The organism is Herbiconiux sp., from assembly GCF_023264855.1.
In the GTDB taxonomy this organism is placed as follows: Bacteria; Actinomycetota; Actinomycetes; order Actinomycetales; family Microbacteriaceae; genus Herbiconiux.
This window is the reverse complement of the sequence record NZ_JAHFUW010000030.1, coordinates 1-52,863: the sequence shown is the minus strand read 5'-3', so window position 1 is coordinate 52,863 and position 52,863 is coordinate 1. Positions and strand designations below refer to the sequence as shown.

At 70.2% G+C, this 52,863-nt stretch carries 52 protein-coding genes and 3 pseudogenes; 34 read left to right on the top strand and 21 right to left on the bottom strand.

Annotation, left to right across the window (positions count from 1 at the left end):
- From Q0D75_RS13015 to Q0D75_RS13000, 4 genes and pseudogenes are all read left to right on the top strand, one after another.
- Positions 1-384: pseudogene (locus Q0D75_RS13015) on the top strand (phospholipase); the annotation flags it as partial.
- A gap of 65 nt (positions 385-449) precedes the next feature.
- Positions 450-1,136: a hypothetical protein gene (locus tag Q0D75_RS13010; protein WP_291054077.1), complete on the top strand. Its 687-nt coding sequence runs from the start codon at positions 450-452 to the stop codon at positions 1,134-1,136.
- Positions 1,133-1,747 carry a hypothetical protein gene (locus Q0D75_RS13005; RefSeq protein WP_291054075.1) on the top strand — a complete coding sequence of 205 codons (615 nt, stop codon included), beginning with the start codon at positions 1,133-1,135 and terminating at the stop codon, positions 1,745-1,747. The genes Q0D75_RS13010 and Q0D75_RS13005 overlap by 4 nt, the downstream gene beginning before the upstream one ends.
- Positions 1,744-2,358: a hypothetical protein gene (locus Q0D75_RS13000; protein ID WP_291054073.1), complete on the top strand. Its 615-nt coding sequence runs from the start codon at positions 1,744-1,746 to the stop codon at positions 2,356-2,358. Before Q0D75_RS13005 ends, Q0D75_RS13000 begins: the two co-directional genes overlap by 4 nt.
- Here the strand turns inward: Q0D75_RS13000 and Q0D75_RS12995 are convergent.
- Positions 2,323-3,597 (bottom strand): hypothetical protein, encoded by a 1,275-nt coding sequence (locus tag Q0D75_RS12995; RefSeq protein WP_291054071.1) that lies wholly within the window; start codon positions 3,595-3,597, stop codon positions 2,323-2,325. The two genes, Q0D75_RS13000 and Q0D75_RS12995, sit on opposite strands and share 36 nt — an antisense overlap.
- Positions 3,598-3,688: 91 nt before the next feature.
- Here Q0D75_RS12995 and Q0D75_RS12990 point away from each other — a divergent pair, with 91 nt between their 5' ends.
- Entirely contained in the window at positions 3,689-4,183 is a 495-nt protein-coding gene (locus tag Q0D75_RS12990; RefSeq protein WP_291054069.1) for a nitroreductase family deazaflavin-dependent oxidoreductase, read from the top strand.
- Between the two features lie 14 nt (positions 4,184-4,197).
- Positions 4,198-5,403, top strand: a complete 1,206-nt coding sequence (locus Q0D75_RS12985; RefSeq protein ID WP_291054067.1) for a SpoIIE family protein phosphatase — start codon at positions 4,198-4,200, stop codon at positions 5,401-5,403.
- Here Q0D75_RS12985 and Q0D75_RS12980 read toward each other — a convergent pair.
- Both Q0D75_RS12980 and Q0D75_RS12975 read right to left on the bottom strand, forming a co-directional pair.
- On the bottom strand, positions 5,375-5,791 hold the full coding sequence (locus Q0D75_RS12980) for an ATP-binding protein (RefSeq protein WP_291054065.1): 417 nt from the start codon (positions 5,789-5,791) through the stop codon (positions 5,375-5,377). The two genes, Q0D75_RS12985 and Q0D75_RS12980, sit on opposite strands and share 29 nt — an antisense overlap.
- Positions 5,784-6,116, bottom strand: coding sequence for an STAS domain-containing protein (locus tag Q0D75_RS12975; protein ID WP_291054063.1), 333 nt, complete (start codon positions 6,114-6,116; stop codon positions 5,784-5,786). Before Q0D75_RS12975 ends, Q0D75_RS12980 begins: the two co-directional genes overlap by 8 nt.
- A gap of 53 nt (positions 6,117-6,169) precedes the next feature.
- Between Q0D75_RS12975 and Q0D75_RS12970 the strand changes: the two genes are divergently transcribed.
- Together Q0D75_RS12970 and Q0D75_RS12965 are read left to right on the top strand one after the other, a co-directional pair.
- Entirely contained in the window at positions 6,170-6,385 is a 216-nt protein-coding gene (locus tag Q0D75_RS12970; protein WP_291054061.1) for a hypothetical protein, read from the top strand.
- Positions 6,386-6,409: 24 nt separating this feature from the next.
- A complete protein-coding gene (locus Q0D75_RS12965) occupies positions 6,410-6,961 on the top strand; it encodes a CDP-alcohol phosphatidyltransferase family protein (protein ID WP_291054059.1) in 552 nt (183 codons plus the stop codon).
- Between the two features lie 16 nt (positions 6,962-6,977).
- Here Q0D75_RS12965 and Q0D75_RS12960 read toward each other — a convergent pair whose 3' ends face one another.
- On the bottom strand, positions 6,978-7,886 hold the full coding sequence (locus Q0D75_RS12960; RefSeq protein WP_291054057.1) for an alpha/beta hydrolase: 909 nt from the start codon (positions 7,884-7,886) through the stop codon (positions 6,978-6,980).
- 547 nt (positions 7,887-8,433) lie between these two features.
- Here Q0D75_RS12960 and Q0D75_RS12955 point away from each other — a divergent pair.
- A complete protein-coding gene (locus tag Q0D75_RS12955) occupies positions 8,434-8,889 on the top strand; it encodes a hypothetical protein (RefSeq protein WP_291054055.1) in 456 nt (151 codons plus the stop codon).
- Between the two features lie 68 nt (positions 8,890-8,957).
- Here Q0D75_RS12955 and Q0D75_RS12950 read toward each other — a convergent pair whose 3' ends face one another.
- The 4 genes from Q0D75_RS12950 to Q0D75_RS12935 form a co-directional block, all read right to left on the bottom strand.
- Complete coding sequence (locus Q0D75_RS12950) at positions 8,958-9,851, bottom strand: hypothetical protein (RefSeq protein ID WP_291054053.1); 894 nt, start codon at positions 9,849-9,851, stop codon at positions 8,958-8,960.
- A gap of 99 nt (positions 9,852-9,950) precedes the next feature.
- On the bottom strand, positions 9,951-10,580 hold the full coding sequence (locus tag Q0D75_RS12945; RefSeq protein ID WP_291054051.1) for a response regulator transcription factor: 630 nt from the start codon (positions 10,578-10,580) through the stop codon (positions 9,951-9,953).
- Entirely contained in the window at positions 10,577-11,962 is a 1,386-nt protein-coding gene (locus tag Q0D75_RS12940) for an ATP-binding protein (RefSeq protein WP_291054049.1), read from the bottom strand. The genes Q0D75_RS12945 and Q0D75_RS12940 overlap by 4 nt, the downstream gene beginning before the upstream one ends.
- 55 nt (positions 11,963-12,017) lie before the next feature.
- Positions 12,018-12,659: a TMEM175 family protein gene (locus Q0D75_RS12935; RefSeq protein WP_291054047.1), complete on the bottom strand. Its 642-nt coding sequence runs from the start codon at positions 12,657-12,659 to the stop codon at positions 12,018-12,020.
- A gap of 72 nt (positions 12,660-12,731) precedes the next feature.
- On the opposite strand from Q0D75_RS12935, the gene Q0D75_RS12930 reads away from it, so the two are divergent.
- The gene (locus tag Q0D75_RS12930; RefSeq protein ID WP_291054045.1) at positions 12,732-13,124 is read left to right on the top strand and encodes a DUF805 domain-containing protein; all 393 of its coding nucleotides are present in this window, start codon (positions 12,732-12,734) and stop codon (positions 13,122-13,124) included.
- Between the two features lie 6 nt (positions 13,125-13,130).
- Here the strand turns inward: Q0D75_RS12930 and Q0D75_RS12925 are convergent, their stop codons facing one another.
- Positions 13,131-13,889 (bottom strand): IclR family transcriptional regulator C-terminal domain-containing protein, encoded by a 759-nt coding sequence (locus Q0D75_RS12925; protein ID WP_291054043.1) that lies wholly within the window; start codon positions 13,887-13,889, stop codon positions 13,131-13,133.
- A 79-nt stretch (positions 13,890-13,968) separates the two neighbouring features.
- Here Q0D75_RS12925 and Q0D75_RS12920 point away from each other — a divergent pair, with 79 nt between their 5' ends.
- Complete coding sequence (locus Q0D75_RS12920) at positions 13,969-14,490, top strand: 2,4'-dihydroxyacetophenone dioxygenase family protein (RefSeq protein ID WP_291054041.1); 522 nt, start codon at positions 13,969-13,971, stop codon at positions 14,488-14,490.
- A gap of 6 nt (positions 14,491-14,496) precedes the next feature.
- Here Q0D75_RS12920 and Q0D75_RS12915 read toward each other — a convergent pair whose 3' ends face one another.
- The gene (locus Q0D75_RS12915; protein ID WP_291054039.1) at positions 14,497-17,130 is read right to left on the bottom strand and encodes an ATP-dependent Clp protease ATP-binding subunit; all 2,634 of its coding nucleotides are present in this window, start codon (positions 17,128-17,130) and stop codon (positions 14,497-14,499) included.
- 163 nt (positions 17,131-17,293) lie between these two features.
- On the opposite strand from Q0D75_RS12915, the gene glgX reads away from it, so the two are divergent.
- From glgX to Q0D75_RS12900, 3 genes are read left to right on the top strand one after another with little or no spacing between them, the layout of a single operon-like run.
- A complete protein-coding gene (glgX, locus tag Q0D75_RS12910) occupies positions 17,294-19,393 on the top strand; it encodes a glycogen debranching protein GlgX (protein WP_291054037.1) in 2,100 nt (699 codons plus the stop codon).
- Positions 19,390-20,838, top strand: coding sequence for an NAD(P)/FAD-dependent oxidoreductase (locus tag Q0D75_RS12905; RefSeq protein WP_291054035.1), 1,449 nt, complete (start codon positions 19,390-19,392; stop codon positions 20,836-20,838). The genes glgX and Q0D75_RS12905 overlap by 4 nt, the downstream gene beginning before the upstream one ends.
- An 11-nt stretch (positions 20,839-20,849) precedes the next feature.
- Positions 20,850-21,284: an SRPBCC family protein gene (locus Q0D75_RS12900; protein WP_291054033.1), complete on the top strand. Its 435-nt coding sequence runs from the start codon at positions 20,850-20,852 to the stop codon at positions 21,282-21,284.
- Between the two features lie 60 nt (positions 21,285-21,344).
- Here the strand turns inward: Q0D75_RS12900 and Q0D75_RS12895 are convergent, their stop codons facing one another.
- Both Q0D75_RS12895 and Q0D75_RS12890 read right to left on the bottom strand, forming a co-directional pair.
- Positions 21,345-22,808 (bottom strand): glucose-6-phosphate dehydrogenase, encoded by a 1,464-nt coding sequence (locus tag Q0D75_RS12895; RefSeq protein ID WP_291054031.1) that lies wholly within the window; start codon positions 22,806-22,808, stop codon positions 21,345-21,347.
- Between the two features lie 98 nt (positions 22,809-22,906).
- Positions 22,907-24,916 carry a hypothetical protein gene (locus Q0D75_RS12890; protein WP_291054029.1) on the bottom strand — a complete coding sequence of 670 codons (2,010 nt, stop codon included), beginning with the start codon at positions 24,914-24,916 and terminating at the stop codon, positions 22,907-22,909.
- A 176-nt stretch (positions 24,917-25,092) separates the two neighbouring features.
- Here Q0D75_RS12890 and Q0D75_RS12885 point away from each other — a divergent pair, with 176 nt between their 5' ends.
- Entirely contained in the window at positions 25,093-25,509 is a 417-nt protein-coding gene (locus Q0D75_RS12885) for an META domain-containing protein (protein WP_291054027.1), read from the top strand.
- Between the two features lie 120 nt (positions 25,510-25,629).
- Here Q0D75_RS12885 and Q0D75_RS12880 read toward each other — a convergent pair whose 3' ends face one another.
- Positions 25,630-26,568 (bottom strand): NADP-dependent oxidoreductase, encoded by a 939-nt coding sequence (locus tag Q0D75_RS12880; RefSeq protein WP_291054025.1) that lies wholly within the window; start codon positions 26,566-26,568, stop codon positions 25,630-25,632.
- A 170-nt stretch (positions 26,569-26,738) separates the two neighbouring features.
- Between Q0D75_RS12880 and Q0D75_RS21040 the strand changes: the two are divergent.
- The 11 genes and pseudogenes from Q0D75_RS21040 to Q0D75_RS12825 form a co-directional block, all read left to right on the top strand.
- A pseudogene (locus tag Q0D75_RS21040) lies at positions 26,739-27,350 on the top strand (3,4-dioxygenase subunit beta); the annotation flags it as partial.
- A gap of 465 nt (positions 27,351-27,815) precedes the next feature.
- Positions 27,816-27,947: pseudogene (locus tag Q0D75_RS12870) on the top strand (twin-arginine translocase TatA/TatE family subunit); the annotation flags it as partial.
- Positions 27,948-28,071: 124 nt separating this feature from the next.
- Positions 28,072-28,491, top strand: coding sequence for a Sec-independent protein translocase TatB (locus Q0D75_RS12865; RefSeq protein ID WP_291054023.1), 420 nt, complete (start codon positions 28,072-28,074; stop codon positions 28,489-28,491).
- A gap of 52 nt (positions 28,492-28,543) precedes the next feature.
- Positions 28,544-30,835, top strand: a complete 2,292-nt coding sequence (locus Q0D75_RS12860; RefSeq protein WP_291054021.1) for a hypothetical protein — start codon at positions 28,544-28,546, stop codon at positions 30,833-30,835.
- Positions 30,836-31,033: 198 nt separating this feature from the next.
- Positions 31,034-32,170 carry a M20/M25/M40 family metallo-hydrolase gene (locus tag Q0D75_RS12855; RefSeq protein WP_291054019.1) on the top strand — a complete coding sequence of 379 codons (1,137 nt, stop codon included), beginning with the start codon at positions 31,034-31,036 and terminating at the stop codon, positions 32,168-32,170.
- Between the two features lie 87 nt (positions 32,171-32,257).
- Positions 32,258-33,442 carry an NAD(P)/FAD-dependent oxidoreductase gene (locus Q0D75_RS12850; protein ID WP_291054018.1) on the top strand — a complete coding sequence of 395 codons (1,185 nt, stop codon included), beginning with the start codon at positions 32,258-32,260 and terminating at the stop codon, positions 33,440-33,442.
- Positions 33,439-34,026, top strand: coding sequence for an amino acid synthesis family protein (locus Q0D75_RS12845; protein WP_291054016.1), 588 nt, complete (start codon positions 33,439-33,441; stop codon positions 34,024-34,026). The genes Q0D75_RS12850 and Q0D75_RS12845 overlap by 4 nt, the downstream gene beginning before the upstream one ends.
- Before the next feature lie 52 nt (positions 34,027-34,078).
- The gene (locus Q0D75_RS12840) at positions 34,079-34,858 is read left to right on the top strand and encodes a class II aldolase/adducin family protein (protein ID WP_291054014.1); all 780 of its coding nucleotides are present in this window, start codon (positions 34,079-34,081) and stop codon (positions 34,856-34,858) included.
- Positions 34,859-34,927: 69 nt separating this feature from the next.
- Positions 34,928-35,863: a 3-hydroxyacyl-CoA dehydrogenase NAD-binding domain-containing protein gene (locus tag Q0D75_RS12835; protein ID WP_291054012.1), complete on the top strand. Its 936-nt coding sequence runs from the start codon at positions 34,928-34,930 to the stop codon at positions 35,861-35,863.
- Between the two features lie 13 nt (positions 35,864-35,876).
- Positions 35,877-36,746, top strand: coding sequence for an alpha/beta hydrolase (locus Q0D75_RS12830; protein ID WP_291054010.1), 870 nt, complete (start codon positions 35,877-35,879; stop codon positions 36,744-36,746).
- A gap of 59 nt (positions 36,747-36,805) precedes the next feature.
- Positions 36,806-37,264 carry a YbhB/YbcL family Raf kinase inhibitor-like protein gene (locus Q0D75_RS12825; protein ID WP_291054009.1) on the top strand — a complete coding sequence of 153 codons (459 nt, stop codon included), beginning with the start codon at positions 36,806-36,808 and terminating at the stop codon, positions 37,262-37,264.
- Between the two features lie 165 nt (positions 37,265-37,429).
- On the opposite strand, the gene Q0D75_RS12820 is transcribed toward Q0D75_RS12825, so the two are convergent.
- The 4 genes from Q0D75_RS12820 to Q0D75_RS12805 all read right to left on the bottom strand — a co-directional run bounded on the left by Q0D75_RS12820 (position 37,430) and on the right by Q0D75_RS12805 (position 41,131).
- Positions 37,430-38,977: a GMC family oxidoreductase N-terminal domain-containing protein gene (locus tag Q0D75_RS12820; protein WP_291054007.1), complete on the bottom strand. Its 1,548-nt coding sequence runs from the start codon at positions 38,975-38,977 to the stop codon at positions 37,430-37,432.
- Positions 38,978-39,064: 87 nt separating this feature from the next.
- Positions 39,065-39,835: an SDR family NAD(P)-dependent oxidoreductase gene (locus Q0D75_RS12815; RefSeq protein ID WP_291054005.1), complete on the bottom strand. Its 771-nt coding sequence runs from the start codon at positions 39,833-39,835 to the stop codon at positions 39,065-39,067.
- 2 nt (positions 39,836-39,837) lie between these two features.
- Entirely contained in the window at positions 39,838-40,596 is a 759-nt protein-coding gene (locus Q0D75_RS12810; RefSeq protein ID WP_291054003.1) for an N-acyl homoserine lactonase family protein, read from the bottom strand.
- Positions 40,597-40,738: 142 nt separating this feature from the next.
- The gene (locus Q0D75_RS12805) at positions 40,739-41,131 is read right to left on the bottom strand and encodes a hypothetical protein (RefSeq protein WP_291054001.1); all 393 of its coding nucleotides are present in this window, start codon (positions 41,129-41,131) and stop codon (positions 40,739-40,741) included.
- A 183-nt stretch (positions 41,132-41,314) separates the two neighbouring features.
- On the opposite strand from Q0D75_RS12805, the gene Q0D75_RS12800 reads away from it, so the two are divergent.
- From Q0D75_RS12800 to Q0D75_RS12780, 5 genes are all read left to right on the top strand, one after another.
- A complete protein-coding gene (locus Q0D75_RS12800; RefSeq protein ID WP_291053999.1) occupies positions 41,315-42,418 on the top strand; it encodes a BMP family ABC transporter substrate-binding protein in 1,104 nt (367 codons plus the stop codon).
- Between the two features lie 126 nt (positions 42,419-42,544).
- Entirely contained in the window at positions 42,545-44,164 is a 1,620-nt protein-coding gene (locus Q0D75_RS12795) for an ABC transporter ATP-binding protein (protein WP_291053997.1), read from the top strand.
- The gene (locus tag Q0D75_RS12790) at positions 44,164-45,324 is read left to right on the top strand and encodes an ABC transporter permease (protein WP_291053995.1); all 1,161 of its coding nucleotides are present in this window, start codon (positions 44,164-44,166) and stop codon (positions 45,322-45,324) included. The genes Q0D75_RS12795 and Q0D75_RS12790 overlap by 1 nt, the downstream gene beginning before the upstream one ends.
- Positions 45,321-46,256: an ABC transporter permease gene (locus tag Q0D75_RS12785; protein WP_291053993.1), complete on the top strand. Its 936-nt coding sequence runs from the start codon at positions 45,321-45,323 to the stop codon at positions 46,254-46,256. Before Q0D75_RS12790 ends, Q0D75_RS12785 begins: the two co-directional genes overlap by 4 nt.
- A gap of 75 nt (positions 46,257-46,331) precedes the next feature.
- A complete protein-coding gene (locus tag Q0D75_RS12780) occupies positions 46,332-47,135 on the top strand; it encodes an IclR family transcriptional regulator C-terminal domain-containing protein (protein WP_291053991.1) in 804 nt (267 codons plus the stop codon).
- 37 nt (positions 47,136-47,172) lie between these two features.
- Here Q0D75_RS12780 and Q0D75_RS12775 read toward each other — a convergent pair whose 3' ends face one another.
- Complete coding sequence (locus Q0D75_RS12775; RefSeq protein WP_291053989.1) at positions 47,173-48,156, bottom strand: zinc-binding dehydrogenase; 984 nt, start codon at positions 48,154-48,156, stop codon at positions 47,173-47,175.
- Positions 48,157-48,278: 122 nt separating this feature from the next.
- On the opposite strand from Q0D75_RS12775, the gene Q0D75_RS12770 reads away from it, so the two are divergent.
- Positions 48,279-48,893, top strand: coding sequence for a helix-turn-helix domain-containing protein (locus Q0D75_RS12770; protein WP_291053987.1), 615 nt, complete (start codon positions 48,279-48,281; stop codon positions 48,891-48,893).
- Positions 48,894-48,971: 78 nt separating this feature from the next.
- On the opposite strand, the gene Q0D75_RS12765 is transcribed toward Q0D75_RS12770, so the two are convergent.
- A complete protein-coding gene (locus Q0D75_RS12765) occupies positions 48,972-49,388 on the bottom strand; it encodes a MerR family transcriptional regulator (protein ID WP_291054079.1) in 417 nt (138 codons plus the stop codon).
- 133 nt (positions 49,389-49,521) lie between these two features.
- Between Q0D75_RS12765 and Q0D75_RS12760 the strand changes: the two genes are divergently transcribed.
- Positions 49,522-50,253 (top strand): SDR family oxidoreductase, encoded by a 732-nt coding sequence (locus Q0D75_RS12760; RefSeq protein ID WP_291053985.1) that lies wholly within the window; start codon positions 49,522-49,524, stop codon positions 50,251-50,253.
- A gap of 22 nt (positions 50,254-50,275) precedes the next feature.
- Here the strand turns inward: Q0D75_RS12760 and Q0D75_RS12755 are convergent, their stop codons facing one another.
- Positions 50,276-50,617, bottom strand: coding sequence for a helix-turn-helix transcriptional regulator (locus tag Q0D75_RS12755; protein ID WP_291053983.1), 342 nt, complete (start codon positions 50,615-50,617; stop codon positions 50,276-50,278).
- A gap of 95 nt (positions 50,618-50,712) precedes the next feature.
- Positions 50,713-51,945: a hypothetical protein gene (locus Q0D75_RS12750; RefSeq protein WP_291053981.1), complete on the bottom strand. Its 1,233-nt coding sequence runs from the start codon at positions 51,943-51,945 to the stop codon at positions 50,713-50,715.
- Positions 51,946-52,251: 306 nt separating this feature from the next.
- Here Q0D75_RS12750 and Q0D75_RS12745 point away from each other — a divergent pair.
- The coding region (locus Q0D75_RS12745; RefSeq protein WP_291053978.1) for a ferritin-like domain-containing protein at positions 52,252-52,863 on the top strand (612 nt) is incomplete at its 3' end.

Sequence of the window (52,863 nt, the reverse complement as noted above, 5' to 3'; positions counted from 1 at the left end):
GATGCGGCGGCGCAGGCGGCCGCCGACGCCGCAGCGGCGGCGCAGGCCGCGGCCGAGGCGCTGGCCCTGGCCAACACTCCCGACGGCGCCCGCACGGTCGCCGCGCAGATGGCGTCCGACCAGTACGGCTGGGGGTCCGACCAGTTCCAGTGCCTGAATTCGCTCTGGAGCAAGGAGTCGGGCTGGAACTACCAGGCCGAGAACGCCTCGAGCGGCGCCTACGGCATCCCGCAGTCGCTGCCCGGCAGCAAGATGTCGAGCATCGCGGACGACTGGGCCACCAACGCCGTCACCCAGATCTCCTGGGGTCTGGACTACATCGCCCGCGGTTACGGCACGCCCTGCTCGGCCTGGTCGCACTCGCAGTCGGTCAACTGGTACTGATCCGGCTCCCTATTCGTCGTCACCGGATCCGTCGACACCTGACGATCCGCGGCTAGCATGTGGGAGTGACGACCACACCGCCGGCACCACCCGCCGCAGGCCTGCGCGCCCGGGCCGGATCCGCGGTGCAGAAGGTGCCCACGAAGTGGTTCGTGTCCGGCGGCCTCGTGGTCTTCCTGGCGGTCTCGGCCGCGTTCGGCGGCCTGAACGACGCGGTGGCCGCGCCGATCCCCGAGCTCGTCGCCGGAGACAGCTACACCGGTGCGCAGCTGAGCATCACGGTCGAGCGTGCCGTGCTGCTGGACGGCTTCCCCGAGCAGGGCATCCTGCCCGACGAGGGCGACCGCCTGCTCGTCGTGGTGGCGACGGTGGAGGACGTCTGGCGCGACCCCGCCTCGACCCGCAACACCATCGGCGCCGCCGACAACCTGCGTCCGATGGGCGTGCCAGGGCTGGATGCGGCCAGCATGCCGCTGAGCGTGGCCGTGATCAGCGACGGCACCGAGTTCCCCGACCTGCAGCCCGGGGTGCCGATCGAGCTCGCCTTCATCTGGTCGGTCGATCCAGCAGCCCTGGCCGAGGGCGACTCGATAGCGGTCAACCTCTACGACAAGACGTACAAGAGTGACGGCTTCATCACCTCCGGCGAACGGTGGGTGGATCCGGTCGTGGCGGCCACGGTCACGGTTCCGGTCACCGACTCCGGCGACGGCTCGGGCGCCGAGACCGGCGAGGGCGAGGGCGAAGGATGAGCGCGCTCCCGGATGCCCGCCCGGCGGCCAAGGGCTGGTGGCGGTACGCGCTGAACGGCCTCGTGCTCGTCGCGGTGCTCGTGGTGGCCGGGGTGGTGGCCCACACGGCACCCACCAAGGGGTTGTGGCAGGCGCCGATCCCGGTGGCCGGCGCGCTGGGCGAGGAGATCGCCGGCCGCAACCTCGTCGCGACGATCGACGGGGTGCGGGTGGCCGAGCAGGTCACGGCGGCCAACGGCTGGGCCGGCGAGACCACGGGCGTCTGGGTGGTGGTCGACGCGGGTGTGGCGAGCGTGGTTTCCGATTCCCCGGCGCGACTGGGTTCCGCCCGGTTGCAGATCGGCGAGACGTCCTACAGCGCCTCGACGAGGCCCGCGTTCGGCACGATCGCCGATCAGTCGCTGACCACCGGCATCGCCCTCACCGGCCCGTTGATGTTCGAGGTGCCGCGGGCGCTGCTCGGCAGCGAGGCCGCACACCGGGCGAGCATCCAGCTCGCGCTGGACGAAGACCGGCGGGTCGACTCGCAGATCGAGGTGCCCGTCGACCTCGGTGCCCTGCCCGTCGAGGCCTCCGTCGAGACATCCGACCCCGTCTGGGGCGTTCGATGAGCGAGACGGCACCGACGGTGCCCGCCGCGACACCCGCCGCCCCGGCGCCGAGCCGCACCGGCCGCCGGTGGTGGCGCCGCAACCGCTGGGGGCTGCTCGGCATCCTCGTGCTGGCGCCGGCCACGATCGCGCTGACGTTCTCGAACGAGTGGGGCGGCTACTACGCCGAGCGGCCGAGTGTTCCGGTCGGTGTCGCGGCGGGGGAGCGCGCCGAATTCGGCGGAACCGCCTGGCAGCTGATCGGGGCCGAGCGCATTCCGGGAGACGACCCCGCCGTGGCCGACGCCGGTCTGCCCGAGGGCGCCGACCTGATCGTGGTGTCGGTCGCCGTCGACCCGCAGCTCGCCGAGGGCGTCACGAGCTCGTCGATGTGCACCTTCGTGCTGAACGAGCTCGCCGACGGCTCGGTGCTGCGCAGTTGGCGCGACGCCCTCTCCTCCGGCGTGGAGTACGTGGCCGATCCGGATGCCGCCGTCGGCTGCGACTCCGAACGCACCTCGGCGTACACGGCCGAGTCGCACTTCGTGGTGCCCGAAGACGCCGGCGACGAGTTCGCCGTCGACGTGCAGCTGGGCTCAGAGTTCCCGCGTTTCCTCCGGTTGGGCACCTGAGACCGAGGCCGCGACATCCGCGGCCTCGCGGCGCTCTTCGAGCCGGCGCAGGCAGAAGTCGTATGCGGCCGCGATCAGGCACAGCCGCAGCGGTTCCAGCAGCACGCTCACCACGAACACCAGGATGTCGTCGAAGTTCATCCACCAGCCGTAGAGGTCGTGTGGGCCGATCAGCCGCACGCCCGCGAGCAGCAGCCAGGTGCCGGCGGCGTCCAGCACCGTGTAGGCCAGCACGAACAGCCCCATCGGCACCACGCCGGCCCGCCAGATCAGCAGCACGGCTCCGGCCAGCGGGCGCCAGCGGTCGGTGAGGTCGGCGCCGACGTCTTTCAGGCGGGTGCGCACCCCGTTCGGCAGAGCGACCACCCGGTCGCGCACGCCGGTGTAGTACCGGTGCGTGGGCCGATAGGCGATCTTCGGGGTCGTGAGCGCCCGCCCGTAGACGATTCCGGCGAGCGTGAGCCAGGCGAGGGGGAACAGCATCAGCGCTCCGGCCTCGTTGATCGCCCATTCGACCCCGTTCCAGAGCCAGCCGAACGGGGCGAACACCGCGAACGCCGCGGCCTTCAGCTGCTCGTACCACTGGATGGCCGCGCGGCTGGACACCCAGGCCTGGAACCCGGCCGTGTAGTTGCTGATCAGGAAGAGGGTCAGGAACACCCAGACCGCTTCGAGGTAGACGGCCACCAGGTTCGTCCACTTCGGCAACGACTTGGCGTAGCGCTTGATCAGGAACCGTCCGCTGAACGCGACGACGATCGTCGCGAGGGTGCCGGCATCCAGCTGCAGGTTCAGCACGGCCGCGGTGGGCGAGGGGCCGTCGGCGAAGGGGTTCATGTTCCCGAGCGCCGATTCGGCGTACGACTTCACGTCGGCGCCGAGCAGCTTCCACGCCGCGTAGAAGGCGAAGAACGGCAGGATGCTCACCAGGAAGATGTCGGAGACCCTCTGGCGCCCGCCGGCGGCCGGCTGCTCGAGCGTGCCCAGGCCGCTCGCGTCCACGCGCCGGAACGCGGGCATGTCGTCGCGCAGCGCCAGGAACATCGCGATGTAGCTGCCGAGCCGGGCCAGCACGGCCAGCGGCAGGATGAGCAGCCCGAGCAGGGCGCTCGAAGCGCCCGCGAAGGCCGCCACCTCGATCAGCGCGTAGCGCACCAGCCAGCCCGCCAGGAACCACGCCAGCAGCACCGGCCAGCGAGCGGCGACCAGGCGGAGCGTGCGGGTCAGAACGGAGAGCACGGCATCAGGCTACAGCTGTCGTTCCGCCGACGCGGGGCGATTGCGCGCGCGGCCCGGCGCGATGCGATGCCGGGCGGGGGAGGATGGGCGCATGGCATCCCTGAAACGCGGCCTCCGGATCGTGGTGGCGCGCTTCTCGCGCACCCGGTTCTTCCGCCGCGTCGGCCCCACGATCATGCCGCCGCTGGAACGTGCGATGACGCTGCTCACCCGCGGCCGCGTGCCGCTCAGCGGCCTGCTGGTGCCCTCCCTGGTGCTGCACACCACGGGGGCGAAGTCGGGTCTGCCGCGGGAATCCGCCCTGATGTACTGCCCGGAGCCCGGTGGCCGGACGCTGGTCACCGGCAGCAACTTCGCGGGCGAGAACCATCCCGCCTGGAGCGCCAACCTGCTCGCGCATCCGCAGGCCTGGGTGTCGGTGCGCGGGCGCCGGATCGAGGTGCGGGCGACCCTGGTGGGCGACGACGAGCGCGAGGCGGTCTGGGCCTTCATCGAGCAGCAGTGGCCGGGCTATCGCGGGTACGAGCGGGCATCCGGGCGCACCCTGCGCATCTTCCGGCTCGTCCCGTCCCCCATCGGGGGTTGACTACGCTAACTAGCATGGAGCCTGCCGAACCGACCGCCCCGTCCGATCGCGACCGCTTCGAGCGCCTCCGCCTCGACGCCGTCGAACGGCTGAACCTGCTCGACACCCCGGCCGAGGAGCGCTTCGACCGCATCACGCGCATCGCGCGCGAGCTGTTCGACGTGCCGATCGCCGAGATCAACATCATCGACGACCGGCGGCAGTACACCAAGTCGCCGCAGCCCGGCGGGGTGGCCGGCGACATCGCCCTCGACGACTCCTTCTGCGCCGTCACCGTGCAGCAGTCCGACATCATCGTGGTTCCGGATGCCACGCAGGACGACCGTTTCTCGTCGCGCTCCGCGGTGAGCGACGAACGGCACATCCGCTTCTACGCCGGCCGCCCGCTCAGCATCGACCAGCAGAACCAGGTGGGCACCCTGTGTCTGGTCGACACGACGCCCCGCGCGTTCTCCGACGAGCAGCGGCAGCTGCTGGACGAGCTCGGCGGCTGGGTCGAGCGCGAGCTGCAAGACACCGCCGACCTCGACCGCGCCACCGAGGTGCAGCAGAAGCTGCTGCCGCACCGGCAGCCGGCCCAGGCGGTGCCCGGCGGCTTCGACCTCGCGGGCGCCTGCGTGCCGGCGATGGCCGTGGCCGGCGACTTCTACGCCTGGCACGGCGAAGAGGGCGAGATCGAACTGACCCTCGCCGATGTGATGGGCAAGGGCACCGCCGGTGCCATCCTCGCCGCCACGGTGCGCTCGGCCTTCCAATCGCGCACCGGCATCGACGTCGTGACCGCGATCGAGCAGGTGAACGAGCAGCTGATCGACGACCTCGGCGCCACCGGCAGCTTCGCCACCCTCTTCCACGCCCGTATCGACACGTCGACGGGGGCGATCGTCTACGCCGACGGCGGCCACGGGCTGACGATCGTCGTGCACCCCGACGGCTCCTACGAGCGGCTCGAGGCCACGGGCCTTCCGATCGGCATCGTGAGCGACGGCCTGTGGACCCGCGGCGAGGCCGTCCTGGCCAGAGGCGACCGCCTGCTCACCTTCACCGACGGCCTGCTCGACCTGTTCGACGGCTCGCTCGAGTCGCTCGACCCGATCGCCGCCCTGGTGCGCGCGGCCGGCAGCGCCGGCGGCTCGCAGCGCGTGGTCGACACCTTCACCTCGCTGGTGCCGCCGCGCGCCGACGACGACGTCACTCTGGTGGTGGTGTCGCGCGGCTGATCGTCCAGACGTTCCGCTCGTCGAGCCGCTCGTAGCGCAGCTCGTCGACGAGGGCCTGGATGAGCGCGATCCCGCGCCCCGACTCGGCCAGCTCGTCGGGCATCTCGCGGTTCATCAGCACGATGCCGCCGGCATCCGCCGTGTCGGTGAGCGAGGCGCTGAGGCCGCTCTCGTCGGCCGAGACGGTGAGCACGCAGGTGACCCCGGTGTCGCCGGCGGCGTGCTGGATGACGTTGGAGGCGAGTTCGATCAGCGCCGTCTCGAAGGCCATCCGCTCGAACTCGGCGATGCCCGGGTTCGCGGCCCACACGGTCTCGAGGAAGGCGTGCACCGCATCCACGTCGTCGGGCGGGGAGCTGAAGACGAGATCTCGGCGCTCCTCAGTCACGGTAGGCCGCCTCGGCGCTGTCGTAGGCGGGCAGGATCTTGTCGACGTTCGACAGCTTCAGCACCATCGCCACCTGGCTGGACGGCGACACGATGCGCAGGTCGCCGCCGGCCTCGCGGGCCGATTTCAGGCAGCTGATGATGGCGCCGAGCCCGGAGGAGTCCATGAACGGGATCGGCGCGAGATCGAGCACGAGCCGCGGCCGGCCGCCGTCGATGGCGCGCTTCGCGGCTTCGCGCAGGGTCGGACCCGACACCATGTTCAGGCGGCCTTCACCGCGGATGACGGCGACGTCGTCGCCGATCGATTCGGTCTGGAACTCCATCGATGGATACCCCCTAGAAGTAAGCTGTACCCAGGCTATCGAAAGGGGGAGAGGTGTCCGATCCGGAAAAAGCCATCACACGCATCGTGCAGACGTATCCGAACGTGAAGGTCGTGCTGAGCGATTCCGTGTTCGCCGACTCGTATTTCCACTCCGCCGGGCCCGACGGGGGAACGCTCTACATCAACGCCGAGCTGACCGGTCTGATCGCCTCGCAAGAAGGCTGGACGGGCTCGATCATCACGACCGAGTCGCTGCCCGACGCCTGAGCCCCAGAGCCTGAACCCGGTCGCGTGAACGTTCCCAACACCATCTCCATCGGGCGACTCGTCGTTCTGACACCGCTGTTCGTGGTGTCGTTGCTGGTGTTCCGCAATCCGCTGCTGGCGCTGATGGTGCTGATCGTGCTCGGCATCACCGACTGGGCCGACGGCTTCATCGCCCGCCGCTTCGACCAGATCACCGACCTCGGCAAGAAGCTCGATCCGATCGCCGATCGGGTGAGCCAGTTCGTGGTGTGCGTCACCCTGGTCGCCGCCGGGCTGGTGCCGCTGTGGATGGCCGTCGTGCTGCTGCTGAGCGATCTGCTGCTGGGCATCACGATCCTGGCGAAGAAGCCCGGCATCGTGGTGGTGCGCTGGCTCGGCCGGGTGCGCACGGTGCTGTTGATGGCGGGCTTCCCGCTGCTGCTGCTCGTGGAGTCGTTCTGGCCGGGCGACCGGCTGCTCGGCACCGCGGCGCTCGCCGTGGTGGGAGTGGGCTGCGTGCTGCACGCGGTGGCCAACATCGAGTACACCGTCGTGACGATCCGCGGATCGGCGAGCCCGGCGATCCGGACCCGGTAGGCGCCCGGCCGTCCGCTCAGGCGGAGTCGTCGGCCGTGTCGTGCGCACGCAGGCGCCCGGCCGCATCGGCCAGAGCCCGCTTCGCCTCGGGCGTCCAGCCGGCGCCCACGAACACGTGGATGGCGCCGGGGTAGATGCGCAGCTGCACCGAACTGCCGGCCGCCGTCGCCTTCGCGGCGAAGGTCTTCGCATCCGGCAGCAGGATGTCGCGGTCGCCCTGGTACACGAAGGCGGGCGGCAGGCCCGCGAGCGAGTCGGTGAGCGGGCTGACCAGCGGATCGGCGGTGCCGCCCGGCGACCCTGCGGCCCAGAGCCTTCCCGCCTCGACCAGGTTCGAGCGCTCGAGCAGCGGATCGCGCGGCTCGAGCGCGGCGATGGCCGCCGATTCGAGCCGCACGTCGAGCCAGGGCGAGAACAGCAGCAGCCCGGCCGGCGGGGGCAGCTCGCCGTCGCGGCAGCGCACCGCGAGCCCCACGGCGAGACCGGCGCCGGCCGAATCGCCCCCGACGAAGACGGGGGACCCGGTGGCGGCGGCCCGGTCCAGCGCCTGCCGGTAGACCTCCTCGAGGAACGGATAGGCCTCCACCGCCGTGTGCTCGGGAGCGAGGCCGTAGCTCGGCACCACGACGGTCGCTCCGGAGCGCAGCACCAGCGAGGTGATGATGCTCCAGTGCGCCGCGATGATCGGCCCCACGTATCCGCCGCCGTGCAGGTACACCAGCTGCGTGCCGGTCGCGTGCTCGCGGGGCGTGACGAGCGTCACCGGGAAGCCGCCCAGCATCCGGTGCTCGACCGTGCAGAGACGGCGGAGGGAAGGTGGCGCCGGGGCGTCGTGGAGGCCGCGCGACTCGCCGGCTCTCCGCCACGCCGCCTTCAGGGGCGCGATGCCGAGCAGGCCGCGCGTGAGGGACATCGGAACGGACATGGCCACCTCGGATCGGTCGGACTATCCCCTCGAACGGGACTGTCCCTCCAGTGTGCCCTGTTCTTCCCCTGCGCCCAGCCGGGGGCCGGGACCGTCGTGGACGACGGCGAGAACGGCCACGATGACGGCCCACAGGGCGAGAGCGGCAAGGATGACGATGAAGAACAGCATGGGAGATGCCTTCCGGTCGGATGCGGCCGATCCCCGACGGATCGTCCTGATGCCCTCACGTTCCTCGCTGAGGAGGGGTCGCCTCATCGGGCGGATGCCCTACTTCCCGCGGGAATCGGCAGCTCCGCCTAAGCCGCCGGAGCCGATGCGGCGGTATCGTGGGGGCAGCAGACCGGTCCAGCGTGGGACCGGTGCCTTCTGAGGAGGTGACGGATGCGTGCAACGACCGCGACCGCAGCCGATCGCCTCCGGCCGCCGAACGATTCCCGGTTCCACTCGATGACGAGTGAGGGCTCCGAATCCCCAGGGCAGCGTCGCCCATTCGGCACCACGACGACCGGTGGCTGCATCCGTTCGTCTCCGATCCGGAGTGTCCATGACCATCGCAGTACGCAAGACGGGGAGCCGCCTCGACGGCCTCCGGCAGGAACAGGACGTCAGCCACTCGGGCTGGTTCGTTCTGGAGGGCGGCCTCGCCGCCGGAATCGTCACCTTCGTGACCTCGCAGATCACCTTCGCGCTCACCTCGAAGGGGGCGCCGGGCCTCGGGGTGCTGACCGCCTCGACCAGCCTGATGCTCGGCTTCGTGGTGGCGGTGATGGCCACCCTGGTGGGCGTCGTCGCCTGGCTGGAGGTCGATAGGCGCGGACTCGCGGTGCGCGCGCGCAGCCGCGCGGTGCTGTGGCGGATCGCCGTGGGCACGGCCTCGATCGGCATCGCGGCGAGCGGCCTGCTCGGCTCGTGGCAGGTGTGGCTGATGATCTCGTCGATCGTGGTGGTGGGGGCGCTCGCCGCCGGCCTCTTCGCGGCCTGGTGCATCCGCCGCACCTGACACGACGGAACCTGACACGACGGAAAGGGCCGCACGCCCCCAAGCGTGCGGCCCCGCATCCGGCGAACTCAGCCGATGGGCGTGGGGTTCGTCGGGTTCGGCGGCACCGGCAGCGATCCGTGGATCTGGTTCTGCGCCTGGCACTGGCTGGTGCAGTTCGTGGCGCCCTGCGAGAGCTCGATGGCGTCTTCGCCGAGCACGCCGCCGAGGCGTCCGCCCGAGGTCACGAGCCACTTGGTGACGGTTCCGGTCTGCAGGGTCTTGGTGGCGACCTGAGGGCTGTCCTTGCCGAGCAGCATCTGGTGGAAGCCGGTGGCGCTCTGCGAGGCGCTCACGGCATCCACTCCGTTGCCGAAGTTGACCTTGCCGGTGTACTGGTTGACGAAGTAGAACAGGCCAGGGCCGAGCGTGTGCACGAGTTCGACGGATCCGGCGAACTCCGGCTCCATCTGGAAGATGCCGCCCTGGGCGCCGTCCTTCGCCTGGATCTTCAGCTTGCCGCCGGCGGCGTTGAAGGTGACGACGAGGGTGTCGTCCTGCACCTGCAGCTCTTTGATCGTGACCTTGCCGATCTGCGCGGGGGTGAGGGTGGGCACCTTCGAGGCGAACACCACCGTGGGCGCGGTGACCATGCGCAGCGCGTCCGGAGCGCCGGTGAGCGTGTAGTCGTACACACCGAGCGTGCTGGGATCGATGCGGAAGGTGTTGTTCAGGCCCTTCACGGTGATCGACCCGGCGACCGCGATGTCTTTCAGCTTCACGTCTTTGCCGGCCGCGGGGTTGTAGGTGGTGCCGTTCACGGTGACGGCGTAGTCGCCGCCGCCGGCCGAGGGCTTGGCGCTGGCGGGAGCGGCCAGGGCCGTGGCTCCCACCAGGGCGGTGGCGGTGATCGTGGCGGCGACGAGGGCGCCGCGGGCGATGCGGCGGAACGGCCGCGGCGAGCGGGGGAGTCGAGTGGTCATGACAGGCCTTCCGGAGACGGGGGGAGCGGATGCGGGCTGGCCGCTCTCCCATCGTCATCGACGCCCGTCGTGCAGTCGATACGACCTTGGTACTAGTACCTACTCGATGTCGGGCTGATGCTCGCGCGCCCAGAGGGCGGCGCTGGTGCGGTCGTTCAGGCCCAGGCGGCGGAAGACGCTGCCGAGGTGCACCTTGACGGTGCGTTCGGCGATACCGAGCTCGCGCGCGATCTGCTTGTTCGCCAGACCCCGGGCGACCAGGCGCAGCACCTCGGCTTCGCGGCCCCGGATGAGCGGCTCGGACGCCGCAGTGGTTTCGGCGGCCGGGAAGAGCATCCGCGCCACCCGGGGATCGATCGGCGATTCGCCGCGGGCGGCCGAGCGGATGCCGGCAGCGATCTCGGCGGGTTCGGCGTCCTTCAGCAGGTAGCCGGTGGCTCCGGCGGCGAGGGCGTCGCGCAGGCGCTCGCCGTCGCGCGAGGAGGTGAGGATGACGATGGGGAGGGCCGGATGCTCCTGCCGCAGCACCCGGGTGGCATCCACTCCGTCCATGCCCGGCATCGACAGGTCCATCAGCAGCAGGTCGGGGTGGCTGTCGCGCACCAGAGCCAGCGCGTCGGATCCGTCGGCCGCGTCACCCACGACCGTCACGTCGTCGAGTTCGCGCAGCAGCGCGATCAACCCGGCGCGCACCAGCGGATGGTCGTCGATCAGCGCCACCCGGATCATCCGCGGGCCCCCGCAGAGGCGTTCGCGCGCAGAACGAGCTGCCAGCGGGTGCCCTGCCCGGGCCTGCTGCGCACCCGCAGCCGGGCGCCCTCGGCGGCCGCCGCCTCGACGATCAGCGGAATGCCGAGGTGCCCCGACTCCGGCTGTTCGATGCCCTCCGGATCGAAGCCGTGCCCGTCGTCGGCGATCTCCACCGGCACCGATCCGTCGGGCTGCACCGGCCCGAGCGTCACCACCGCCTCGCCGGCCTTCGCGTGCCGCACGGTGTTCGCGAGGCACTCCCGCACCACCCGGAACACCAGGCGCGCCTCGTCGGGGGTGAGGTCGGGCAGCTCGTCGTCCACGATCCGCACCCGCACGCCGCGGCCGCGCACCGCGTCGGCGAGATCGTCGAGTGCCGGCCGGATGCCCGCCGCCGTCAGGCTCGGCGGGTACACGTCCACGAGCAGCGAGCGCAGTCCGCCCACGTTGGCGCGCAGCGTGCGCGCCGCCTCGTCGAGCTCGGCGGCGAGGGCGGCGTCTCCGGATCGCTGAGCGCGCGAGGCCCCGCCGTGCAGCGCGAGGGCGCTCGCCGTGAGGTCTTGGATGGCGCCGTCGTGCAGACGGCCGGCGATCCGCCGCCGCTCGTCGGAGGAGGCGTCGAGCGCGTGCTGCAGCACGGCCTCACGGTGGGCGCGCACGTCGCGCAGGTACACCACCAGCCGCCGCCCGAGCGGCAGCAGCAGCACGAGCAGAGCGAGCACGCTGCCCACGGCGAGCAGCGAGAACGCGCCCCAGAGCTCGCCCGTGCGCACACTCACCTGGTCGTAGCGGAAGTAGGCCTCGAACAAGACGGCCCGCCCGCTGGGGCTGGTCACCGCGTGGTAGGCCTCGAGCAAGGCGCCCTGCCCGGTCTCGTAGCGGTTCTCGGGGGCGCCGAGGTCGCTCACCTCGGCCTCCACCCCGTTGCTGGCGAGCACCGTCCGCTCCTCGTCGTCGAGGCCGAAGGTCTCGCCGATCAGGCGCGGTTCGTCGGAGTACAGGATGCGGCCGTCGGCGTCCCAGATCTTGACCCGCACCACGGAGTCGCCGAGCACCCGGCTGCGCACCAGCTCGTCGAGCATCGCGCGCGCCTCGGCATCGCCGTCGAGCAGCGCGTCGCTGAGCGCCGGCTCGACGATCACGTCGCCGAGCAGCTGAGCCGAGCGGGCGGCATCGTGCACGGCCTCGCGCTCGGCGAGCTGGCGGGCCACGAACACGCCGACGGCGACGACCACGAGCACCACCAGCACGGCGGCCGCGATCAGTCGAGTGAACAGGCCTCGCCGGGAGGGCGGTTCGACGAGTGCCGAGCGGCGCGTCTGCGCGACCGTCAGGTCGATCCAGGCCGGTTCCGGGGGCATCCTCTCAGTATGGACGGATGCGCCGACTCCGCACGCCCCGCCCCGCCCCGGGCGGTCAGAGGATGCGGTGCGTGCGCGCCTCGGGCGGACCGCCGCGGCGCACGAGCCAGTTGATCGGCCAGGAGAGCAGCATCAGCAGCAGGGGGTAGAGACCCGCCGGCGGAACGCTGAGCGTGACGGCCAGAGCGAGCGCGGTGAGGCCGGCGGTGATCCAGTCGGCCCAGAGGTAGCCGCGCACCGGTTCGCGTCCGGGCGGGAGCAGCCCCCGTCGCGCCAGGATCAGCTCTTGCAGGCGCACCGCGATCTGCGTCACGAGCACGGCGCCGATGTAGAGCCCGGCGGCGAGCGAGTCGTGCCCGGGCGAGGAGACCACGAGCACTGTGGGCAGCGGCAGGAACACGATGCCCGCCACCCACAGGAGGTTCGCGTTCACCAGCGCCCGGGTGGACCGCGTGACGCCTTGGTAGAGCCGGTGGTGGTCTTTCCAGAACGCGGCGATCACCACGAAGCTGAGCGCGGCCGCGCCGAGGCCGAGCGCGTTCGCGGTGAGGAAGTCGGTCGCGGACGACGCCCCCTCCTGGGCCGTGTCGACCAGGGGCAGCACGATCAGCGTGATGGCGATCGCCACGACCGCGTCGGTGAAGGCCACGAGGCGCCTGACACCGCTCTCGGGGGCCTCGCCGGGTTCGGGTGACATGGCCTCATCCTAGGGAGGCCGCATCCGTACTCCCGATCGGAGCACCGGATGCGGCCTCGGTAGAATCGGGGGATGAGCGACTCGACCGCAGGCCCCTCGATGTCGTTCGGTACCGCCATCGTCACCGGTGCGCGCAAGTACGCCGATTTCGCCGGTCGCGCCGGTGTCGCCGAGTTCTGGTGGTTCATCCTGTTCGTCTCGGTGGTGAGCTTCGGGCTGGGAGCGCTGAACATCAGCACACCGCTGGGCATGCTGGCCATCGGCACCACGCTCGCGTCGGTCTGGTCGGTCGTGGTGCTTCTGCCCACCCTCGCGGTCGCCGTGCGGCGCCTGCGCGACGGCGGCAACAGCTGGCTTCAGCTGCTCTGGCTGCTCGTGCCCATTGCGGGCGTCATCGTTCTGGTGCTGCGGTTGTGCGATCCGGCGAAGCCCGCCCCGGGCTCCGAGGCGATTCCGCGCATCTGAGGCCGATCAGCCGAGCTGTGCCGCCCGGCAGGCCGCGGCCAGAGCGCTGCGGATGGCGTCCTCGTGCGCTTCGAAGCGGGCCGCCGGCGCCGACACGGCCAATGCCGCCGTCACCGTGCCGTTCTCGAGGATCGGGCGGGCGAGGGTGCGCACCCCTTCCCGGTACTCCTCCCGGTCGTGCGCCTCGCCGGCGGCCCGGATGCGGTCGAGCTCCTCGTCGAAGCGGGCGGCATCCGTGAGGGTGGCCGGGGTGTACCGGGTGAGCTCGTGGGTGCCGAGCAGGGCGTCGCGCGCGGCCGGCTCGGCGAAGGCGAGCAGCAGCTTGCCGCTCGCCCGGGCATGCACGCTCTCGCTGAAGCCGGTCTCCAGGCCCGCCACGCGAACGGCGTGAGCGCCCTCGACGGTGGCGAGGATCGTGATGGTGCCGACGTGCCAGCCGGTCAGGTACGCCGTCTCGCCGGTGGCCTCGGCGACCTGGTTCAGGGCGCGCAGGTAGCGGGCCGGCGGCCGGAGCTCGCGCACGATCGTGGCGGCGATCTCGCCGAGCACCGGCCCGAGGGCGTAGCGGCGCCCCTCGACCTTGCTGAGCATGCCCTCCTCGGCGAGGGTGCTGAGCAGGTGGTAGGCGGTGGAGAGGCCGAGATCGAGGCGGTCGGCCACCTGCTGGGCGGTGAGCCCGCCGCTGGATCCGGCCACGGCGACGAGGATGCGCGAGGCGCGGGCGACGGACTGGATCGTGGTGCTGCTTCCGGTGGCGGCGGTCATCCGACTAGTCTATTTCATATTGTAGAAGTTACTACAGCTATTTGAAAATGGAGGGCATTCGACGATGAATCCTGCAGAAGTGAGCCGGGAAGACGCGGCCATCCCGTACCGGGGCGAGCAGCCGTTCGGCATGGTCGACGATCTGGTGGTCGACGGCGCCCTGGATCTCGGCGGCGACGAGCGGCTCTGGGTGCCGCAGTCGGCGGACGTGACCTTCAAGCCCCTGCTGCTCTCGGTGAGCCAGGGGTACTTCGTGAACATCCTGCGCGTGCGCAAGAGCGGCATCCTGTCGCGGCACCGGCACGCCGGTCCGGTGCACGCCACCGTGCTGAAGGGGCGCTGGCACTACCTCGAGCACAGCTGGTGGGCCGAGGAGGGCGGCTACGCCTTCGAGCCGCCGGGCGACATCCACACCCTCGAGATCCCGGACGACGTGGAGGAGATGGCGACGCTGTTCCACGTCACCGGCGCCTACATCTACGTCGACCCCGATGGGAATTCCATCGGGGTCGAAGATGTGTTCACGAAGATCGAGAACGCCCGCCGCCACTACGAGGCGGTGGGCCTCGGTGCCGACTTCGTGAACCAGTTCATCCGCTGATCCGGATCAGGCGGCGGCCAAGAGGCCTGCGGGGGTGACCGTGAGGTCGCCCGCGTGGGCGTCGAGGGTCACCGCGCCGCCGTCGGCGAGGGCACCGGAGACCAGCAGGTCGGCGATGCGGTCGTCGACGCTGCGCTGGATGACGCGGCGGAGCGGGCGTGCGCCGTACTCGGGCTCGTAGCCGTTCTCGGCCATCCAGTCGATCGCGGCATCCGTCACCGTCAGCCCGATCTCGTGCGCGGCGAGCCGGGCGCGGGTGGCACCGAGCAGCAGTGACACGATCTCGCGCAGCTGCGCCTTCTCGAGCTTCCGGAACAGCACGATCTCGTCGATGCGGTTGAGGAACTCCGGCCGCATCGCCTCACGCAGCTTGCCCATCACGCGGTCGCGCAGCGCCTTGTCCGAACCGAAGCCGTTGCCGGCGGAGCCGTCCGCCGACGCCGCCACGAAGCCCATGGCGCCGCTTCGCGAGGCCAGGAACTCCGATCCGAGGTTCGAGGTCATGATGACGACCGTGTTGCGGAAGTCGACCGTGCGGCCCTGGCCGTCGGTCAGCCGCCCGTCGTCCAGCACCTGCAGCAGCAGGTTGAACACGTCCGGGTGCGCCTTCTCGATCTCGTCGAACAGCACCACCGAGTACGGGTTGCGGCGCACGCGCTCGGTCAGCTGGCCGGCCTCGTCGTAGCCGACGTAGCCGGGAGGGCTCCCGACCAGGCGGGAGACCGTGTGGCGCTCGCCGAACTCCGACATGTCGAAGCGCAGCATCGCCGACTCGTCTCCGAACAGCGACCCCGCCAGCGACTTGGCCAGCTCGGTCTTGCCCACACCGGTGGGGCCGAGGAAGAGGAACGATCCGATCGGCCGGTGCGCGTCGCCCATGCCGGTGCGGTTGCGGCGCACGGCCTTGGCCACCACGGTCACGGCGTCGTCCTGCCCGATCACGCGCTCGTGCAGCTCGCCCTCCAGGGCGGCCAGGCGTGCGCGGTCGACCTCGCCGAGGCGGGAGACCGGGATGCCGGTGGAGCGCGAGATCACCGCGGCGATCTCCGCCTCGTCCACCACAGCGGCCGAGTCGATCCCGCCGGCGGCGCGCTCGGCCGCCACGCGACCGGGAAGGGTCGTGGCGTCGGCCAGCTGCTGCTGGATCTCCTCGATCTCGTCGCGGATGCGCGAGGCCTCCTCGTAGTGCTCGGCCGACACGGCGGCGTTCTTCGCGCCTTCCAGTGAGGCCAGATCGGTCTGCAGCGCCGAGATGTCGACCACCTCGGGCAGCGTGCCGAGCGAGAGCCGCAGTCGCGCGCCGGCCTGGTCGATCAGGTCGATCGCCTTGTCGGGCAGAAAGCGGTCGCTCACGTAGCGCGCCGAGAGCTCGACGGCCGCGGTGAGGGCCGCATCCGTGTAGCTCACACCGTGGTGCTCCTCGTAGGCCGCGCGCAGCCCGTGCAGGATCTGCACGGCATCCGGGATCGACGGCTCACCCACGGTCACCGGTGAGAAGCGGCGCTCCAAAGCCGGGTCCTTCTCGATGCCGCGGTACTCCTTGAGCGTGGTCGCGCCCAGCAGGTGCAGGTCGCCGCGAGCCAGCCGGGGCTTCAGGATGTTGCCGGCATCCATGCTGTTCTCACCCGAGCCGCCGGCGCCGACGACCGTGTGGATCTCGTCGATGAACACGATGATCTCGTTCTTGTGCGCCGAGATCTCGTCCATCAGCGTGGTGAGGCGCTCCTCGAAGTCGCCGCGGAACCGGGTTCCGGCGAGCATCGCGGGCAGGTCGATGGCCACCACGCGCTTGTCGCGCAGCTGCTCGGGCACCGTGCCGTCGACGATCGCCTGGGCGATTCCGTCGACGATCGCGGTCTTGCCGACGCCGGCCTCGCCCACCAGCACCGGGTTGTTCTTGGTGCGGCGGGAGAGGATCTCGACGGTCTGCTCGATCTCGTCGAGCCGGCCGATCACCGGGTCGAGCTCGCCGTCACGGGCGAGCGCGGTGAGGTCGGTGCCGAACTTGTCGAGCGTCGGGGTGTCGGATGCTGCGTCGGCGGTGTCGTCGCCCATCGCCGAGGAGGGGTCTCCCGCAGCGCCGGCCGCGGCGCCGATGTTCTGGCGCATGCCCTCCTGCAGCGCATCCGGGGTCACGCCCGCCTGCGCCAGCACCTGGCCGGCGGGGGAGTCCTGGTTGATCACGAGCGCGAAGAAGAGGTGCTCGGGGTCGATGTAGGTCGAGCCGGAGGCGCGGGCCACCTGGTAGGCGTGGAACAGCGCGCGCTGGGCGCTCTGGGTGAGCGCCGGCGCCGTGACGGGGTCGCTGCTCGCGGCGGGGAGCCGCGACTCGGCGGCGCGCACGATCGCCCGCGGGTCGGCGCCGACCCCGCGGATGGCGTCGGAGGCGGGCTGCACGGGCGCGATGGTGCGCAGGATGTGCAGGGCGTCGAGCTCTCGGTGCCCGTGGCCGATCGCGTACTGGCCGGCTTCGGCCAGCAGCTCCTGGGTGCGGCGGCTGACCAGTTTGCTGAGGTCGATCGAGCGGCCGGCGCGGGCCGCCCGCTCGCCTTCGAGGTAGCGCGCGAGGAACTCGTCGAACGAGCTGTTGTTGCCGCTGCCGTCTTGCGTGGGCCCCTCGGGGCCGAAGTTCTCGGGCACGAAACCTCCTGGTTTGTGAAACTTGAGTGCCTTACGCTCAAGTTCAACGCTGGGGGCCGTTCGGTATTCCCGATATTCCGCTGGGAACGCAACCCCCTGCGCCGGGAGCGCGTTCATGCCTGAATAAGAGGACTACCCGAATCTCACCGACAGGAACCGTTCCGTGGCCTCTGCCCGCTCCCTTCCCTACCCCCTAGGCTTCTCCACGATCCACGACGGCCCCGGCGACACCGGCGACGGCCGCTGGAACTTCGCCCTCTACTCCGAGACGGCCGAGCACGTGTACGTGTGCACCTTCGACGAGAACGGGGAGGAGACCCGCATCCGCCTGCCCGAGCGCACCGGGCACGTCTTCCACGGCTTCGTCGAGGGGGCCGGCGTCGGCACCCGCTACGGCATCCGCGTCGACGGGCCGTGGGAGCCATCCGCGGGCCTTCGGCATAACGTGAGCAAGCTGCTGCTCGACCCGCACGCCACCGCGATCGAGGGCGGCTACGACTGGGGCCAGGCCGTGTTCGGCCACGACATGAACGAGCCCGAGCAGCGCGACGACAGCGACTCGGCGTCGGCCACGCCCCGCTGCATCATCACCGACCCCGGATTCGACTGGGGAGACGACCGCGCGCCGCGCACCCTGCTCAGCGAGTCGCTTATCTACGAGACCCACGTGAAGGGCTTCACGAAGCTCCACCCCGACATCCCGGAGGAGATCCGCGGCACCTACGCGGGGCTCGGGCATCCCTCGGCGATCAAGCACCTCACCGACCTCGGCGTCACGGCGGTCGAACTGCTGCCGGTGCAGCAGTTCGTGCAGGACAGCCACCTCGAGGAGAAGGGCCTGCGCAACTACTGGGGCTACAACTCGATCGGCTTCTTCGCCCCGCACAACGAGTACGTGAGCGAGGCGGGCGCCGCGGCCGGCCCCGGCGGCCAGGTCGCGGAGTTCAAGCAGATGGTCAAGGCGCTGCACGAGGCCGGCCTCGAGGTCATCCTCGACGTGGTCTACAACCACACGGCCGAGGGCAACCACATGGGCCCCACGCTCAGCTTCAAGGGCATCGACAACGCCGCCTACTACCGCCTGGTGGAGGACGACGAGGGCAACTACTTCGACACCACCGGCACCGGCAACAGCCTCAACGTCGGTCATCCGGCCGCCCTCGGCCTGATCATGGATTCGCTGCGCTACTGGGTCACCGAGATGCACGTCGACGGCTTCCGCTTCGACCTGGCCACCACGCTCACCCGTCAAGGCGGCGACGCCGAGCTGCACAGCGCGTTCCTGACGCTCATCCAGCAGGACCCGGTGCTCGCCCCGGTGAAGATGATCGCCGAGCCGTGGGACACTGCGGGCTACCAGGTGGGCGGGTTCCCGGCCGACTGGTCGGAGTGGAACGGCAAGTTCCGCGACGACGTGCGCGACTTCTGGAACGGCACCGATGCCGTGCTCGGCACCCTCGCCCAGCGCATCCTGGGCTCGCCCGACGTCTACGAGTCGTCCCGGCGCAGCCCGCTCTCCAGCGTGAACTTCATCACCGCGCACGACGGCTTCACCCTGCACGACCTCACCTCGTACAACGACAAGCACAACGCGGCCAACGGGGAGGACAACAACGACGGCGAGAGTGACAACAAGTCCTCCAACGGCGGCGCCGAGGGCCCCACCGACGACGAAGCCGTGAACGAACGCCGCGGCCGCAAGCGCCGCAACCTGCTCGCTTCGCTGCTGCTGTCGGCCGGCGTGCCGATGCTGCTCGGCGGCGATGAGCTCGGCCGCACCCAGGGCGGCAACAACAACGCCTACTGCCAGGACGACGAGGTCTCGTGGTTCGACTGGGCGAACGCCGACCAGGAGCTGCTCGCCTTCACCCGCGACCTGATCGCGCTGCGCCGCGAGAACCCGGCCCTGCACCCGGCCTGGTTCCGGCAGGCGCCGTCGTCGGAGCAGTCGGACGGCGGCGACCCGCAGGACACCGTGCGCTCGCTCCGCTCCGACGGCGAGGAGTTCGCCGACGAGGACTGGGACAACCCCGACGCGCGCTCCGTCGTGTTCGTGTTCGAGCATCCGGGCGCCGACTCCTTCGCGCTGCTGCTGAACGCGGCCGAGAACGGCGTCGAATTCCAGGTTCCGGATGCGCCGGGCGCCGAATGGCGGCTCGCCGCCTCCAGCGACCCCGGTCAGCAGGTGGAGGGCGAGGTCAGCACGCTGATCGTGCGCGACGGCTCGTTCACCCTGCTGCGCTCCGCCGTGGAGGCCGGATGACCGACCCCGACGTCGTCGTCGTCGGCTCGGGACCCAACGGTCTCGCGGCCGCCGTCACGATGGCGCGCGCCGGGCTGTCGGTGCGCGTGCACGAGGGCGAGGCCACGATCGGCGGCGGCTCGCGCACGGCCGAGACCACGCTGCCGGGCTTCCGGCACGACGTGTGCTCGGCCGTGCATCCGCTCGCCCTGGCCTCGGGCTTCTTCCGCCGCTTCGGGCTCGCGGAGCGCATCGAGCTGATCGTGCCCGAGGCCTCGTACGGGCATCCGCTCGACACCGAACCGGCCGGTATGGCGTACCGCGACCTGGAGCGCACCGTCGACGACCTCGGCGTCGACGGCGCGGCCTGGCGGAGTCTGATGGGCCCGCTGGCCGAGCACGCCGACCAGGTGGCGCAGTTCACCGGGTCGTCGCTGCTGCGTCTGCCGGCGCATCCGCTCACCGCAGCGCGCTTCGGGCTGCGCAGCCTCGAGCAGGGGTCGCGGCTGTGGAACCTGAGGTTCCGCGGCGTGCGGGCCCCGGCCCTGCTGAGCGGGGTGGCGGCGCACTCGATCCAGCCGATGCCGAGCCTCGGAACCGCGGGCGCGGCCCTGTCGCTGGGCACCTACGCGCACGGCCGAGGCTGGGCCATTCCGCGCGGAGGCAGCCAGAGCATCGTCGACGCGCTGGCCGACGACCTGCGCGCGCACGAGGGCGAGATCCTCACGGGTTCACCCGTGGCGTCGCTGCGCGAGCTGGGCTCGCCGCGCGCCGTGCTGCTCGACACCTCGGCGGCCGGCCTCGCCCGGCTGGCCGGCGACCGGCTGCCGGCGCGCTACCTCGCCGCGCTGCGGCGGTTCCGCTTCGGCAACGCGGTGGCGAAGGTCGACTTCGCGCTCAGCGGCCCGGTGCCCTGGTCGGATCCGGCGCTCGCGCAGGCGGGCACCGTGCACGTCGGAGGCACCCGGGAGGCGATCGCCGCCTCGGAGGCCGAGGTCGCGGCGGGCCGGCATCCGGAAGACCCCTACGTACTCGTCTCGCAGCCCTCGGGCTTCGACCCCTCGCGTGCACCCGAGGGCCGGCACGTGCTCTGGGCCTACACGCACGTGCCGGCCGACTCGCCGCTCGACCTCACCGAGGCCATCACCCGGCAGATCGAGCGGTTCGCGCCCGGCTTCCGCGATCTCGTGCTGGCCTCGAGCTCGCGCACGGCGGTCGACCTCGAGAATCACAACCCCAACTACGTCGGGGGCGACATCGCGGCCGGAGCGGCGACCTTCGGGCAGCTGATCCGCCGGCCCACGCTCTCGCTCAACCCCTGGGCCACGCCGGCCGAGGGTGTCTACCTCTGCTCCTCGTCGACGCCTCCCGGCCCCGGTGTGCACGGCCTCGCCGGCTGGTACGCCGCCCGCCGGGCCCTGGCGAAGGAGTTCGGAATCACCACCCCGCCCTCGCTGGCACCCTGATCGGAGGCCTCATGTCCACCAACACCCGTCGCATCGCCTGCTCGCCCGAGAAGCTCTTCGAGGTGCTGGCCGACGGCTGGCTGTTCCCGGTGTGGGTGGTGGGGGCGTCGCGGATGCGGGAGGTCGACGACGCCTGGCCCGCGGTGGGCAGCCGTCTGCACCACTCCTTCGGCGTGTGGCCGGTACTGATCGACGACCAGACCACGGTGACCGAGTGGGATCCGCCGCACCGGATGACGATCCGTCCCGCCGGCTGGCCGATCGGCGAGGCGGAGGTGACCCTCGATGTGCGCCCGCACCGCGACGGCTGCGTGGTGCGGATGAGCGAGAAGGCGGTGAAGGGGCCGGGAGCCCTGGTTCCGGGGCCGGTGCTGGACGTGCCGCTGCACCTGCGCAACGTCGAGACCCTGCGCCGGCTCGCGTTCATCGCGGAGGGCAAGCGCTGACGAGGCAGGCGCTGACGAGGCAGGCGCTGACGAGGCAGGCGCTGAGCAGCGGCCGGGCGCTCACCAGCCCTCGGGGCCGGGAGAGCCGGCCTCGTACTCCTCGAGGGGCGTGGCATCCTCGGCCCAGGCGGTGAGCACGGGCGTCACGATGCGCCAGCACTGCTCGGCCACTGTGCCCGGTACCGAGAGCAGGGTGTCGTTCTGCAGGATGCCGGCCAGCACCTGGGCGTAGGGGCCGAGGGTCGGCTCGCCCGGACGCGCCTCGAGCGCCACCCGCTCGAGGCCGCCGGCGTCGTCGGCGCTGTTGACGAACAGGTCGAGGTCGACGTCGCCGCCCTCGAGCGACATCCGCAGCACCGTCTCGGAGTCACCGGATGCGCCACCCGCAGTGCGCAGCCCGGCCGGCGCCGATGAGGCCTTGAAGTGCACCGCCACCTCGGTGCGCGGATGCCCGAGCGCTTTGCCCGAGCGCAGCACGAACGGCACACCCTGCCAGCGCGGGGTGTCGACCTGCAGGAGCAGCTGCGCGAGCGTCTCGGTGCCGCGCTCGGCCTCGACATCCGGTTCGTCGACGTAGGAGGGGAAGAAGCGGCCGTCGACCCGGCCTTCGGTATAGCGGGCCCGGCGGGCGCTGGAGGGGTCGTCGCGCCAGAGCCGCACGGCGCCGAGCACCTCGGCCATCCGCTCGTGCACCTCATCCGGGGCGACGGCCTCGGGTCGTTCCATCGCCGTGAGCGCCAGCACCATCAGCAGATGGCTCTGCAGCATGTCGCGCAGCGCGCCGGTCTGGTCGTAGAAGGTGGCGCGGCCCTCGATGCCGAGCTCCTCGTCGTAGACGATCTCGACCTTGTCGATGTGCTCGGCCGACCAGCCGGCCTCCATCAGGCGGTTGCCGAAGCGGAGCCCGAGCATCCCGAGCACGGTGGCGTTGCCGAGGAAGTGGTCGACGCGCCAGAGGCGGTCCTCCGGAATCACGGCGGTTAGGGCCGCATTGAGTTCCTGGGCGTCGGCGAGGTCGGAGCCGAACGGCTTCTCGATGGCCACCACGAGGTCGTCGGGCAGCTCGATCGCGGCCAGCGACTCGGCCACGGTGCGCCCCATGGCCGGCGGCAGAGCGACGTAGAGGATCGGCGGATGCTCGCACGCGGCCAACAGGGCGGCGAGCTGCTCGGGGTCGGAGGCATCCGTCGGCACGAACCGCGCGTCGGCGACCAGGGCGTCGACCGTGCGCGGCGAGACCTCCGCCGCCTCGAGGCTGCGGCGCACCAGGCCCTGCCACTCCTCGTCGCTCTGCGGGGTGCGGGCGGCGCCGATGATCTGCAGCCGGATGCCGCGGGAGACGTCGAGCACCTGGCCGAGGCCCGGCAGCAGCAGCCGCTCGGTGAGGTCGCCGCCGGCACCCAGCACGGCGATCGAACGGGTGGCGGGGGAGAGGGACTCCGCGTCGGGGATACCGGGGGCGTCAGCGCTCACGGATGTGTCGGGGATTCCGGGTGCGTCTGCGATGTCGGGTGTCTGGCTCATGGTCCCGACCCTAGCCAGGTCGGCCCGCCTCGGCTCGTGCGGGAACGAAGAAGGGCGGCACGGCCGAAGCCGTACCGCCCTCCCTCAGTCGAAGCAGACTAGTTGCTGCGACGTGCCGTGTTGGTGCGGCGTGCGATCAGCAGTGCTCCACCGGCTGCGAGCAGCAGGGCCAGCCCGCCGCCGAGCAGCGGAGCCACGGTGCCACCGGTGTTGGCGAGGCCGGTTCCGGGGTTGCCCGCCGGAACGCTGCCGCCGCCGTTACCACCGTTGCCGCCGCCGCCGTTGACGGCGGTGATGCTGATGGTCGACGTGGTGCCGGCGCTGGCCACACCCTCGATCGACTGGGTCGCCGTGATGGTGACCTTGCCGGCCGCGAGCTGCCCGGTCAGGGCGATGCTCCAGGTGCCGTCGGAGACGGTGTCGGTTCCCACGATCGTGCCGTTCACCCAGAGGGTGACCGTCGCGCCGTCGATGCCGGTGCCGGAGACCGACTTGGGGCCGGAGCCCTGGTCGTATCCGGTGCCGCTCTTCGGGTCGGTGATCGCCGGGGCGACCGGTGCGACCTGGAACGACAGCGAGGCCGTCGGGGAGGTGGTCGCGCCTTCGCTGGACTGCGTGGCCGAGACGGTGTACTTGCCGTAGCCGAGTTCGACGTCGACGCTCCAGGTGCCGTCGGAACCGACCGTGGCGGTGTCTTCGACGTCGCCGGTCAGCGTGACCGTGGCGCCGGGGACGCCGGTGCCGCGCAGGGTGCTGATCGAGGTCTCGACCGACTGGCCCTCGTACGGCGAGGTGAACTTCGGAGCCGCGAGCGGAGCCGGGATCACGTCGACGCTGAAGGTCGTGGCGGGGGAGGTGGAGAAGCCCGATGCGGTGCGGATCGAGTAGGAGATCTCACCGGGGGTGCCGGGGGCGGCGAACGACCAGTTACCGCTGCCGTCGATCGCGACCTCGAACGAGTCACCCGTGGAGGGGTCGACCGTCAGGGTCTTACCGGCAGGACCGGTTCCGGTGATGAAGCCGCCGGCGTAGATGTCGCCGCCGTCACCCGGGAAGGTGAGCTTCGGTGCATCGAGCTTGACCTCGACGGTGTAACCGCCGGTCAGCGCGAGGCCGGCCTTGAGGTCGGCGCCCCAGACGAAGGATTCGCCGTCGATGTCGGTACCACCCGAGACGACGCCGATGGCGGCATCGCCCTGGATCATCGATCCACCGGAGTCACCGGGCTTGGACTCGAGGAATGCCCCGAAGCCGTAGACCTGGTGGCCGCTGACGTTGGCCCAGCCCTTGATCGAGTCGACCGTGCCGGTGCTGAAGCCGGTGGTGCGACCGCTCTTGGAGACGGTGGCGCCGACCGTGGCGTCGCCGACCGAGCGCACCGGAACGGTGGAGGCCGCGAGGTCTTCGCTGGACGCGGTGGTCCAGTCGGTCACGGCGGGGAGCAGGGTCAGGTCGTCGTTGGTGACGTCCCAGGTGGAGATGTCGACCGAGTTCAGGTCACCGGATGCTCCGGCCGAGTCGCCGGGGCCGCCGAACTGCGAGAAGGCGAGCTCGCCCAGGTCTGCGAGGAAGGCGGGGCTGTCGCCACCGCCGGCCGGGTCCTGCGAGGGAACCGTCAGCGCGTTGAGCGTCTTGGTGCTGCCGTCGGTGCAGTGACCGGCCGAGATGATGGCCGGGTCGCCCTCGGGGCTGAAGCCGGAGAAGCCGACCGAGCAGAGCCCGACTTCGGCGTCGTCGGGGCTCTGGAAGGCCGCGTATCCGGCGCCGCCCACGACCTCGTCGTCGGCGTAGGCCTCGAACGGTGCGGAGATGGTGCGGTACTCGGTGTTGCCGGCGGAGCCGAGCAGCAGTCGAGCCTCGTCACCGAGGGAGTCGGCCTTGGCCGTGGTGTAGATGACCACGTTGCCGGCACCGTCGGAGGCCACAGCCTGGATGTCGGCGCCGCCGTCGGCGCTCAGCAGGGACTGCGCCAGAGCGTCGAAAGCTGCGCCACTGGTGGGGAGTTCGGCGTCATCCGCAGCGAAGGCCGCTGTTCCGAAGGTACCGGTCATGCCGGCTACCGCGAGTGTTCCGACCGCGAGATACGCGAGCCTCTTTTTCAACGTCATCGATTGATACCCTCTGGTTCTGTATTGGAGAACGGGGGCTTTCGAACATACCGGTCGCCCGTTGATGTCCGCCCCCTCATCCGAGGGTAGTCAACTCTTGTCGATAAACACAGGGTGAAATCAAAGGAAGTTCTCATTTTCTTGTTTGTTACGCCCCGGACTGATCGGATGGGGGTATGTCTTCTCGCCGGTTTCTGCCCCTCCTTGCCCTGTCGATCGCGCTGACGGCGCTGGCCGGCTGCGCGTCGAGCCCCGCCGGTGAGGCGCAAGGGGGAGGCGCGAGCGACCCCGGCACGGCGTCCTCCTCCTCGGTGGTCGGCACGTGGCGCGCGCAGGATCCCGACAAGGCCTGGCTCGGGATCGACCAGGACGGCGCGGTGACCGGGAGCGACGGCTGCAACGGCGTTACCGGCACGGCCACCGTGACCGGCGACGCCGTGGACTTCGAGATGGGTCTGATGACCCTCAAGGCCTGCTCCGGTGTGACCCTCTCCTTCCGGGGTCTGGCCTCGGGCGAGCTGAGCGGCGACGTCTTGACCGTCCGCGACCGTGACGGCGCCGATCTCGTGGAGCTGCACCGCTCCGCCGAGTAGAGCGGATCCGCCACTTGGCGCAAGTCGCCGCTCTTCACCGCGACTTGCCACAACTTGTGCCAAGCCGCGGCGGATTGCGGCGACTTCTGCGAAGTGGCGGGTGCGTTGCGCGATGGGCGGTCACGGGACGAGGATGAGCTTGCCGCCCGGATGCTGCGACTGCAGCTCCTCGAGGGCGGCGCGGGCCTCGTCGAGCGGGTAGGTGCGGGCGATCGGAACCACGAGCTCGCCGCGGCCCGCGGCTGCGATCAGGCGGGGGCGCACCTCGGCGCGGAAGGCGGCGCTCGCGGGCATGGCACCGCCGATGGCGATGATGCCGTCGGCGGACGCCCGGCCCATGGCCGCGATCGTGACGATGCGCCGGCGGTCGCTCACGAGCGCGAGCGAGGTGTCGACGGCCTCGTCGGTGCCCACGCAGTCCAGCGCCGCGTCGACGCCCTCGGGCGCCTTCGATCGCAGCCGCTGCTCGAGCCCCTCGCCGTAGGCCACGGGGTCGCCGCCGAAGCGCCGGACCACGTCGAAGCTCGCCTCGCTCGCCGTGCCGATCACGCGTACCCCGCCGATCAGCGCCGCCTGCTGCAGCAGGCTGACGCCGACCGCTCCGGATGCGCCGTGCACGAGCACGGTATCGCCTGGCCCCACTCCGGTCACGTGCAGCATCTCGGCGGCGGTCGTACCGGCCAGCAGCAGCCCTGCAGCCTCCTCGAACGACAGGCTCGCGGGCTTGGCGAACACGTCGGAGGCCGGGAGCGTCAGCGCGCTGGAGTACCCGCCGCTCACGCGGAAGGCCAGCACCGCGTCGCCCACGGCGCCGCCACCCGAGGCGATCCCGGTGTCGGGGCCGATAGCCGAGATGACTCCCGACACCTCGTAGCCGACGCGCACGGGCAGGTCGCTCGGGTCGCCGCCGCGCGCCACGTGCTTGAAGTCGGCCGGGTTCATCCCCGCAGCCTTCACCTCGATGGTTACCTCGCCCGGCCCAGGGGCCGGCACCTCGGTCTCGATCTCCTCGAACACGTCGAGGTCTCCGTACTCCCGTGCGATCCAGCTGCGTGCCATGAGGGCAACGCTACTCCGGACTCCTCGCGGCGCGGATGCACGGGTCTTCGCATTCATAGGTTTCCCATAGAGCGGCCATAGGAGGCCCTTGGCCGGGTCACGAAAACTGGACGCAGAACGACCACCCCACCGGCCCATCCGGCACCGGTCGACGAACCAGCGAGGACGACATGAGCAGGATCCCCGAACCCGAATCCACCCCCGACGGCCCGGCCTATGAGGGCCGGCTCCTCACTCGAGCCGATGAGGAGGTGGTCGACCAGGGTGTGGCCTTCGACATCCGCACGCTGGTGAGCCGCCGAACGGTGCTGAGTGCCGTCGGCTTCGGCCTGGGGGCGGTCGCCCTCGCCGCCTGCACCGGCACGAGCGGCAGCAGCGCCTCCGGATCGACCGCCACCGCGACATCCGGTGCCACGGTCTCGGGCACCTCCGGCTCGGGCCTGCCGTCGGGCGAGATCCCCGACGAGACCGCGGGCCCCTATCCCGGTGACGGCTCCAACGGCGCCGACGTGCTCGAGGAGTCGGGCGTGGTGCGCAGCGACATCCGCTCGAGCATCGGCGGCGGAACGACGGCGGCCGGCGTACCGATGGCGCTCTCGCTCACCATCCTCGACATGGCGAACGGCGATGCGCCCTTCGAGAACGTCGCGGTCTACGTCTGGCACTGCGACGCCCACGGCGACTACTCCATGTATTCGGAGGGTATCGAGAACGAGACCTACCTGCGCGGGGTGCAGGTGGCCGACAGCACCGGAACCGTGTCGTACACCTCGATCTTCCCGGCCTGCTACAGCGGCCGCTGGCCGCACATCCACTTCGAGGTGTACCCCTCGGTGAACGACATCACCGACTCCGCCAACGCGATCGCGACCTCGCAGGTGGCCCTGCCGCAGGAGGCCTGCGATGCGGTGTACCAGCTCTCCGAGTACGACGGATCCAGCGCCAACCTCGCGCAGGTGAGCCTCGACTCCGACAACGTGTTCGGCGACGACTCGGGCGCGCTGCAGCTCGCGACCGTCTCGGGCGACGCGACCTCGGGTTACGCGGTCTCGCTCACCGTGCGGGTCGACACGAGCACCACGCCGACCGCCGGCGCGGCGCCCTCGGGCGGCGGGGGAGCGGGCGGCTCGGGCGGTCCCGGGGGCGGCGGGACCCCGCCCTCCGGCGCGCCCGCGCAGTTAACCGCCGGCATCCGACCACCTGACGATCCAGAGAACCCGCGATCAGAAAGAGGAGACCTCATGGGACTGCTGCAGAACCTCACCGGATGGCACGCGCTCATCCTGCTCGCCGTCGTGCTGCTGTTCTTCGGAGCGGCGAAGCTGCCGACGCTCGCCAAGAGCCTCGGCCAGTCGGCCCGCATCCTGAAGCACGAGGTCGGGGAGGGCGCGGCCACGGCCCCGGTCTCGGTCCCGGTCCCGGCGGCGGTGTATCCGGAGGTGTCTTCCACGGCGTCTCCCGCCACGTCGGCCACCGTGTCGTCCGCCACCCGGGAGTGACCGGATGTTCGGGCTCACCGTCGAGAAGCTGCTGCTGATCGGCCTGCTGCCGGCGTTCCTCATCGGCCCGCGTCAGCTGCCGGTCTACGCCCAGAAGCTGGGCGCGCTCGTGCGCACGGTGCGCGACTTCGCCGACACCGTCAAGGTGCGCGCCGCCGAGGAGCTCGGCCCCGAGTTCGACCAGACCGACTGGAAGAAGCTCGACCCCCGCCAGTACGACCCCCGCCGAATCGTGCGCGACGCGCTCGCCGACGACGACACCACTGTTCCCGCCGTCCCCGCCGCGCTCGACCCGACTCCCGCCCTGACCCCGGCGCGCCCCCGCGCGGTCGCCCCCGGCGGCTGGCAGGAGGCCCTCTTGGCTCGCACGAAAAACACTGTCACCGATGCAGCCGTTTCCGATAAGCTGAGCATGTCTCACTAACTCAGAGTTGCGGATCCCTGCCCATGACTCCCGTCAGAGCAAGGATGCCCGCATGCGCCGTGAATCTCCCCTCGCACCGTCGTCGATCGCGCGCCGATCCGTCCGGTTCGCAACGGCGGCGCTCGGACTCGGGCTGCTCGTCATGGGGAGCGTCTTCCCACCGGGAACGACGGTGGCGGATGCCCTGCCCGGTCGCTGCGAGCCCTATGTCCAGTGGAGTGCGGGCACCACGACGACCCGAACCCTGTCCGACGGCAACGAGGTGCAGGAGACGTCCGGTATCAAAGGCACGATCATCCAGTGCGACACGATCGAAACGCCCCTGCCCGGCGACGGCGGGTCAGGCACCGGTGGAGGAGGTGGCGACGGCACCGCGCCGCCTCCCGGCCCCCCTCTGCCGCCTGGGCCCGCGTTGCCCGCCCCTCCTCCGTCGATCCCGCCCGGAGCGGCGCCGGCCTGTGTCAGGGGTTCGAACAACGACAAGACGCCGGGTAGGGAGGCGGGAGACTCCACCGGCGACGGGCGCACGGTGCGAGACAACGTCGTGGCCGGGCTCGAATCCGGCACCATCGTGGTCGATACGACGCCGGCGGAAGACCGCCTGAAGTTCCCGGGTCTTCCCCCTACTCGCTTCACGTCGCTCGACGTCAAGGTCAGCGACTCCGCGGGTGGCAATCCCTACGACGGCGACACCGCCGAGGAGGCGCTGCGTTCGCTCTACTGGCCGGGTGGGGTCGACCCGACCTACACCGAGGTCGGGCCGAGGGGCACCGCCCTGAAGAGCCTCGTCGCCGAGGCGACAAAGTACATCGGCGGCAACGCGACGGCGCGATCGGCCTTTCAGCGACTCCTGTCGAACGCCACCCCCGAGGTCAGGGAGATGACCGAGGCGTTCCTGCGGCAGGTGCGGTACGTGAGCAAGACCCGGGCGGGATCGGTGGCCCTCGATCTGATCGAGGACTTACTGCACGACCTCGGCACGATCTCCGGCCCTGGCTCCTCGGACGACGTGGAACTCTACCTCGCCATGTCGGCGGCCCGCACCCGCTCCGGCGTGCTGGTCAGTGGCGCGCCGAACGGCAGCGCGTGCGGCCAGGTAGGTGCAGGGATGGTCACCGACCTCGGTACGAGTGGTTCGGGCATCGTCGCTGCGGGCGAGCACTGGGTTCGCGTGACCCTGGTCGGCACCGAGTACGGCACCCTCGTCGATCAATTGCGTTTGCTCAGGGCACCGGCCGGCTACTGTCCCCCGGTGGAGGTGGAGGCGACGGCGGGCCAGGTGAACATGGTCTCGGTCACCTCGGGCTGTCGGGGCCCGCTCGGGCGCGTGCGGCTGCTCAGTCGCGCCGAGACGAGCAGGATCTCGTCGGAAGCGGCGCGTGAACTCCAGACCATCGGGAGCGATACCGTGCTGGATGCGGGAGCTTTCGGCGCCGCCTTCCGCCGGTACAGCGACCTCGACTACGACCCCGGTAGTGTCAAGGCCGATTCGGTCTCGGTCCTCGCCGACGGGAACGCCAGCCTCTCCCCGTCCGACGACGGCAGGGGGGTGCTCTACTACAAGCCGCCGCTGGAAGCCGGTGGAGGCATCGATGGTCTGGTCGCTGTCGCGACGGATCGGGCCGGCGCCGAGCACTACTTCCTCATCAAGGTCGCAGTGAAAAGCCCTCCCACGTGCATCGGAGACGACTACGGCGGTTTCCTAGGCGAGGATCACACGACGTTCGTGCAGCACGGCACCCTTCAGCTGGTGCGGAACACGTCTTTCACGCTCGACCCGAAAGCGTTCTGCTCGACGGACTGGCGGGACGGTTACCGGGTGAACATCGAGACGGGTATCCAAGGGGCTACGTCGAAGGTGAATGCCGACGGCACGGTCACCTATAGCTGGACCGACCCCGACGTGGTGGGCGCAGTCGCTCCCCTGAAGGTGACGGCGTGGGACGAGCAGACCGGTGCCCCGAGCGAAACGGTGGAGATCGCCGTGAACGTGCGCGACGTGGATCCGGTCTGCTCCGACGTGACGATCGAGTACGACCGGGCGGCGGAGAAGGGTACGCCGATCGCCGTTCCCTTGAACTGCTCCATGGCGGGCGGGCTCACGGTGCTGCATCCGCCCATCCCGAGGTTGTTCGATCCCTCGGGCGGGGATGGATCGGTGCTGACGGTCGACGGGGGAACCTTCACTGCGAGCCCCGGTGGCCTCACGTTCACTCCGGCGGAGACGGCGACGGGCTCGGTGGTGGCGCCGTCGGTCACGGGTTGGACCCTTGATCCGTGGGCGCCGTGGGATGTGACGAACCGGCACAGTTCGTCGTTCCGGGTGGCGGTGACGATCCGGTAGTCGCCGGAGGGCGTGGTGGTGCGGGTCGGCTCGGTCACGGGCGCGGCCCGCACCGTCTTGCTGTCGCGGCCTTCGTGTCCCAGCCTTGTGTTAAGGCCTTGTTACATCTGGTCGAGTCGTGAATAATTCAGATCGTTGCGTCATATGATGACATTCCGATCTACATACTAAGAATTGTTCGGCGACGAGGAGCATGCGATGACAAGCCAGACGACGGTGGACGCATTTCAGGATGCGGTGTCGGCCGCCACGCCGTCGATCGAGGCGATCGTCGATTTCGTGAACGAGCATCCGGAACTCGCCCACCAGGAGACCGAGACCGCGGCCTACCTCGTCGAGCAGCTGCGCACCGCCGGCTACACCGTCACCGAGGGCGTCGCCGGGATGGACACGGCCTTCCGTGCCGAGCTCGAGTTCGCCGCGCCCGGCACGAAGGTCGGCGTCATCGCCGTCTACGACGCACCCGCCTCCATCGACGACGACGGCCGCGTGAACCCCGTGCACTCCTGCGGCCACGGCCCGCAGGCCGGCGGCGTGATCGGCGCGGCCCTCGCCCTCGCCGCCGTGCGCGAGCAGCTCACCGGTTCCGTGGTGATCGTGGGCTGCCCGGCCGACGAGATCCACTCCCCACTCACCCGCGAGCTCGGCAGCGGCAAGGCCCGCACCGCCGCGGCCGGCGTGTGGGACGACATCGACGTGGCCCTCTACCCGCATCCGGAGTTCATCGACACGGTCTGGCCCGCCTCGCTGCTGATGCGCCGCGAGACCGCGCACGTCGTCGGCATCCGCACCCTGCGCCGCGACGTCGTGTGCACCCCGCTGGTCGCGTTGGCGAACGTGTCGAAGGTCGCCGAGCGGTTCGACCCCGCCACCCTCATCATCGAGTCGGTCACCGTCGACGGCGATGTCGAGGAGTCGGCCGGCATGACCTTCGAGGCGAGCTTCCTGGTCTTCGCGCACACCGCCGAGGAGCTCGAGGCCCGCATCGCCGAGTTGCACGAGACCGTCGGCGAGGCCACCTGGACCACATCGGGCGTCATCGACGCGGTGCGACCGGATGCGGGCGTCACCGCCCTGGTCGCCGAGGCCTTCGCCGCCGCCGGCCGCGACTTCGTGGCCGAGCCGCCCGCACTCGGCTTCGCCACCGACTTCGGCAACGTCACCCAGGTCACCCGCGCGGCGATCGTGGGTGTCGGTCATCCGGACGGCTGGCGCTACCACACCCCCACCGGCGCCGAGGAGTTCGCGGGAAGAGCCGGCAAGCAGAACGCGATCTCGACCGCACAGGTGATCGGCCTCTCGGTGATCACCATCGGCGCCGCCCAGGACTTCTGAGCCCGGTCGCCGCCGGAGCATCCCGCACCGGCCGCCGCCGAGCCCAGACCACGCACACTCCACGACAGAACAGACAGGAATCAGCTCATGACCGATAGCCGACGCCACGCCGAGATCTCGGGTGGGGGCTTCGCGGGACTCACCGCGGCCACCGCCTTGGCGCAGAAGGGCTGGAGCGTGCGCCTGCACGAGCGGGCACCGGAGCTGCGCGCCGAGGGCGCGGGCATCGTGCTCTGGAACAACAGCCTGCAGGTGCTGGATGCGATCGGAGCGACGCACGACCTGAACGAGCGCTCGATGACCCCGCCCGCCTACGAGACGCGTATGAACAACGTCATCCAGTCGCAGGAGGAGCTCGACGGCATCCGCTGGCGCACGATGACCCGCCCGCACCTGCACCAGACGCTGCTCACCGCGGCGCGCGAGGCCGGCGTCGAGATCCTGGCCGGCTCCGAAGTCGTGGCGGCCACGCCCGAGGGCGAGGTCACGTTGGCTTCCGGTGAGAAGAGGACCGCCGACCTCGTCATCGGGGCCGACGGCGTGGGATCGGCGGTGCGCGACTCGCTCGGGATCCCGCTGAAGCGCCAGCGCTCGGGCGACGGCATCACGCGCTTCCTGGTGCCCCGGCACAAGGCCGAGCTGCAGGCGCTCGAGCCCGACACCGAGTGGGACAACGTGATCGACTTCTGGAACCTCGAGCCCCGCGTGCTGCGCGTGCTCTACACGCCGGCCAACGACGAAGAGCTCTACATCGCCCTGATGTCGCCCTCCGCCGACGCCGACGGCTCCCGCGTGCCGATCGACCTCGAGCTGTGGACCTCGGTGTTCCCGCAGCTGGCGCCGGTGCTCCAGGATGCCGCGGGCATCCAGGGCCGCTACTACGGCTACCAGACCACCCGGCTCGAGCACTGGACCCAGGGCCGGGCCGCCCTGATCGGCGACTCCGCCCACGCCATGTGCCCCGCGCTCGCCCAGGGCGCCGGCACCGCCATGCAGAACGCCTGGACGCTGGCCGTGGCGGCGACGGAGGCCGTGGCATCCGGCGGCACCGACTCCCTGCCGCACGCGCTCACCGAGTGGGAGCGCGTCGAGCGCCCCTACACCGACCTCGCGCAGGACCGTTCCCAGTGGTACGCCGACACCCGCGAGATGGCCAAGGGCAATCAGTTCGTGGGCGAGAGCGTCGAGACCGCCCTCTACAACCCCACCGATCCCCACCGTCACGATTCCGACCGAAACGACACCGAGCGACACGAGGTAGCAGCATCATGAGCATCGATTCCATCTACAAGGTCCGAGCCTGGCACTCCTTCGTGCAGGAGACCGTGCACGAGCTCGGCCCCGCACCGGAGCAGCCGCTGATCAAGGCCGCCGTCGCCGTGGTGTTCCAGAACCCGTTCGCGGGGCAGTGGGTCGACGACCTCTCGCCGCTCACCGACGCCAGCGAGAGCCTCGGCACCGAGCTCGGCCGTCGCGCTGTCGCCCTGCTGGGCGGCCGCCCCGTCGAGAGCTACGGCAAGGGCGGGCTCGCCGGCGTGAACGGCGAACAGGAGCACATCGTGGCCTGCGTCACCACCGTGTTCGGCAACGCCCTGCGCGCGGCCGTCGGCGGCGGCGAGGCCTGGATCTCGTCGGCCACCAAGGTCGCACCGGCGGGGGCGCAGATCGACATCCCCCTCGCGTACAAAGATGAGGTGTACGTGCGGTCGCACTACGACGCGATCACCCTGACGCTTCCGGATGCGCCGCGCCCCGACGAGATCGTGATCATCGCGGCCGTCGCCACCGGCGGCCGGGTGAACGCCCGCGTCGGGGGCATCACCGTCGACGAGGTCGTCGCCGGCAAGCAGTCCTGAGCACCAGCCGTATCACCCAGCCGCAAGACACGCAGAGCCCGAAGGAGCATCCGTGACCTACTCGCACACGCCGTACTACGAAGACCAGTCCATCGCCAGCATCCTCGCCGATGTGGCGCGCGCGCACCGCATCCTCGAGCTCGAGGGCCACGGCGACATGTCGATGGGCCACCTCTCGTTCCGTGACCCCTTCGGCCGCGGCCTCTGGCTGAAGCGCGGCAACCTCGCGCTCAGCGAGGTCGAGGGCGACGACTTCATCCTGATCGACTTCGACGGGAACATGCTCGAGGGCACCGGCCTCCGCCACATCGAGTGGCCGCTGCACGCCGAGATCATGAAGGCCCGCCCCGACGTGAACTTCGTCGGCCACTCGCACGCGCACTACGCCACGGTGCTCGGCGCCTCGGAGGAGTCGCTGAAGCCCTACAACAACCACGGCGTCTGGTTCGCCTACGAGGGCGTTCCGCGCTTCGCCGAGACCAGCCACATCATCACCACGGTGCCGCTGGGCATCGCGGCGGCGAAGACGCTGGGAGACGCCCAGGCGTTGCTGCTGGCCAACCACGGAGTGGCCTTCGTCGGCAGCACCGTCGCCGAGGTGACGCTCACGGGCATCTTCCTCGAGAAGGCGGCCCGCTTCCAGGTCGACCTCAAGGCGTCCGGCTTCGTGCCGATCGAGCCCGACGCCGAGGAGACCAAGGAGAAGTTCGACCGCATCTACCCGCCGAAGGCCCAGCACAACTTCTGGACCTTCTTCAACCGCCGCCTCGAGCGCGTCGAGACCGCCTTCGGCATCGGCATCTCGCCGATCGGCCTGCCCCCGGGCGTCTGAGCCGCCGCAAGGCATCCTGACCATCCCTTAGATCTCCACCCGTATCAACCCGCGAAAGAGAGCACCCAGATGAGCAGTCTCCCCACGATCGCCACCGTCATCGGATCGGGCACCATGGGCCCCGGCATCGCCGCCGTCCTCGCCCGCGCCGGTTCCACCGTGCGTCTGTACGACATCTCCGAAGACGCGATCGCCCGCGCCGAAACCGCCTACGGCATGGTGCAGAACGTGCTCGCCGCCGTCGACTCGCCCTCCGCCCCCGGCGGATCGGTCAGCTTCGGCACCGACCTCGACGAGGCCCTCGAGGGCACCGAGCTGATCATCGAAGCCGTGCCCGAGATCCTCGCCCTGAAGCAGAAGGTGCTCGCCGACCTCGAGTCGCGCATCGGCGACGACGTGATCATCGCCACCAACACCTCGGGCATCCCGATCAGCACCATGGCCGAGTCGATGACCGTGCCCGGCCGCCTGATCGGCATGCACTGGTCGAACCCGCCGCACCTCATCCCGATGATCGAGATCATCCCGGGCAAGGCCACCGACGAGGCGCTCGTGGGCAAGCTCACCGAGATCGTCAAGGCCTTCAACTACACGCCCGTGCTGGAGAAGGAGATCCCCGGCTTCGTCGAGAACCGCGTGCTCTACGCGATCCTGCGCGAGTGCATGGCGCTGCTGGAAGAAGGGATCGTCACCCCCGAGGGTCTCGACGCCTGCGTCAAGTGGGGCATCGGCTACAAGCTCTCGGTGATCGGCCCCACCCGTCTGCTCGACATGGCCGGCCTCGACATCTACCAGGCCGTCTCGAGCTACCTGAACAAAGACCTCGACGTCAGCACCGACACCCCGCAGTTCATCAAGGACAAGATCGCGGCCGGCCAGCTCGGCTTCAAGTCGAACGGCGGCATGTACGAGTACGGCGAGGGCGACGTCGACGCGAAGCGCAAGGAGATCATCACCGGTCTCATCGCGGCGCGCAAGACGCTCTCCACCATCCCGAACGTCTGACGAGCATCCACTGATGAGCAGAGCCGTCTCCGTCGAGAGCATCGGCGACGGCCTCTCCCGCACCCGGGGCGCCGATGTCGACATCGCGTTCCGGATGCGGGGCGCCGGGCCCGCCGTCGTGCTGCTGCACGGCACCTCGGCGAACCACGCCGTCTGGGAGCCGGTCGGCGACGCCCTCGAAGACCGCTCCACCGTGATCGCGCTGGATCAGCGCGGTCACGGCCGGAGTGATAAGCCTTCGCACGGCCAGCCCGGTGGTGGATATGCCGGTGATGATTTCGTCTCGGACGTGATCACCGTGCTCGATGCCCTCGGCCTCGACCAGGCGCTGGTCGCCGGGCACTCGCTCGGCGGCCGCAACGCCTGGCTCGCGGCGGCCCGCCATCCCTCGCGCGTCACCGGCGCCGTGGTGGTGGACTACACGCCGTTCGTCGAGGCATCCGTTCTCGATCAGCTCGACGAGCGGGTCGCCCTCGGCTTCCGCCCGTTCGGCAGCCCCGCCGAGATCGAGCAGTACCTGCGCGAGCGCTACCCGGCCATCCTGCCGGGGGCCGTGCAGCGGCGGGCCGCGTGGGGCTACGAGCAGGTCGGCGACGGCGAGTGGATGCCGCGGGCCTCCGCCTCGGCGATGGCGCAGCTGATCGACGGCTTCCGCACCCCGTACGACCGGGAATTCCGGGAAGTCCCTGTGCCCATGACCCACCTGCGCGGTGCCGAGAGCAAGCTGGTGAGCGAGGCCGCCTGGAAACAGGCGATGGCGCTCCGCCCCGCCGACAGCCATCCGGCCGACCGCTGGATCGAGGTCGCCGGCGCCGACCACTACATCCCCGAAGAACAACCCGAGCTGGTCGCCGCCGAGATCGCCCTGGCACTCGGCGTGTGACCGCATCGGCCTCACGCTCCACCTGATCGACCGCTCCACCTGATCGAAAGGAACCACCCATGCCCCTCTTCATCGACAAGCTCGCCATCTCGAGCCCCGACTTCGTGAACCTCGAGCGCATCCCCGAGAACTTCAGCGCCGACGGCGGCAACGACACCCCCGGCATCGCCATCTCGGGTGCTCCCGAGGGCACGGTCGAGTTCGCCCTGATCGTGAACGACCCGGATGCCCCGCTCGCGAACGGCTTCACCCACTGGGTGGTCTACGGCATCCCCGCCGACGCCAGCACGCTCGACCTCTCGGCCGAGGGCGTGCGCGTGGCTCCGAACGGTGCCGGCGCCGCGGTGTACTACGGCCCCCAGCCGCCGGCCGGTCACGGCCAGCACCACTACTTCTTCCACCTCTACGCGCTGAGCACCCCCGTCGTGGGCGAGCCCACCCGCGAGGGTTTCCTGGCCTCCTACGCCGACTCGATCATCGAGGTCGCGCGCACGGTGGGCACCTTCAGCCGCGACTGACCTGCGGCCCCGCCCGGGCATCCGAACGGATGGAGCCTGAGACCACCTACGGTCTCAGGCTCCATCCGTTTCGTCGTGCGCCCCGAAACTCCATCCATTCGGATGCGCCGGATGCGGCGGGTGGGCCGAACGCGGCAGATGCGCCGGATGCGGCGGATGCGGCGATCAGGACGGGTAGGTGTGCGCGAACGACTCGGCGATCGCCAGCACTGCCGCGTGCACGGGGCCGGCCGTGATGGAGGGGATGACCGCGGCGTCCACCACCCGGAGGTTGTCCAGGCCGCGGAAGCGGAGGTCGGGCGTGACGGGGGCGTGCTCCGAGCGGCCCATGCTGAGCGTGCCGACGGGGTGGTGGTGGGTGATCGCCGCGCGGGCGATGAAGGCATCCGCCTCGGCATCGGTCGTGAGCGCCGCAGAGGGCAGCACCTCGGCCTTGCGCCAGGAGGCGAGACCCTCCGATCCGCCCACCAGCCGGGAGTGCTCGAGCGCCAGCCGGAACATCGCGCGGTCGTGCTCGGTGGAGAGGTAGTTCGGGTCGATCACGGGCTCGTCGCCGATGTCGGGCCCCGAGATGCGCAGCGATCCGCGGCTGGTGGGGTTCGTCACACCGAACAGCAGCGTGTACGCCTCGCCCGGTACCGCACCGGCGTCCGCCGCCTCGCCGGCCCAGATCTCCGACGCGCTGGGACCGACCACGCAACCCACCACGACGTCGACGACTCCGGATGTCTCCGACACCCCGTTCGCCGACAGGTACGTCATCGACTCCGAGAGCTGCAGGCGCGTCGGCGGCACCGGCCGGCGGGAGGTGTAGACGTTGCCGGCACCCAGCAGGTGGTCGTGCAGATTGCCGCCCACCTCGGGCGATTCCAGCACGGCGTCCACGCCCGCCTGCCGTAGCATCCGCGGGTCTCCGACGCCCGAGCGCATGAGCAGCAGGGGGTCGCCGATCGACCCGCCGCAGAGGATCACCTCGTCGGCCTCGAGCACCTCGTGGTGCCCGTCACGCGTCACGGCGACGCCGGTGACCCGGCCGCCGTCGATCAGCAGGCGATGCACGGTGACGCCGGTGAGCAGCGTGAGGTTGGGCCGATCGAGCACCGGATCGAGGTACACGTCGGAGACGGTCACCCGCTTCCCGTCACGGATGGTGAGCGAGTTCGGGGTGGCGCCGATCATCTCGCCGCCGTTGTGATCGGGGATGCGGGCGACGCCGAGCGCCTCCCAGGCCGCGAGGTAGTCGAGCACCAGGGGACTGGAGAGATCTGGCCCCGGCAGCAGCACGGGAAGCGGACCGCTGTCGCCGTGAACGTCGCTCGCGCCGCCCGAGAACATCTCGGAGCGGATGAACGCCGGCAGCAGGGCCTCCCACGACCATCGCTCGTCGCCGGTCTCGTCGACCCAGCGGTCGAAGTCGGCCCGGCAGCCGCGCATGTGGGCCATCGCGTGCACGAGACTCGAACCGCCCGGCCCCTTGCCGCGCGCCCAGTCCAGCGAGCGCCCGGCCAAGCCGGCCTGCGGCGTCGTGCGGTAGGCCCAGTCGTAGGATCGCCCGTGGATGAACGGCCACAGCTCGGGCCGCCGCATCTCCGGGTCGGTGACCCGTTCGCCCGCCTCGAGCACGGTCACCCGGCGCGACGGATCGGCGCTCAGCCGGTTCGCGAGCACGCTGCCGGCCGATCCGGCGCCGATGATCAAGACGTCGGAACCCATCTCATTACCTATCTATTAAGCAGCAGCACTGAGCGTCAGCTGTCGGATGCCGGTGAGAGCCGGCGCACGCGGTCGGTTGCGGGCCTGCTAGTTGCGGGTATGGCCGGCGTCGACCACGAGGGTCTGCCCGGTGATCCATCCCGCCTTCTCCGAGGCGAGGAAGGCGACGGCGGGCGCGACGTCCTGGGGGAGTCCGCGCCGGTCGAAGGCCTGCATCGGCACCACGAACTCGAATCCGGCCTCGTGCGGGCCCGAGAGCACGCCCTCGCTCGCGATGATGCCGGGAGCGACCGCGTTGATGGTGATTCCCAGGCGGCCGAGCTCGCCGGCGAGGCCGCGCACGAGCCCGATAGAGGCGCCCTTGGTGGCGACGTAGTGCGCGCAGTCGGGGGTGCCCGCCACGAAGGTGTTGGAGGCGATGTTCACGATGCGGCCGTAGCCGGCCTCGCCCATCACCGAGGTGACGGCGTGGGTGACCAGGTAGATGCCGTCGAGGTTCACCGACATCACCTTGCGCCACTCGGCGAACGAGATGTCGGCCCAGGGGGTGAGCGGCACGAGGGCGGCGTTGTTCACCAGCACGTCGATGCGGCCGAACTCGGCCACGATCTCGTCGACGACCGTCTGCACGCGCTCGGGGTCGCTCACGTCGAGCAGTTTGGCCACGCCGCCGTTGCGGGCGGCCACGGCCTCGGCGCCGGCGAGGTTCACGTCGGCCACGACCACCTTCATGCCGTCGGCGGCGAGCTCGTCGGCGATCGCGGCTCCGATGCCCTGGGCGGCGCCGGTGATGAGGGCGACGCGCTGGCCGGCGGGGGAGGCCGTGGTGGTCGAGGGCGTCTCGGCGGTCTCGGGCATGGTCAGTTTCCTCCGTAGTACGCGGGTGCGAGGTTCCAGGTCTCGAACGAGGCCAGCTCGTGCGAGGGGTAGATGTCGGCGTTCTTGGTGCGCGCCAGGTAGTTCAGGCGGCGGATCGCCTCGACCGACTTCGTGGGGTCGAGGTGGAAGCCCGCGATCCACTCCTTTTCGAGGGTGGTGTGCGTGTAGGCCGCGTCGCCGCAGAACAGCATGTTGCGCTCGTTCTCGAGCTCGACCAGCAGGGAGTAGTGCCCGATGGTGTGGCCGGGGGTCTCGAACAGCCAGACGCCCGGGACGATCTCGTAGTCGCCCGAGATCGGCTTGTACGACACCTCGGCGTGGTCGAACGAGAGGTCGGAGTAGCCGAGGCGCTCGAAGGGCTCGGGCACCTTGGCGTGCCGTAGCTCTTCTTTGTGCACCAGGGTGGTGGCCTTCGTGAGGTGCTTGTTGCCGCCCACGTGGTCGAAGTGGAAGTGCGAATTGACCACGATGTCGACATCGTCGGGCGTGAAGCCGCAGGCGGCCAACTGCGCCGGGATCGTCTGCTCGGGCGTCTGCAGCGGCAGCTCGAAGGGCAGCACGGCGTTGACGTGGTCGAGGTCGAAGCCCGTGTCGTAGAGGATCAGGGCGTCCGGATGCTCGATCAGCACGCTGTACACCGGAAAGCGCACCGGGTTGCCGGCGTTGATGTGCCAGTGCACGTCGGATTCGTCGATGACGAGCGTGCCTCCGTCCAGCAGATAGACCTTCGGGTCCGTCATGTGATGCTCGCTTTCCTCGGGGACTGTCTGAATTATCATCCGACGCTAATTGTCGATCACGTTATGAGAAGAAAAAGAGCGGTGTCAAGCATCCGGTGCCGACTTAACGAACCGGAAACACGGGCACCCCTCCGGCGGGCGCTCAGGGGGCGGTGACTCCGGGGAAGTCCTCGAAGCTGGGCATGCCCGAGTAGTAGGCCCAGCGGTAGCAGTGGTCGAGCATCGGCTGGGCGTCGAAGTCACCGACGCAGGTGGCGTCCTGATAGCGCTCGCCGCTGGAGTCGGTGTAATGGGCACGGCAGAGGACGCGCCAAGTCGTATCGCTCACGCTCTCGTCGTCGATGAGATGATCGGAGGGCAACCAGCACTCCGTGCTGGTGATCGCAGCCGGATCGACATTCGATGTCGGACCGGCGACCTGGGCGAGCGTCTCGAGTGCCTCCGCATCCTGTTGTGACAACGCGGGTGCGCCGGCACACGAGGTGAGCGCGAGGGCGAGCGCGGCGAAAAGCACCGTAGGGGTCCAGCGTTTCATGGGGACAACCTCCTCCGGACATCGTCGACCGGGCGTGTTTCGAGCGTGTAACAACTGAATTTCAGGCTTGGCATCCGTTGTTAATTCTCATATCGTATCGCTACCCCTGCACAATGTAAGAGAATTTTGCACCGCAGCACTCAAACCCGGGGGCCCATTCACCCTGAGAGGAAGATCTCGGCAATGAACAGAATCACCAGCGGCACTTCTCGCCGCACTGCAACCCGTCTGGCGGTGCTCACCGTGTCCGGTGCGCTCGCCTTCAGCCTCGCCGCCTGCTCGTCGGGCCGTGGAGGAGATGATTCCAGCGGAACCGAGACCTCGTCGGCCGGTACCACCGAGGTCACCCAGTTCGCCCTGGTCGCGCCCGAGAACGAGTCCGACTTCGGCTACAACCAGGCCGGCATCGATGCGGCCAACGGTGCCGCCGAAGAGCTCGGCATCGACGTCACGATCGTTCCGGATGCCGGCTACGACAACATCGAGACCGTGCTGAACCAGGTGGCCGACGGGGGAGCGCAGTTCATCGTGGCCCACGCCTCCGGCTACAACGTGGGAGCGGCCAGCGCCGCGGCCGCCAAGAAGGTGCCGATCCTGATCCAGGATGCCGGCGCCGACGAGAACGTGCCCGGCCAGATCGCCGCCGCCAAGCCCGAGGGCCAGGAGGGCGGATACCTCGCCGGAGTCGCCGCCGCCATGTCGACCACCTCGAAGAAGGTCGGCCTCGTGCTCTCGGCCGACAACGCGAACTGGTTCGCCATGTCGTCCGGCTTCGCCGAGGGCGTCTTCAGCGTCGACCCGAGCATCCAGGTGCTCTACACCTCGGTCGGCCCGGCGGCCTACGCCGACGCCGCCGGCGGCAAGACGGCCACCGAGCAGATCATCGCCTCCGGTGCCGACGTCGTGTTCGGCATGGGTGACGGTGCCACGCACGGCTACCTCCAGGCGATCGATGCCTCCTCCGGCGTGAAGTACATCGCCGACATCGGCGACGTCACCCCCGGTCTCAGCGACCCGAGCAAGCTGCTCACCTCGGTGCGCTGGAACTACGAGCCCGCCTACGTGCAGGCTATCAAAGACGTCGACGCCGGCACCTTCGGCACCGTGACCTACCCGGTCGACGTCGAGAACGGCGGCATGTACCTGCAGGAGACCGACCAGATGACCCCGGAGATCGAGGCCGCGGTCGAGAAGGCCAAGCAGGGCATCATCGACGGCTCGATCGTTCCCACGATCGCCACCTCGGCCGCCGAGGTCGCCGCCGTGATCGCCGCCAAGGGCGCCTGATCCACCGCGTCTGATCCAGACGGAGTCGGTGCCGCAGCCCCCCCGCCTGCGGCACCGGCTCTCTCCTCGAACCCCGCCGGTCCTCCGGCCCGTCTCACCCCGTACGCCACCAGCCAAGGAGCTCCCGTGACGACAACGGCCACGACTGACGTCATCTCCCTGAGAGACATCACGAAGGCGTTTCCCGGCGTCATCGCCAACGACCGCGTGTCGCTCGACATCGTCGGCGGGCAGGTGCACTGCCTGCTCGGCGAGAACGGGGCCGGCAAGTCGACCCTGATCAGCATCCTCGCCGGTATGCAGCAGCCCGACTCGGGCAGCATCGCCATCGGCGGCAAGACCGTCGACATCTCCTCGCCCAAGGTGGCCGTCGACTACGGCATCGGCGTGGTGCACCAGCACTCCACCCTGGTACCGGCGTTCACCGTGCTCGAGAACCTCATGCTCGGCGACACCGGCGTGCTGCAGAACAAGAAGCAGGCGGCCGAGCGCCTCGAAGAGCTCGCCGACCTGCTCGGCGTGCAGATCGACCCGCACGCTCTCACCTCCGACCTCGGCCTCGGCCAGCAGCAGCAGGTCGAGATCGCCAAGGCGATGTGGAAGGGAAGCCGGCTGCTCGTGCTCGACGAGCCCACCTCCATGCTCACCCCCCAGGCCATCGAGCACCTCGGCGAGAGCATCGCGCGGGTGAAGGCCCAGGGCCTGGCCGTCGTGCTGATCACCCACAAGCTCCGCGAGGCCTATGCGATGGGCGACTGCGTCACCATCCTGCGCGGTGGCCGCAATGTGGGGCACATCGGCGTCGACGAGCTCGCCTCCTACAGCGAGAAGCAGGCTCAGGATGCGATCCTGTCCGCGATGTTCGGCGACGACCTCGGTGCGGCGGGCAGCGACCCCACGGCCGCCGACCTCGAGGAGGCCGCGGAACTCGCCGGCGCCACCGAGGCCACGCGCGAGACCCGCGCCATCGATTTCGAGACCCGGCCGGTGCGGCTGGAACTGCGCGGCGTCACCAGCCGCGCGGGAGGCCGCGACATCGAGGCCGAGGACGTCACGCTGACGGTGCACGAGGGCGAGATCCTCGGCATCGCGGGCATCGACGGCCACGGCCAGGCCGCCCTCGCCGAGGTGGTTGCCGGGCAGCGCTCGGCCGTCTCCGGAACCGTGCTGTTCGACGGAGTCGACATCACCCGCTCGGGCGTGCGCGGCCGGCAGCAGCTCGGCGTGCGCTACGTCACCGACGACCGGCTGCACGAGGGCACGGTCGGCTCGATGTCGGTGGCGCTCAACCTCGTGATCAAGCGGATCGGGCAGAAGCCGTTCTGGAAGGCCGGCCGCATCCAGCAGAAGGCCGTCGACGCCGAGGCCACGCGCCTGATCGACGAGTACGGCATCCGCACCCCGTCGGCCGCCACGCGCGCCGGCACCCTCTCCGGAGGCAACATCCAGAAGATCCTCCTGGCCCGCGAGCTCACCAACGGCGCCCGCCTGGTGGTGGTGAACAAGCCCACCTACGGGCTCGACCTGAAGACCGTGCACCTCGTGCGCGAGATCCTGATCGAGTTCGCCGCCCAGGGCGGCTCGGTGCTGTTGCTCTCCACCGACCTCGACGAGCTGATCGAGCTCTCGCACCGCATCGAGGTCATCTCGCGCGGCAGCCTCGTCGGCGGCGTCGTGAACGACGGAGCCGGAACGGCAGAGAAAGTGGGCCACTACATGACCGGCGCGATCGAAGGCACCGACTGATGACGACTGCAGACCTCAAGACCCCGGTCACGCCGAACCTCCCCGGCTCGAATCAGGCCGGCGCCGCCCAGCGATTCGCGCAGGGCTTCATCCGCTCGGTGGTGCCGGTTCTCCTGGCGCTCATCGTGTCGGGCCTGGTGATGCTCGCCATCGGCGCCAGCCCGCTCGAGTTCTTCGCGGGAGTGTGGAAGTACGGCATCACCGGCAGCAACTGGCAGCGCAGCCTCTCGCTGATGGCGCCCCTGCTGATCGTGGCCGTCGGCCTGATCGTCGCCTTCCGCGGCCAGCTCTGGAACCTCGGCTACAACGGCCAGTACCTGCTCGGCGCGGTCGTGGCCTCGGGTCTCGGGCCGATCCTGTTCGACGTGATGCCGGCCTTTCTCGCCACCCTCGTCATCTTCGTCGTGGCGGTGCTCACCGGAGCGGTGTGGTCGCTCATCCCGGCCATCCTCAAGGCACGCTACGGCACGAACGAGATCATCACCTCGCTGGTGATGTCGTTCATCGCCGTGGGCGTGGTGAACCTGCTGATCAAGGGCGTGTTCAAGGATCCGGGCACCTCGACGCCGCAGACCGCCGTCATCCCCGACAGCGATCTGCTGCCCTACATCCCGGGCACCGAGATCCACATCGGCTTCGTGATCGCCATCGTGCTGGCCGTCGTGGCGCAGTACGTGTTCAGCCGCACCTCGTTCGGGCTGCGGGTCGACATCTTCGGGGCGAGCCCCAAAGCAGCCCGGCACGTGGGGTTGAACTCCACCTGGATGGTCATCCTGCTCTTCGCGCTCTCCAGCGGACTGATCGCGTTCGCCGGTTCGGTCGACATCCTCGGGCAGTTCAGCTACCAGCGGGCCGACTGGGATCCGCGGTACGGCGACGCCGTGATGCCGCTGGTGTTCCTGGCACGCTTCCGGCCGGTGGCCGCCATCCCCTTCGTGGCGTTCTACGCCGTGCTCGCCACCGGCGGCACGCTGGCCGCGCAGCAAGCGGGGCTGAACGTCGACTTCCTGCTGGTGATCGTGGGCCTCATCCTGCTGTTCATGACCATCACCGAGTACATCGGCGATCGCCGCCGGCTCGGCCAGAGCTACCTTCCCCCGGGTCTGAAGCGCACCGTGCTGCAGCCCTTCCGCCGCGCCTCCGAGAGGAACTCGGCATGAGCGACATGCTGTCCGCCGCCTTCATCACGGTCTTCATCGCCACCGTCATCGCGCAGGCGATGCCCCTGCTGCTCGCCGCGGTGGGGGAGACGATCGGCGAGCAGGCCGGCATCCTGAACCTCGGTATCGAGGGTGTGATGCTGGTCGGCGCCTACACCGCCTTCGTGGTGACCCTCACCACGGGCAGCTTCTGGCTCGGGATGCTCGGCGGGGCCATCGGGGGCGTGGTCGCGAACCTCGCCATGCTCGTGCTGAACGTGTGGCTGGGCCTGAATCAGATCGTCATCGGTCTGGCCATCACGCTGATCGGCGAGGGCATCACGAGTGTGCTCTACCTGCAGAACTACACGAAGTCGCCCGCGAGCCTGGGGGCGCAGCCGAAACTGCCCATCCCGGGCCTGTCCGACATCCCCGTGATCGGGCCGGCGCTGTTCCAGCAGTCGGGCATCTTCTGGATCTGCATCCTGCTGGCGCTCGGCCTCGCCTTCGCGCTGGCCCGCACCAACTGGGGTCTGTCGACGCGGTCGGCGGGCCAGAAGCCGTCGTCGCTGGATGCGGCGGGCGGCAGTGTGATGCGCACCCGGTCGATCGCGGTTCTGCTGAGCGGTGGGCTCGTCGGCCTCGGCGGCGCCTACCTGGCGCTGCTGACCACGGCCACGTTCAGTCCGTTCCTCACCAACGGACTCGGCTTCATCGCGATCGTCATCACGATGCTCTCGCGCGGTCGCATCCTGGTGGTGATGATCACCTCGCTGATCTACGGACTGGCGGTGGCGATCGGGCCGGCGCTGCAGGTGATCGGCTTCACGGTGCCGGCGGACATCATCAAGATGCTGCCGTTCCTGATCGTGATCGTGATGCTGATCGTGTTCGCCCGGAGTTCCGTCGTGCCGCCCGCGCTCGGAACGCCGTACACTCGCGGAGCGCGATGACGACAGCTGTGGCGCGCCAGCACGTCGGGAACACGCCCCGTGCGAACAGGCCCTTACGATAGAGCGGAGCCGACCATGACCGACATCAGCGACCACGACATCACCGACGCAGGCGAACCCGCCGCCGAGCCGCAGCGCACCAAGGGTGTCGACAGTGCGCGCCGGGCCTTGCAGATCCTGCTCGAGTTCAGCGAGAACACGCCGGAGCTCACGGTCGACAACGTGCTCGAGAAGCACGACATCTCGGTGCCGAGCGCCTATCGCTACATCTCGCTGCTGCGGGAGCTCGACCTGATCGAGGAGCGCGAGAAGGGCCGCTTCGTGCTCTCGCCGCAGATCCTGCGCCTGTCGCGGGCCGCGGAGACGACGATCGACTTCCGGGCCCAGGTGCAGCCGATCCTGAACCGGATGACGGAGGAGACGGGCGAGACGGCGTTGTACCTGCGCCGGGTCAACGATTCGGCGGTGTGCCTGGCGATCGCGGAGTCGGATCATCCGATCTCGATCTCGTTCCAGCCCGGCAACCTGATGCCCCTCTACGGCGGTGCGGCGGCCAAGCTGCTGCTGAGCGAGCTCACCTCGGCGAAGCTCACCCAGTACTTCAACCGTCTGGGGTCGACCCTGTCGAAGCAGGAGAAGAAGAAGCTCGAGCTCGACCTCGAGCCCCTGCGCGCCTCCGGCTACGCCGAGAGCGCCGGTGAGGTCGACCGCGGCGTCTGGGCGGCGGCCGCCAGCGTGCGCACGAACGGCATCTCGGCCGGAGCGCTCACTGTGGTGGCCCCCGACTACCGCCTCACCGACGAACACAAGACGCAGATCGCCGAGGCCGTCCGCGCCGGCGCCAAGGACTTCCGCGAGGTCATCGCCCACCGCAGCTGAGGCGCCGGCGCCGGCCCCGCTTGCGCGCGTGCCCCGCTCAGGGCTCGGTCGTCAGCACGATCCGGCCGAACACCTCGCCGCGGTCCATGGCGCGGTGGGCGTCGGCTGCGGCGGTCAACGACAACACGTCGTGCACGACCGCGTGCAGCTCGCCTCGCGCGGTCGCCGCGAGGAGTTCGGCGCGCGCGGTGTTCCGGTCGGCGATCGGCACGGTGTCGAGGCTGAACGTGGCGAAGGAGCGCGACCTCTGGAACGACTGCAGCAGCCGCATGCCGAAGTCGGCGGGCGGCATCCCGGCCACCACGCCCACGCTGACCAGTCGCCCGTTCGGGGCCAGCTGGTCGAGGAAGCCGGGGAGCTCCGGCCCGCCCACGATGTCGATGACGACGTCGAAATCGGATGCTGCGGCATCCGTCTCCGCGTCGGCCGGCGCTTCGCCGTTCCGGTCGAGCACCAGCGTGGCTCCGAGCTTCTGCAGCCGTCGGCCGCGCTCGGTCGACGACGTGGTCACGGCCACCGTGCTTGCGCCTGCGGTCGCGGCGAGCTCCACCGCCGCGATGCCGATGCTACCGGCGGCACCGCGCACGAGCACGGATTCCCCGGCTGAGAAGTGCGCGTGGGCGAGCGCGAACCGCGCGACGGGCGCGGAACTGCCCACGGCGACCGCGTCGACGGCCGACAGGCCGGCGGGCAACGCCGTGATGTCGTCCAGCCTCGCGACGGCCCGCTCGGCGTAGGCGCCACCGGTTCCGGTGAACCCCCAGACCCGCCGGCCGATCCAGCCGCCGTCGACACCCTCGCCGACCGCCTCGACCACGCCGGCGACCTCGCTGCCGGGGATCAGTCCTTCGCGAAAACCGAAGCCTCCGAGCGTTCCCCGCCGGATGACGGCGTCGACCCCGCCCACCCCGATCGTCTCCACGGCGATGACCACCTGACCCGGCCCGGCCATGGCGTCCGGCACCTCGGTCACCTCCAGGCCGCTCGGGTCTCCGAACCGGCGGATCTGCACTGCTCGCATCGTCTCTCCTTCATCGCGGTCATCGGGCCACACGGTGATCGCGGCCGACTACGCTGGAGACGCTAATGGACGCCGCCGTCCACTTCGGCGAAACGAGAGACATGCCCGAGACAGTGCCTCAGATGCTGCGTGCAGACGCGCTCGAGAATCGCGAGCGGGTGCTCGAAGCGGCGCGCGCCCTGTTCGCCGAGCAGGGAATCGACGTGACGATGCGGCAGATCGCGCGACGCGCGCAGGTCGGTCCCGCCACCCTCTACCGCCGGTTTCCCACGAAGCAGCTGCTGATCGACGCGGCGTTCGCCGACGAGTTGCGTTCCTGCACGCAGATCGTCGACGACGGATGCGCCGACCCCGATCCGTGGCGCGGATTCTGTGCGGTCATCGAGCGCATCACGCTGCTGAACGGCCGCAACCACGGCTTCGTGCAGGCCTACCTCGCGGCGAACCCGGGCGCCGACTCCTTCGGGGCGCACCGCGCGACCCTCCTCCGCCGCCTCGGGGGCCTCACCGAGCGGGCGAAGGAGGCCGGCGGCCTGCGGGCGGACTTCGCGATCGAAGACCTCGTGCTCGTGCTGCAGGCCGGCCGTGGCCTGGCCTCGGTGCCGGCGCTGGCGCGTGAGGCGGCGGCCCGCCGCTTCGCCGCCCTCGCGACCGACGCGTTCCGCGCCTCCACGACGCACGGAGAGTTGCCGGCGGCCCCGAGGCTCACGCCGCCGCCGCTGCGCGTAGTCGGATAGGTCAGGGCGAGCCGGCCTCGCCCTCCCAGAAGCTCCAGCGATAGCCCCACGGGTCGACCACGGTGAAGGTCGTGGGCGCTACGCCGGGGCGCCGGCGCCGGCCAGCGCGCTCGTACGGCCGGCGGCATCGCGCACGCGGGCGCACTGCTCGGGAGTCGAGTGCTCGGTGAGTTCGATCACCTGGTCGAGGCGCCGCTGCGCCTCCTGCAGGTCGGCGATGACGGTCGTGATGCGGTCGCGCTCGGTGTGCAGGCTGACGAGCATCTCCGGCGAGGCGTGGCCGGTGTCGACGCAGGGGAGGATGAGTGCGATCGTGCGGCTCGCGAGCCCCGCCGAGAACAGGTGCTGGATGAGGCGCACCCGATCGACGGCGGATTCGCTGTACACGCGCTGCCCGCTCGGCGTGCGCTCGGAGTGCAGGATGCCCTGCTCTTCGTAGTACCGCAGCGCGCGCGTGCTCACCTGTGCGCGCGAAGCCAGGTCGCCGATCCGCATCTCGTCCACAGGCATCCTTTCGTGTTCGCTGTCGGCGAGCGGGCAGAACTTGCCCTTGACGTCAACGTGAGGTTTTAGCCTAGTCCACGGATGGCGCCCGCGACCGCGGTCGCCCCACCGGGAAAGGAAACCCATGAACATCGAAGGATCCGTCGCGCTGGTCACCGGAGCGAACCGCGGCATCGGCCGCCGCTTCGTCGACGAGCTGCTCGAGCGCGGCGCGGCGAAGGTCTACGCGGCCGTCCGCCGCCCCGATCAGGTGGCCGAAGGCGAGTTCACCGACACCCGCGTCGAGGTGCTGCGCCTGGATCTGCTCGACGCGCAGACGGTGACGGATGCTGCGGCGCACGCCACCGACGTCACCCTGCTGATCAACAACGCCGGCATCACCACCGGAGCCAACCTCTTGGGAGAGGGCGATCTCGAGAAGCTCCGCCTCGAGCTGGACACCCACTTCTTCGGCACGCTCGGGGTGATCCGTGCGTTCGCGCCCGTGCTCGGCGCGAACGGCGGGGGAGCGATCGTCGACATCCACTCGGCCCTGTCGTGGTTCTCGACCCTGGGTGCGAACGGCTACAGCGTGGCGAAGGCGGCCGAGTGGGCCATGACCAACGGAGTGCGCCTCGAGCTCGCCGGCCAGGGAACCCTCGTGCAGGGCGTGCACCTCGGCGCCGCCGACACCGACATGATGGCCGGCTACGACGGACCCATGATCGACCCGCGCGCGGTCGCCGCGGCAGCCCTCGACGGCGTGGAGGCCGGAGCGATCGAGGTGCTGGCCGACGACTGGGCGCGCCTGGTGAAGGCCTCGCTCGCGAACGACCCCGCGGAGTTCTACGCGGAGGCCCTCGCCGCGCGCGTCTGAACGGTCTCGCGGGGGAAAAGGCCTACCCGCACTCGCGGAGCGTCTCCGCGGGGTAGTGCCCGTACTTCTCCTGGTAGTGCGCGGCGAAGCGGGAGAGATGGGTGAAGTGCCATCGCCGGGCGATCTCGTTCACCGTGGCCTTCTCGCCGGGGCTACTCGCGCGCAGTTCATTGTGGGCACGGGCGAGCCGCACCGTTCGCAGGTAGGCCAGCGGCGACATCCCGAGCTGCCTCTTGAACGCGTGCTGGAGGCCGCGGCTGGACAATCGGGCGGCTTGGGCGATCTCGCTCAGTCCGATGTCGAGGTGAGCGTTCGCCTGCATGAAACGGCACGCGAGGCGTACCGGATCGGTGTGGTCGGCCATGAAGGTTGTTCGGAGCAGACGGCGAAGGCGGATTGAGAGGAGTTCTCTCAATCCGCCTTCGCGGGTCGGGCTCCGCGCTAAGCGCGGGGGTCGGCCTAGGCCTTGCTCACCCGGCGGCGCACGATCACGGCCGCGGCGCCGGCGAGCAGCAGCAGTGCGCCGAGCCCGAGGAACCCGCCGCCGTCGAGGCCGGTGGCTGCCAGACGGCCGTCGCCGTTACCGGCGGTTCCGGGGTCGCCCGGCGTGACCGGGTTCACCGGCGTCACCGGGTCGGCCACCACGGCGAAGCCCGCCGAGACGGTGCGCTCGCTGCGCACGCCCGTCAGCGTCACGGTGTAGTCGCCCGCGGTGGTGCCGGCCGGGAGCACGACGGTTCCGGCATAGCTGCCGTCTTCGTCGTTCGCGTAGATGTTCAGCGGCAGGTCGACCGGCACGATCGCCGTTCCGGCGGCGTCGACGATCGAGAGCGTGAGCTCCTCGTTCGGGCTGAAGCCCGCCGCGGTCAGCGCGACACCGGTGCTGGTCGCCGCCGACACGGTGCTCGACGCGGGGTCGACCGCGAGGGCGAGCGGGATGAGCGGAACCGGTGCGGACTCGAAGGTGAAGAACACCGCGAGGCGGTCGATGCCGGGGATCGGCTGACCCTCGGAGTCGAAGTTGTACACGTCGGCTCCGGTGCCCAGCGACCCCGGCTCGAGGCGGCTGAAGTCGGTCGGCACGGTGTAGGTGCCGTCGGCCTCCACCGTCGCGGTGCCGGCCTCGGCGGTGGAGCCGGAGCGGGCGCCGTAGAGCACCACGATCTGGGTGCCGGGCGTCGCGGTGCCGGTGAAGTCGGGGGTGGCCGTGGCGACCACCTCGCCCACCTCGGGGGAGGTGACCGTGAACGGATCGGCCGGGTTCGGGGCCACGGCGAGGCTGAACGTGAGCGGAACGGTCACCACCACCGTGTCATCCGGAGTCAGCTCCGAGACCGTGGCGACCACGGTCGTCTCGCCGACGCCGAGCAGGTCGAAGTTGGCGATCACCGACCATTCGTCGGCACCCGTGGTGTCGGCGTAGATCGCGGTGTGCAGGGTTCCGTCCCCGGTGACGTACTGCACGTCGACGTGGTTGCCGTCGGTGAGGCCGGTCCCATCGACCACCGCGGTGTTCGGGAACGCCTCGGGAACGTCGGTCTGCCCCGGGGTGGGGCTCGTCACCGTGAAGGTGTCCGCGGCCGCGTAGGCCGTGGTCGCGCCCACGAAAGGCAGGGCCAGAACGCCGAGGGCGACGCCGAGAGCGGCGAGCCTCGAACGGTGTCGGCGGGAAGACGGAGAAGTGCTGTGCATCGGTGCTCCAACTCTGATGGTGACCGCCGATCACCCCCGGGAAGAGAGCGTCGTCGCCCCGTGCGTGGGGCCGGCGGTGTGCTCAAGCTACCTGCCGCTCACAGACGCCGTAAATGGGCTGAGAGTGCCGGAATCGTGATGTCGTCGTTATCTGGATACACGCAAGGGGCCAGTGGTGCGGATGTTGTGCATGTGACTGGTGGGACAGATGAGGCACTTGCAGCGGCTGTTCACCCCGGTTTCGACGACTGTATGGTGACGATCACCTCACCCAGCTCGCCTCGATGAAGATGGAGAACGCGCACTATGTTCGAGAAGAAATTCCTAGCGGATGCGATCACCCGAAGTGCCGAGACCGAGTTCGACCGTCGCAAGCTCTTCGCGGCGGCGGGGATCGCGGCGGCGGGAGTCGGAGCATCCGTTGTGCTGCCGGCGGCGGGCGCCGGGGCCGTCGGAGCCGCTTCGGCGGCGGGCGTCAGCGACGCGTCCATCCTCAACTTCGCTCTGAACCTCGAGTACCTCGAGGCGGAGTTCTACCTGCGGGCCACCACCGGAGCCGGGCTGCCGAACAGCATGATCACCGGAAAGGGCACGCCGGGGGGCGTGTCGGGTGGCAAGACTGTTCCGTTCAAGAGCCCGAAGATCAAGGCGTATGCGGAGGAGATCGCGGCCGACGAGAAGGCGCACGTCGCGTTCCTGCGCACCGCCCTCGGTTCTGCGGCGGTGGCCCGCCCGGCGATCGACATCAACGCGGCGTTCAGTGCGGCGGCCGCGGCGGCCGGTCTCATCCCGGCCGGCGGCACCTTCGACGTCTACGCCTCGGAGGAGAACTTCCTGCTCGGCGCCTTCGTGTTCGAAGACGTCGGAGTCACCGCCTACAAGGGTGCGGCGCCGCTGATCGCCAACAAGACCTACCTC

Coding starts and splice junctions, on each gene's coding strand:
- Q0D75_RS13005 (WP_291054075.1), top strand. CDS start 1,133: ATGAGCGCGCTCCCGGATGCCCGCCCGGCGGCCAAGGGCTGGTGGCGG.
- Q0D75_RS13000 (WP_291054073.1), top strand. CDS start 1,744: ATGAGCGAGACGGCACCGACGGTGCCCGCCGCGACACCCGCCGCCCCG.
- Q0D75_RS12990 (WP_291054069.1), top strand. CDS start 3,689: ATGGCATCCCTGAAACGCGGCCTCCGGATCGTGGTGGCGCGCTTCTCG.
- Q0D75_RS12985 (WP_291054067.1), top strand. CDS start 4,198: ATGGAGCCTGCCGAACCGACCGCCCCGTCCGATCGCGACCGCTTCGAG.
- Q0D75_RS12975 (WP_291054063.1), bottom strand. CDS start 6,116: ATGGAGTTCCAGACCGAATCGATCGGCGACGACGTCGCCGTCATCCGC.
- Q0D75_RS12960 (WP_291054057.1), bottom strand. CDS start 7,886: ATGTCCGTTCCGATGTCCCTCACGCGCGGCCTGCTCGGCATCGCGCCC.
- Q0D75_RS12955 (WP_291054055.1), top strand. CDS start 8,434: ATGACCATCGCAGTACGCAAGACGGGGAGCCGCCTCGACGGCCTCCGG.
- Q0D75_RS12950 (WP_291054053.1), bottom strand. CDS start 9,851: ATGACCACTCGACTCCCCCGCTCGCCGCGGCCGTTCCGCCGCATCGCC.
- Q0D75_RS12945 (WP_291054051.1), bottom strand. CDS start 10,580: ATGATCCGGGTGGCGCTGATCGACGACCATCCGCTGGTGCGCGCCGGG.
- Q0D75_RS12940 (WP_291054049.1), bottom strand. CDS start 11,962: ATGCCCCCGGAACCGGCCTGGATCGACCTGACGGTCGCGCAGACGCGC.
- Q0D75_RS12935 (WP_291054047.1), bottom strand. CDS start 12,659: ATGTCACCCGAACCCGGCGAGGCCCCCGAGAGCGGTGTCAGGCGCCTC.
- Q0D75_RS12930 (WP_291054045.1), top strand. CDS start 12,732: ATGAGCGACTCGACCGCAGGCCCCTCGATGTCGTTCGGTACCGCCATC.
- Q0D75_RS12925 (WP_291054043.1), bottom strand. CDS start 13,889: ATGACCGCCGCCACCGGAAGCAGCACCACGATCCAGTCCGTCGCCCGC.
- Q0D75_RS12905 (WP_291054035.1), top strand. CDS start 19,390: ATGACCGACCCCGACGTCGTCGTCGTCGGCTCGGGACCCAACGGTCTC.
- Q0D75_RS12900 (WP_291054033.1), top strand. CDS start 20,850: ATGTCCACCAACACCCGTCGCATCGCCTGCTCGCCCGAGAAGCTCTTC.
- Q0D75_RS12895 (WP_291054031.1), bottom strand. CDS start 22,808: ATGAGCCAGACACCCGACATCGCAGACGCACCCGGAATCCCCGACACA.
- Q0D75_RS12890 (WP_291054029.1), bottom strand. CDS start 24,916: ATGACGTTGAAAAAGAGGCTCGCGTATCTCGCGGTCGGAACACTCGCG.
- Q0D75_RS12885 (WP_291054027.1), top strand. CDS start 25,093: ATGTCTTCTCGCCGGTTTCTGCCCCTCCTTGCCCTGTCGATCGCGCTG.
- Q0D75_RS12880 (WP_291054025.1), bottom strand. CDS start 26,568: ATGGCACGCAGCTGGATCGCACGGGAGTACGGAGACCTCGACGTGTTC.
- Q0D75_RS12865 (WP_291054023.1), top strand. CDS start 28,072: ATGTTCGGGCTCACCGTCGAGAAGCTGCTGCTGATCGGCCTGCTGCCG.
- Q0D75_RS12860 (WP_291054021.1), top strand. CDS start 28,544: ATGCGCCGTGAATCTCCCCTCGCACCGTCGTCGATCGCGCGCCGATCC.
- Q0D75_RS12855 (WP_291054019.1), top strand. CDS start 31,034: ATGACAAGCCAGACGACGGTGGACGCATTTCAGGATGCGGTGTCGGCC.
- Q0D75_RS12850 (WP_291054018.1), top strand. CDS start 32,258: ATGACCGATAGCCGACGCCACGCCGAGATCTCGGGTGGGGGCTTCGCG.
- Q0D75_RS12845 (WP_291054016.1), top strand. CDS start 33,439: ATGAGCATCGATTCCATCTACAAGGTCCGAGCCTGGCACTCCTTCGTG.
- Q0D75_RS12835 (WP_291054012.1), top strand. CDS start 34,928: ATGAGCAGTCTCCCCACGATCGCCACCGTCATCGGATCGGGCACCATG.
- Q0D75_RS12830 (WP_291054010.1), top strand. CDS start 35,877: ATGAGCAGAGCCGTCTCCGTCGAGAGCATCGGCGACGGCCTCTCCCGC.
- Q0D75_RS12825 (WP_291054009.1), top strand. CDS start 36,806: ATGCCCCTCTTCATCGACAAGCTCGCCATCTCGAGCCCCGACTTCGTG.
- Q0D75_RS12820 (WP_291054007.1), bottom strand. CDS start 38,977: ATGGGTTCCGACGTCTTGATCATCGGCGCCGGATCGGCCGGCAGCGTG.
- Q0D75_RS12815 (WP_291054005.1), bottom strand. CDS start 39,835: ATGCCCGAGACCGCCGAGACGCCCTCGACCACCACGGCCTCCCCCGCC.
- Q0D75_RS12810 (WP_291054003.1), bottom strand. CDS start 40,596: ATGACGGACCCGAAGGTCTATCTGCTGGACGGAGGCACGCTCGTCATC.
- Q0D75_RS12805 (WP_291054001.1), bottom strand. CDS start 41,131: ATGAAACGCTGGACCCCTACGGTGCTTTTCGCCGCGCTCGCCCTCGCG.
- Q0D75_RS12800 (WP_291053999.1), top strand. CDS start 41,315: ATGAACAGAATCACCAGCGGCACTTCTCGCCGCACTGCAACCCGTCTG.
- Q0D75_RS12790 (WP_291053995.1), top strand. CDS start 44,164: ATGACGACTGCAGACCTCAAGACCCCGGTCACGCCGAACCTCCCCGGC.
- Q0D75_RS12785 (WP_291053993.1), top strand. CDS start 45,321: ATGAGCGACATGCTGTCCGCCGCCTTCATCACGGTCTTCATCGCCACC.
- Q0D75_RS12780 (WP_291053991.1), top strand. CDS start 46,332: ATGACCGACATCAGCGACCACGACATCACCGACGCAGGCGAACCCGCC.
- Q0D75_RS12775 (WP_291053989.1), bottom strand. CDS start 48,156: ATGCGAGCAGTGCAGATCCGCCGGTTCGGAGACCCGAGCGGCCTGGAG.
- Q0D75_RS12770 (WP_291053987.1), top strand. CDS start 48,279: ATGCTGCGTGCAGACGCGCTCGAGAATCGCGAGCGGGTGCTCGAAGCG.
- Q0D75_RS12765 (WP_291054079.1), bottom strand. CDS start 49,388: ATGCGGATCGGCGACCTGGCTTCGCGCGCACAGGTGAGCACGCGCGCG.
- Q0D75_RS12760 (WP_291053985.1), top strand. CDS start 49,522: ATGAACATCGAAGGATCCGTCGCGCTGGTCACCGGAGCGAACCGCGGC.
- Q0D75_RS12755 (WP_291053983.1), bottom strand. CDS start 50,617: ATGGCCGACCACACCGATCCGGTACGCCTCGCGTGCCGTTTCATGCAG.
- Q0D75_RS12750 (WP_291053981.1), bottom strand. CDS start 51,945: ATGCACAGCACTTCTCCGTCTTCCCGCCGACACCGTTCGAGGCTCGCC.